The following is a 50,014-nucleotide window of genomic DNA, read 5'->3' as shown; positions in this document are numbered from 1 at the left end:
TGAGTCCTCTTCGGTGAGTTCCTTGGCGGGTACTCACAGAGCCTCACGCGGTGGCCCCTCGACGTCGGTGACCGACACGATCACCGAGGCCAGGGGCCCGATCTACACCACTCCAGGGGACTCACCCCTGCGGGGTGACGTCCCCGCTGGTGGTGTAAGTCCAGGTCCCCGCTCACGTGAGTGATCACGTAGAGGGGCCATCGTGTGAAGGTCAGCGAGACCACGCCAATGGTTCTCGCGGAAGGACACAACACACGATGGCCCTGGACCAGTCTGCCCTGCTCGAGGTGCTGGAGGCACTGAAGGCCGCCGATGTCGATGACCGAGTCCGGTCGGCGGCGACCACGATTCACCAGGCCCTGATCGAAGCCGAGTTGACGGCGGTGATCGGCGCCGGCCCGCACGAGCGCACCGATGCCCGCACCGCCCAGCGCAACGGCTCCCGCCCGCGCACGTTGACCACCACGGCCGGGGACCTGGAGCTGCGTATCCCGAAGCTGCGGGCGGGGTCGTTCTTCCCCTCGCTGCTGGAACGCCGGCGGCGGATCGACCAGGCGCTGTTCGCGGTGGTGATGGAGGCCTACCTGCACGGCGTCTCCACCCGCAAGGTCGATGATCTGGTGCGGGCCCTGGGTGCCGACACCGGCATCTCCAAGTCCGAGGTGTCCCGGATCTGCGCCGATCTGGACGCCGAAGTGAGCTCGTTCCGCGACCGGTCGCTGGCCGAGCAGGCGTTCCCGTACGTGTTCCTCGACGCGACCTACTGCAAGGCGCGGGTCAACCGCCGCGTCGTCTCCCAGGCCGTGGTGATCGCCACCGGCGTGGCCGCCGACGGGCACCGGGAGGTGCTCGGCTTCGCCGTCGGCGATTCGGAGGACGGCGCGTTCTGGACCGCGTTCCTGCGCACGCTCAAGGCCCGCGGGCTGGCCGGCACCCAGCTGGTCATCTCCGACGCCCACGCCGGGCTGAAGGCCGCCATCGGCGCGGTGCTGCTCGGTGCGGCCTGGCAGCGCTGCCGAGTGCACTTCATGCGCAACGTGCTGGCCCAGGTGCCCCGCGGCAACAGCGAGATGGTCGCCGCCGCGATCCGCACGATCTTCGCCCAGCCCGACGCCGAACACGTGCACTCCCAGCTCGACGTCATCGCCGGCATGCTCGGCCGCCAATTCCCCAAGGTCGAAGCGATGCTCCGCGACGCCGCCGACGACCTGCTCGCCTTCACCGGCTTCCCCGTCGCGCACTGGAAGAAGATCTGGTCGACCAATCCGCTCGAGCGGCTGAACAAGGAGATCAAGCGCCGCACCGACGTCGTCGGCGTCTTCCCCAACCCCGAAGCACTACTCCGCCTCGCCGGCGCGGTCCTGGTCGAGGCGCACGACGAATGGCAGGTCTCCGACCGCCGCTACCTCTCCGAAGGCTCCATGGCCCTGCTCAACCGGACCGAGAACCCGACCAAGGAGGTGGCGCAGCCGGCACTGATCGCGTCATAGTCACCACACCGCTGACCAACACGGTGAGGACTACATCCACCACTCAGCGGGACGTCACCGGCCCGGTCCGGCAAAGAGCTCTGCTCAGGGGCCGGAAGCGCCGGCGGGGGACGACCGGACCAAGACTGCTTCCGCAGCGCAGCGCCCGAAGGGCGGAAGGATCTTGGTCCGGTCGGGAGGAGACGGCGCGGGAGGCCCCTACGCTGAGCTGCCGGACGGGTCGGGGGACCAGCAAGCACAGCCCGCCGCAGGCGGACCTTGACGACGGCGCAGCCGGCGCCACGCGCAGCGTGGCCCGAAGGGCGCTCCTGACCCGCCCCAGCAACCGCGGCGCGACGGCGTCGACAGCGCGCCCACCGGTCACGAGGGCTTGATCACCCGACACGTCGCCTACGCCCCGGACAGGCCGGTGACCGGCCTCGCAGCTCTGCGGTGCTCGCGGTGCGGTGTCAGACGCCATGGGTCGAGCGTGGCGAGGCAGGTCTCGCCCGCAGCTGTCCGTCCGGAAACTGTGGATGGGGAATCGTGCCCGCTGGGACCACTTGCACCCGGAGGAGCCCCGCGCGCGAGAAGCGGCGTCTGACCGGTAGTCAGGTCGACGACGTCCCAGACAGCGATGGGACGTGAGGCGGAGTGCTGAAGCGGCAGCTCAGCGGCGCATCGACGGTTCCTCGAGGTCCGTTCCATCTCTCCCCGTGCTCGCACGTTCGCGGCCCACCAGCCGGCCGACCAGAGAGCTCACGCTCACTGCTGGAGGTGCGTGATGGGCGCGAGGACCGACTGCGGAACCAACCTGGGCCGGATCCGCCCGGGTCCACGTCGGCGGACGGGCGGGGACGGCACGGACACCGGTGGCTCGATGGCCGCCTCCGCCGGCCGTCACGCGTCCAGCGGACTCAGAGGAACCTCAACAGCTGATCGGTGACGGTCCCGGCGGCTTCCAGCGCCGTCCAGTGCCCTGTCCCCGGCACGACCTCGACCGTGGCGGTGCCGTGGGCACGCGCGAGCTCGTGGCTCGCCTCGGGCGGGCCCACCTTGTCGTCGGCCCCGGTGACCAGCAGGAGGGGCAGGTTCGGGTCGATCGGTCCCGGGTCGGCGGCGGCGGCCAGCGCCTCGCAGTTGCGGGCATAGCCCTCCGCGTCCTGCCGCATGACCAGTTCGCGCACGAACGCGGCGACCTCGGGGTGGTCGCGCCGCGTCGTCTCCGAGAGGGCGTTGGCCACCACGGCCGGTGCGACGGCGGCGGTGCCCCGGTCCCGCAGGAGCGCGGCCCGGTCGCGCTGAGCCTTCCGGCCGGCCTCGGCGGGCTCCCGGACGGCGCCGAGTAGCGCCAGCTTGGTCACCTTCTGCGGGTGTCGAGCGGCCAGCGCCCGGACGATGAGCGTGCCCAGTGAGTGCCCGACGACGGCGGCCGACTCGATACCGAGCCCGTCGAGGACGGCGGCCAGGTCGTCGGCGTGCGACTCGACGCCGATCCCCTCGGCCACCGGCGAGCGCCCGGCGCCGGCCGAGTCCACCCGAATCACCCGGAACCGGTCGGCCAGGACGTCGGCCTGCACCTGGTAGAAGTTCGAGGTTCCGCCGAGGCCGTGCACCATTAGCACGGCGGGACCCTCGCCGTCGACCTCGACCGCCAGGTCCTTCCCGTTCACGTTCATGTCTTCTGCCTCTCGTCGTCGGTCGGTTCAGGCAATCCGGTTGCGCTGGGTGCCCAGCCCGCTCACCGAGACCTCGACCACGTCGCCGCTGGCCAGGAACCTGGGCGGGTCGAAGCCGATGCCGACCCCGGCGGGCGTGCCCGTGGCGATGACGTCGCCGGGCAGCAGCGTGATGCCGGCGGAGATGGTGGCGATCAGCTCCGGGATGTCGAAGATCAGGTCCTTCAACGGGGCGGACTGGCGCGGCTCGCCGTTCACCCGGCTCTCCACGACCAGGGCGGTCACGTCGGGGATCTCGTCGGCGGAGACGGCGTACGGCCCCATCGGGCAGTGGGTGTCCAGCGACTTGCCCAGCAGCCACTGCTTGTGGGTGCGCTGCAGGTCCCGCGCGGTGACGTCGTCGATGATCGTGTAACCCCAGACGTGGTCGAACGCCTGCTCGCGGGGAATCCCCCGGCCACCGCGACCGATGATCACGCCCAACTCGGCCTCGTAGTCCAGCTCCTCGGTCACCCCGCGGTGCGGCTCGATGTCGTCGAAGGGCCCAGTGACCGACGTCGTCGCTTTCGAGAAGACGACCGGCGCCTCGGGGAGCGCCTCGGAGCGGTCGGGGCTGTCGTAGCCGCTCCGGCCGAACTCCACGACGTGCTCGCGGTAGTTCTTGCCGACGCAGAAGACGTCGCGGCGCGGCGCCGGGATGGGCGCCAGCAGGCGCACCTCCTCGAGCGGGTGCTCCGGTTGCCCCGCGGCGCGCTGCTCGAGCTGCGGGCCGAACTCGGCCCACCGCTCGATCAGGTCCAGGACACCGAACCCCTCGGGGAGGACCCCGGCGAGGTCGCGGACGACGCCGCGCTCGGCGTCCACCACACCCACCCGCTGCGCGGAGCCGGTGGAGAAGGTCACGAGTTTCATGTGTCGCCCGATCTGGAGGTGGGCGGGGAGCCGGGCGGGCCCGGCTCCCCGCGGAAACGTCGGCGCGCCGTCACGGGGCGGCCGGGCTCCGGTCGTCCGCGGCCCGGACCCGCCGGAGCCGCGGCTTCTGCCGGCACCAGCACCCCGGGGGTTCGTTGCGCCCGAAAGCGCACGTGCCGCGCTCCTCGCAGCGCCGGTTGCAGGGGCTCACCGACGTCTGCTTGTCCGCCGCCAGCGCCTTGACCGCGGCGAGGTCGAAACCCATGACGGCCCGGTCACTCGGCCGAGGACAGCAGCCTGTCCTCTTCCGCCGGGGTCATGCCGGGCTTGGCGGACAGGTCGAACCGCGGCCCGGCGGGCATCGAGTTGTGGAAGAAACGGCCGCCCTGGATCACCGAGACGATCTTGTCCTGGTCCTGCAGGACGGTGATGTCGGTCAAGGGATCGCCGTCGACCACGACGATGTCGGCGAACTTGCCGGCCTCGAGCGTGCCGACCTTGCCGCCGAAGTCCACCATCGCGCCCGCGTCGCGGGTGGCGGCGACGAGCGCCTCCATCGGGGTGTAGTCGAACAGCTCGACGAAGTTCTGCAGGTCTCGCGCGTAGGTGCCGTGCGGGGTCCAGGCGAGGCCGAAGTCGCCGCCGGGCAGGATGCGGATCCCCTTGGCCTTCATCTTGGCGACGCTGTTGATCGTCTCGGCGATCTCGGCCTTGTAACCGAGGCCGTCGAGGACGCCGCTGGTGAACCCGAACTCGGCGCCGTTCTCGTAGAGGCCGACCTGCCAGTGGATCGCCGGCGTGACGAAGATGCGGTGCCGGTCGCGGTACAGCCGGTCGAGGGCCTCGTCGTCGAGGTAGTTGGCGTGGCCGATGACGTCCATGCCGGCCTTGAGGGCCATCGTCACGGCGTCGGCGGACCGGGCGTGGCAGATCATCTTGAGGTTGCGGCGGTGCCCCTCGTCCGCGGCGGCATCCGCCTCTTCCTGCGTGTAGGAGAGCTCGCCGGGGAGGTCGGACTCGATCATCCCCTCGCCGTCCAGGTAGACCTTGACCGAGTCGGCGCCGTTCTTGCGGATCGTGCGGATCGCCTTCCGGACCTCCCAGGGGTTGTCGGCGAGCAGCGCGAGCCCGTCCATGCCGAGCTGGAGGTGGTCGGGGTTCCAGTCCACCATGCCGCCGGTCCCCAGGACGTCCCGGCCGCATGCGACGTACCGCGGCCCCGGGATGTCACCGGAGTTGATGTGCCTGCGCAGCTCCACGTCGACCGCGTGCAGCGACCCGAAGCTGAACGCCGAGGTGTAGCCGGCCCGGAGCATCGTCCGGGCGTTCAGCACCGCCTTGATCGTGGTCGCCTCGGCGGTGCAGTTCATGTCGAGGTCCTGCAGGCTGGAGGCGTTGAAGTAGGACAGGTGCGAGTGCGACTCGACCAGCCCCGGCATGACGAAGCGCCCGCCGACGTCGACCCGCGGAACGCTGTCGGGGACGTCGTCGAACTGGTCGGCGGAGCCGACCCGGCGGATCTCGTCGCCCTCGATCCAGACGCCGCCGTCCGGGATGGGCTCGTTGCCCGTCCCGTCGAAGACGCGGCCGTGGATGAGGAGCATCGATTCGGCGTTGAACACTGGGACTCCTTCGTGGGGGTGTTGCGGGGTCGGTGCGGGAACGGGGCATCTCAGCCGGCGGAGTGCAGGGCGCGGCCGGCGGCCGCCCGGGCGGCCTCCTGCACCTGCTCCCCGACGGTGGGGTGGACGTGGACGGTGTCGGCGAGGTCGCCGACGGTGGCGCCCATCTCGAGGGCGACGGTTCCCTCGGCGATGAGTTCGGAGGCGTGCGGGCCGGTGACGTGCAGGCCCAGCACCAGGTCGGTGTCGGCCTCCCAGACCAGCTGCACGACGCCGCGGGGGGCCCGCAGGGTCATCGCCCGGCCGTTGCCGGCCATGGGGACGGTGGTGACGCGGGCGTCGATGCCGGCCTCCCGGGCGGCCGACGCGGTCAGGCCGACCGTGGCGATCTCGGGGTCGGCGAACACGACCGCCGGGATGGCGGCGGGAGAGAAGGCGACGCGGTCGCCGCACAACCCGTCGACTGCCACGGGCGCCTCGGCGTACCCCTTGTGCGCGAGCGCCGGACCGGGCGTGATGTCCCCGATGGCGGCGACGTGCCGGCGCAGCGACCGGTCCGGGCCGACCTCCAGGAGCCCGCCGGGTCCGGGCACCACCCCGAGCCGGTCCAGGCCCAGCTCGTCGGTGTTCGGGCGGCGACCGACGGCGACCACCACCACGTCGGCCTTGACCGCCACCTGCTGGTCGGCCCGCCGCACCTGCAGGACGCCGTCCTCGTGCCCCTCGGCGCGGGCGCCGGTCAGGACCGCGACCCCCAGTTGCTCCAGCCGGCGCGCCACCGGCCGGACGAGCGCGGCGTCGAGCTCCGGGAGGATCCGGTCGGCCAGCTCGACCAGCGTCACCGTGGCTCCGAGCTTGGCCAGCGCGGTGCCCAGTTCGACGCCGATGTAGCCGGCGCCGATCACCGCCACGGTGGCCGGCACCTCCTCCAGGGCGAGCACCCCGGTGCTGTCGAGCACGGTCTCGCCGTCGGGAGCCAGAGCGGGGAGGACGACGGGGCGGGAGCCGGTCGCGAGGACGACGTCGCGGAACTCCAGGTGGGCGGCACGGCCGTCGAGGGTGGACACGACGGCCTGGTCGGGCCGGGTGAACCGCAGGTCGCCGCCGATCGTGCGCACGCCGGCGCCGCGCAGCAGCGAGCGCACGCCGCCGGTGAGGTCGCCGACGATCTGCTCCTTGGCCCGCTGGAACGCGGCCAGGTCCACCCGGCGCTCCCCGCCCGGCAGGCCCGCGGCCGCCATCGCGGTGGTCCGCTCCAGCAGGTCGGCGAGCTCGATCAGCGCCTTGGACGGGATGCACCCGGCCCGCAGGCACACACCGCCGACGCCGTCGTCGCCGTCCCGGTCGACCAGCACCACGTCGCGGCGGCGCTGCGCACCGCGCAGCGCCGCGGAGTAGCCGGCCGGGCCGCCGCCGACGACCAGCAGGTCCACCGCCTCGGCGATCTCCCCGACGACCATCAGTCCTCCTCGCCGAGCAGGAGCAGGGGCGTGCGGACCAGCCGCTCGAGGGTGTTCACGAACGACCCGAGGTGGTCGCCGTCCAGGACCCGGTGGTCGGCGGAGACCGCGACCGGGAGCACGCGGCGCACGGCCGGGACCCCGTCGACGGGGACGACGGCGTCCCGCACCCGGCCGAACCCGGCGATGGCCACCTGCGGGGCGTTGATCAGCGGGGTCCCCAGCCACGTGCCGTAGCTGCCGAAGTTGCTGACCGTGAACGTGGCCCCCGTGGTCTCGGGCACGGTCAGGGAGCGGTCGCGGGCGGCGTCGCCGAGCCGGGCGATCTCCCGGGCGAGCGCCGGGACGCTCCGCCGGCCCGCGTCGTGCAGCACCGGGACGACGAGGCCGTCGGGCGTCGCGGCCGCGATGCCGATGTGCTGCCGCCGGTGCAGCGTGACCTCCTCGCGCTCCATGTCGACGGTGGCGTTGACCTCCGGGTGGCGCCGCAGTGCGGCCACCACGACGCGCACGAGCAGGGGCAGCAGGGTCAGGCGTGTGCCCTGCTCGCCGGCGTCGGCCCGGAGCGACCGGTGCGCGCGCTCCAGCTCGGTGGCGTCGATCTCGCGGAACTCGGTGATGTGCGGGATCTGCCAGGCCGCGGTCATGGCCCGCGCCACCTGACGGCGGAGGCCACGCAGCGGCCGGACGTCGGTGTCGGCCGGCGCCTCGGACGGCCGGACCGTCCCGACGGGCTCCGCCGCCGGAGCCGGGGCGGCGGCCGCCGGTGAGGCATCCGCCGCCCGGGCGAGGGCGGCCTCGGCGTCGGCCAGCAGGACGCGCCCGGAGGGCCCCGTGCCCCGGACGTCCCGGAGGTCCAGGCCGTGGGTGACGGCGAACCGTCGCGTGCTCGGGGCGGCGAGGACCCGCCCGGGACGCCCGGGCCGCAGCCCGCCGGGAGCCGGCTCGGCGTCGGCGTCCGCGGTGTCGAGGACGAACAGGGGCGCCCCCACGGCGACGGTGTCCCCGGGGTCGTGCAGGAACGACCGCAGGACGCCGTCGGCGGGCGCCGGCAGCTCCACCTGCGCCTTGGCCGTCTCCACGGTCACGACGGGTTGATCGGCCCGGACGGCGGCCCCGAGGGGCACCAGCCAGTCGATCACCTCGGCCTCGGCCAGCCCCTCGCCCACGTCGGGCAGGGTGAACACCAGCTCGCTCATCCCGCCTTCACCGTGGCCCTCACGGCAGCGACGACGCGGGCGACGGTGGGGACGAACAGGTCCTCGATGCGCCCGGGCGGATAGGGGGTGTCCGGCGCGGCGACCCGTGCCACCGGTGCCTCGAGGGACCAGAAGGCGCCGTCGTTGACCGTCGCCACCACCTCGGCGCCGAACCCGGCACTCAACGGGGCCTCGTGCACCACGACGCACCGTCCGGTCGCCGCCACGGCCTCGATCAGCCCCGTCTCGTCGAGCGGAACCAGCGTGCGCAGGTCCAGCACCATGACCGAGATGCCCTCCTCGGCGAGCACGTCGGCGGCCTTCTCGGCCACCTGCACGGCGGCGCTCCAGGCCACGATCGTGACGTCGTCGCCCTCCCGCGCGACCCGGGAGCGCCCGAAGGGGATCGGGCAGTCCTCGTCGGGCACCTCGCCGGTGACGAGGCGGTAGCCGCGCAGCGGCTCGCAGAACAGCACCGGGTCCGAGGACCGGACGGCGGTCTGTAGCAAGCCCTTCGCGTCGGCCGGCGTCGCGGGGGTGACGACGGCGAGCCCGGGGCTCTGCACGAACTGGGCCTCGAGCGCCTCCGAGTGCAGCTCGGGGGTCCGCACGCCGCCGCCGAAGGGGGCCCGGAGCACCACCGGCATCGGGAAACGGCCCTGGGACCGGTAGCGCATCCGCGCCAGCTGGGCGCCGATCTGGTGGAAGGCCTGGTGGCTGAACCCGAGGAACTGCAGCTCGGCGACGGGAACCAGCCCCGAGGCGGCCAGGCCGATCGAGGCCCCGACGATGGCGGCCTCCGCCAGCGGCATGTCCACGACCCGGTCGGCGCCGAACTCGTCGAGCAGCCCGTCCGTGGCACGGAAGACGCCGCCCAGCCGTCCGACGTCCTGCCCCAGCACCATCACCCGCTCGTCGCGGGCCAGCTCTGCGCGCAGGGTGGCGTTGATCGCCTGCAGCATGTTCAGCGTGCTCATCGGGTCTCCACCGAGGCGATCAGGTCGGCGCGCTGGCGCGCCAGCCGGGGCGACAGCTCCTCGCCCACGTGGGCGAACAGGTGGTCCACGCCGGGCGGCTCCACCCCCTCCACCGTGCGCACCGCCTCGTCGATGCGGCGGCCGATCCGGGCACGGACCGCGGCGTCGTGCTCGTCGTCCCACAGGTCGCGGGAGCGCAGGTGGGCGAGCACCCGCGCGATCGGGTCGCGCGGCGCCCAGCTCTCCAGTTCGTCGGCCGGCTGGTAGCGGCGGGCGTCGTCGGCGGTGTTGTGGTCGCCCAGGCGGTAGGTGAGCGTCTCGACCAGGGAGGGGCCATCGCCGGCGCGGGCCCGGCCGACGGCGTCGCTGACCACCTCGTGCACGGCGAGCAGGTCGTTGCCGTCCACCAGGGACCCGGGGATGCCGTAGCCGGGCGCGCGGGCGGCCAGGGTCACCGCCGCCGACTGCCGCGACCGCGGGGTGGAGATGGCCCAGCCGTTGTTCTGCAGCAGGAAGACCACGGGGGCGCCGAGCGTGCCCGCCAGGTTGCAGGCCTCGTGGAAGTCACCCTCGGACGACGCGCCGTCACCGCAGAAGACGAGGACGACCGCGTCGCGGCCCTGGCGGGCCAGTCCCCACGCCAGGCCCACGGCCTGGGGCAGCTGTGCGGCCAGCCCGATCTGGATGGGGAGGACGTTGACCCCCTCCGGGGCGAGGCCTCCCCGGGGATCGCCGAGGAAGGTGAGCATGAACTGCTCCAGCGGCAGCCCCTGGCGCAGCAGGGCCGGCAGCTCGCGGTACTGAGGAACCACCCAGTCACGCTGCGGATCGAGGGCGACGGCGGCTCCGACCACGGACGCCTCCTGGCCCCGCACCGGGGAGAAGGTGCCGAAGCGCCCCTGCCGTTGGAGGCTGAACCCCTTCTCGTCGAAGGCGCGGGAGAAGAGCATCAGCTCGCAGGCCTCGCGCAGCTGGGCGTCGTCCAGGGTCGGCCGGGCGCCCTCCTCGAGCTGCCCATCGGGTCGCAGCACCGTCCACGGGGCGGCGTCGCCGTCCTCCCGCATGAACTGCGGGGTGAAGGCGGGTCTCGTCGTGCTCACGGGGTCCTCTCGGCAGGTGGGGGGGCGGGTGACAGCGGCGCGCGGGTCACCAGCCGCCGTAGGCGAGCCACCCGCCGTCGACCGCGACCTGCGAGCCGGTGACGTAGGAGGCCGCGGGCGAGGCGACCCAGGCGACGACGTCGGAGATCTCGTCCGGATCGGCGAGCCGCCCCAGCGGGGTGCGCCGGTTGATGTCTTCCGCCGAGAAACCGCCGCGCTGCATCGTCTGGGTGACCAGAGGGGTGGCGACGTAGCCGGGGCTGACCGAGACCACCCGGATCCCGCGGGGCGCCCACTCGACGGCGAGGGACCGGGTCAGGCCCTCGAGTCCGTGCTTGGCGGTGACGTAGGCGGTCCGGCCGGGGATCGCCGTCGAGCCCAGGATGGAGGAGACGTTCACGATCACGCCGCTGGAGCGGGGCAGCATCACGCGTGCCGCGGCCTGGGCGCAGAGGAACGGACCGGTCAGGTTGGTCGCGAGGACCGAGGACCAGTCCTCGAGGGACAGCTCCTCGGCCGGCCGGACGGAGGGCACGCCGGCGTTGTTGACCAGGACGTCGACCCGGCCGTAGGCGTCGACGGCCGCCTCGACCAGGCCGGTCGCGCCCTCGGGGCGGGACACGTCGGCCGCCACCGGATGGGCGTCGTGGCCCTCGGCGGTCAGCTCGTCGGCGGCCTCCTGGGCCCGCCCGGCGTCGCGCGAGTTGACGACCACCCGGGCGCCGCCCATCGCGAGCCGGGCGGCGATCGCCTTCCCGATGCCGGAGCTCGAGCCGGTCACGATCGCGACGAGACCGGCGACCGAGGTGCGGTCGTGCTTGTCGTCCGCGGTCGTCACATCGGCTCCTTCCGGATGCTCGCGGTCCCGGGCCGAGGTCCGGCCGGGGGGATTCTCCGCGCGGACGGACACTCGAGGAGCGGCCGACGCGGGCGGGCGCCGGAGTAGTCCACGTCACTTTCCGGTGCGGACCGAGCCTGCTCGGTGGGCCGGTACGGGGTCAACAGCGACTACCCGGGCCTGAAGATCCGGGAATCGGATCAGGGGGCCTCGGTCCGGAGGTCGGTGACGTTCGACGGCGCGGGGGTCCGGCGGACGGTCTCGAGGAGAGCTTTGGCCGCGGGCGAGCGGGACAGCCCGGGGGCCCAGAAGGCTCCCACCTCGCGGTACAACGGGGGATCGAGCCCGACCACGACCACGCCCTCGGTACGAACGCTGTCGACGGCCAGCCGATTGGTCAGGCCGATGGCGAGGCCGCTGCGGACGAGGCCGACGAGGATCTGCGGCTGGTCGGACAGGAACCGGATCTTCACGTCGATCCCGCTGCCCTCGAGGAGCCGGAACACCTCGGTGTCGTAGCGCAGGTTGTGGCCCGAGACGACCATCTCCGTCCCCTGCAGGTCGGGCAGCCGGGCCGTTCCCGATGCGCACAGGGGATGGCCCTCGGGGACCACCAGGCACATCGGCTCCCGCCACAGGGGCGTGTGCTCGAACCCCTGCCGGTTCATCGGCGGTGGCAGGGCCGGGCGGATGGCCAGCTGGGCCACGCCCTGGTCGAGCGCGCTGTCGATGCCCCGGACGGCCGCCTCGACCAGCTCCACGCGGATCCCCGGGTGCTCCCGCGAGAAACGACGGAGCACCTCGGGGACGAACGACGCCCCGGCGCTGGGATAGGTGGCCAGTGCCACGTCTCCCGTGAGGAGCCCCTGCACTCCCGCCACGGCGGCCTTGCCGGTCTGCACCTCCTCGACCATCGCGCGGGCGTGCGGGACGAAGACCTCCCCCGCGGCCGTGAGCCGCGCCGGCCGGTGCTCCCGGTCGAACAACTGGGCACCGAGCTCTCGCTCCAGGGCCGCCACGTAGCTGCTGATCCGGCCCTGGGAGCGGTACAGCTCCACCGCGGCAGCGTGGAACCCGCCGTGGTCCACCACGGCGAGAAACGCCCTCACCCAGTCCAGCTGCACCGCGGTCGTCTCCGTCCTGGTTCTCGAAGGAAGATCGTCGCCGTCAGAGCCTGGCACGGACCGGGACGGCGCTCCCCGGGCAGCTGGGCGAGGGTCCGCCGGGCCGGGTTCACGACCGACGGACCGACCTGGCTCAGGCTCGCCAGACGTTGGGGCCGGGTCGCGTCAGCACGATGTTGGGCACGGCGGCGTTGCGGGAGAGCCGGGCAACGGCGATGACCATCTCGGCGACGTCGGACGGGCGGATCATGCCCGCCGTGGGGATCCGGTCGTGGACCCAGGCGGCCATGTCGGTGTCGACGAACCCCGGTGAGATCGCGGTCGCAGACACCCCGTTCCCGGCCTCGGCGACGGTGATGGACTCGCACAGGCTGATCAGGGCCGCCTTGGAGGCGCCGTACGCCGCCAGCCCGGGCTCGCTGGCGACGCCGGTGATGGAGGCCAGAGCGATGACCTTTCCGCCGTGCTCGGTCGTGCCCGCCTCGCGCAGCGCCGGCAGCAGCGCCTGCACCAGGGCGAAGGGTGCGCGCAGGTTGACGTCGAGCATGGCGTCGAGGCGACGGAGCGGAAAGGTCGCCAGGTCGTCGCCGCCGACGCCCATGCCTGCGGCGACGACGACGAGATCCACGCCGCGATGCACGTCCAGGTGCGCCCGCGCGAGCTCGTGCACCTGGTCGACGTCGCGCACGTCGGCGACCTGGGCCAGCACGGTGCTGCCGCTCGGCACCAGGTCGTCCCTGACGCGCTCCAGTGCCTCGGCGTCGCGTGCGGTGATGGTGAGGTCGAAGCCTTCGCCGGCGAGCCGCTCGGCGATCGCTCGGCCGATGCCCCGGGACGCGCCGGTCACGAGGGCGGAACGGGAGGTGGACATCGGTCTCCTGATCTTTCGGTCGGCCGCGCGGTCGGCGTCAGCCGACGTACGGCGGCGTACGGCGGAGTTCGTCGCGGGCGATGGACCGCCGATGGACGGCATCGGGGCCGTCGACGATGCGGAGCACGCGAGCCCAGGCGTAGAAGTAGGCCAGCGGGGTGTCGTCGCTGACGCCCATGGCACCGAAGACCTCGATGGCCCGGTCGATGACCCGCGTGGCCACCGCCGGTGCAGCGACCTTGATCGCCGCGATCTCCGTGCGCGCGTCCCTGGCGCCGTGCCGGTCGATCAGCCAGGCGGTCTTCTGCACGAGCAGCCGGACCTGGTCGATCTCGATGCGCGACTGGGCGATCAGCTCCTGCACCACGCCCTGGTCGGAGAGCCGCGTGCCGAAGGCGACCCGGGACGTGGCTCGATGGATCATCAGCGCCATCGCCCGCTCGGCCATGCCGATCGCGCGCATCGCGTGGTGGATCCGGCCCGGACCGAGCCGGGCCTGGGCGATCCGGAAGCCGTCGCCCTCGTCGGCGATCAGGTTCGTCGCGGGCACGCGCACGTCGCGGAAGACGAGCTCGGAGTGACCGTGCTGGTCCTGGTAGCCGAAGATCGGCAGGTGCCGCTCGATGGTCAGCCCGGCGGTGCCGCGCGGCACCAGGATCATGGACTGCTGGCGGTGGGTCTCGGCGCCGCGGTCGGTCTTGCCCATCACGATGAGGATCTGGCAGCGCTCGTCGGCCACGCCGGTGATCCACCACTTGCGGCCGTTGATGACGTAGTCGTCGCCGTCGCGGGCGATCGTGGTCTCGATGTTGGTGGCGTCCGAGGAGGCGACGTCGGGTTCGGTCATCGCGAACGCCGACCGGATCCGGCCCTCCAGCAGCGGCTCCAGCCACTGCTGCTTCTGCTCCTGGGTGCCGAACATGTGCAGCACCTCCATGTTGCCGGTGTCCGGCGCCTGGCAGTTGATCGCCTCCGGGGCGATCACCGGTGACCATCCGGAGATCTCGGCGACCTGGGCGTACTCCAGGTTGCTCAGCTGGGACTGCGAGGGCAGGAAGAGGTTCCACAGCCCCCGGGAGCGCGCGGACTCCTTCAGCCGTTCCATCACCGGTGGATGGGCGTGCTCGCCGTGCTCGCGCAGGTACGCGGCCCACTCCGTCTCGGCCGGAAAGACCTCCTCACGCATGAAGTCCCACATCCGTGCACAGGTCTCGTTCGCCCGGGTGCTCGGCTCGAAGTCCACATCCGCTCCTTTCTCGGCTCGCTCAGTGGTGCTGGACCAGGTGATCGAGGCCCGCGGCGGCGATGCGTTCGACCTCGCCGGCGAGGTCCCCGAACTGCTGGCCGGCCATGGCCTCGGCCTCGACCCGGGCGGCGATCCCCTGGGCGATCACGGCGAACTTGAAGTGCGCGAACGCGACGTACGCCGGCAACGCGGTGAGATCGGCCCCGGTCAGATCGGCGTACCGCTCGATGACGGAGGACCGCCCGGGGAAGCCCGGCGAGGCGGTCAGCGCCGGGGTCAGCAACGGCGGAGGATCGCCGGCCTCGGTCCAGTAGAGGAGCAGCATGCCGAGGTCGGCCAGCGGATCGCCCAGCGTGGACAGCTCCCAGTCGAGCACGGCGTTCACCCGGCCCGGGTCGTCGACGTCGAGCAGGCAGTTGTCCAGCCGGAAATCGCCGTGCACGAGGGCGCCGGATGCCGGCGGGAACCGGATCCCGCGGAGGCGCGCGGCGAGGGTGTCGACGGCGGCGACCGGCCGGCTCCTCGACCGCTCCCACTGGTCGGACCAGCGCTCGACCTGCCGTGCCATGAAGCCCTCGGGCCGGCCGAGGTCGCCGAGTCCCACCGCGGCCGGGTCGAGCCGGTGGATGTCGGCGAGGGTGCCGACGAGGGTGTCCGTGATCGCCGTCCGATCCGCCTGCGACCGGGCGTATCCCTCGGGCAGCTCGTCGCGGAGCACGTGCCCCTCGACCATCCCCATGACGTAGAAGGGGACACCGATGAGCTCGGCGGACTGCACCAGGAGCACCGGAGCCACCGGCACCTCGCTGCCGGCCAGGGCCAGCTGGATCCGGGCCTCCCGGGCCATGTCGTGTGCCCGGGGCAGCAGCCGGCCCGACGGAGGACGGCGCAGGACCGCCTCGCCGGCCGGACTGGTCAACCGGTAGGTCAGGTTCGACTTGCCGCCGGCGATGAGCGTCGCCGTCACGTCGAGCCAGCGCTCGTCGGAGAGCGCCTGCGCCAGCACCGGTGCGATCCGGTCGAGCGGGACCAGGGGGTCCGCCATCAGGCGACTGCCTCGGCCGACGGCTGCCCCTCCAGGGCTGCGAGGAGCTCGGCCAGCCGGGCACGGTAGCGCTCGACATTGTCGAGCTTGATGTCCTCGTAGCCACGGACCATGTCGGGCAAGGTGACCAGTTCCAGGACGATCGAGCGGGTCGCCGGGGTCAGCGACGCCAGTGCGGTGCGCACCGCGGCGACGTACTCCCCGATCAGGGCGCGCTCGACCCGGCGCACCTTCGCCATCCCGAACGGGTCCAGGGCCGTGCCGCGCACCCGGCGCATGCCGCGCAGGGCGCGGAAGGCGGGCGTGAACCACGGACCGAGCGTGATCTTGCGATCCATGCCCAGCGCTCGGAACACCGGCGGGTGCAGCTTGTAGGACCAGGTCGCGTCGGGCCCGAACTCGGCCTTGACCGCCCGCTCCAGCTCCGCGTCCAGGGACAGCCGGGCGACCTCGTACTCGTCCTTGTAGGCCATCAGCTTGTACAGGTGGGCGGCGACGCCCTCGGTGATCGCGCCGGCCGCGCCGAGCGTCCGCTCCTCGACCGAGCGCACCTGCCGCACCACGTCGGCGTACTGCCGGGCGTAGGCGCGGTTCTGGTAGTCCACGAGCTCGTCCACCCGGCGCAGCACCAGCGCCTCGAGGTCGCTGCCGGCGGTTGCGCCGACGCCGTCGACCACGTCCCGGGCGAAGGCGCTGGGGCCGCGCTCGGCCTCGATCGGGGCGTCCGGCTCGACGGCGCGGGTCAGCGCCTCCGGGTCCGCGACCAGCTGCCGGCCGCGGCGGAACGCCTGGAGGTTGCGGTCGACGGCGGCGCCGTTGAGCGTGATCGCCTCCTCGATGCTCTCCGGGCTGATGGGCAGCCCGCCGGCCTGGACGGCGACCCCGACGAGGAACACGTTGGCGTACTGGTCGTCGCCGAAGAGCGCGCGGCAGATGCCGCGGGCGTCGGCGCGCACGAGGTCCTTAGCGCGCCCGGCGATGACGTCGACGGTGCGGTCGGCCGTGGGGAAGGTGACCGCGGCGTGCGAGATCATCTCGCCGGTGGGGACCTCACTGGTCGAGATCACCGCCAGCGTCCGGTCCGGCGCCGTCGTCGAGAGGTTGGCGTCGGTCGCCGCGACCAGCACGTCGCAGCCCAGGTAGAGGTCGCACTCGCCCCGACCGACCTTGTTCGGTCGCCGCTCGGGGTTCTCCCCGAACAGCAGGTCCGACACGACCGCGCCGCCCTTCTGCGCCATGCCCAGCTGGTCGAGCCCCCGCACGTGCAGCCCGTCGATCACCGCGGCCGTGGCCAGGATCTGGGCGGTGGTGACCACGCCGGTCCCGCCGATGCCGGTCATCCGCAGTCCGAAGTCGTCCGTGCGGACACGCAGCCGGGGCAGGGGCAGGGTGTCGGCGTCGAGTGGCGCGGGATCGCGGCGGACGACCCGCTCGCCCGGCTCGACGACGAGGAAGGACGGGCAGTCGCCCGCCAGGCAGGAGTAGTCCTTGTTGCACGAGGCCTGGTGGATCTGGGTCTTCCGGCCGAACTCGGTCTCCACCGGCTGCACCGACAGGCAGTTGGACTTCTCGCCGCAGTCGCCACAGCCCTCGCACACCCGCTCGTTGATGAACACCCGGGTGGTGGGCTCGACGACCTTCTTCCGCTTGCGCTTGCGGCGCAGCTCGGTGGCGCACTCCTGGTCGTGCAGCAGCACGGTCACGCCGGGGACCTTCGCCAGCTCCTCCTGGGTCTCGATCAGCCGGTCACGGTGCCGGACCTCGACACCCCGGGCGAGTCGGACCCCGCGGTAGTCCTCGAGGTCCTCGGTGGTGACGACGATGCGGGCGACTCCCTCGGCGAGCAGCTCCTGCACCAGCTCGGGAACCGACATCCTGCCGACGGCCTGCTGACCGCCGGTCATCGCGACGGCGTCGTTGTAGAGCAGCTTGTAGGTGATGTTCACCCCGGCGGCGACCGCCGCACGGACGGCCAGGCTGCCGGAGTGGTGGTAGGTGCCGTCGCCGATGTTCTGGAAGACGTGGTCCTCCTTGACGAACGGCGAGATCCCCGCCCAGGCCGCGCCCTCGCCACCCATCTGGGAGAGGCCCATGATCTGGCCGACCCGGTCCTCGTCCATGTAGGAGGCGAGCGCCGAGCAGCCGATCCCCGCACCGACGAGCGAGCCCGCCGGTGTGTGGGTGGAGCGGTTGTGGGGACAGCCGGAGCAGAAGTACGGCTGCCGGGCCAGGAGCGGCAGCGCTCGCCGCGGTCGCGGTGCGTCGGCCGCCCCCGGGCGTGCCTCGAAGCCGGGCAGCAGCAACGACAGCCGGGGTGCGACCGCCTCGGCGATCACCTCCGGGGGCAGGTCGGCGTCGCTGCGCAGCAGGACCGAGCCGTCGGCTCCGCGCTTGCCGAACACCCGGGGAGCCGAGGTGGTGCCGTACAGCGCGTCCTTGACGGCGAGCTCCACGAACGGGCGCTTCTCCTCGACGACAACGATCTCCTTGAGGCCGGCAGCGAACTCCCGCACGCCCTGGGGGTCGAGTGGGGAGACCATGCCGAGCTTGAGCAGCCGGACGCCCGAGCCGGGCTGCTCGGGATCGATCCCGAGGCGGTGCAGCGCCCGGAGCGTGTCGAGGTACGTCGCCCCGTGGGCGATCAGCCCGAGCCGCGCCTCGGGGTCGCCCACGACGCGGTTGAGGCCGTTGGCCCGCGCGTAGCGACGGGCGAGCTCGGGGCGGATGTTCATGGCCGAGTGCTCCAGGCCGGCGAGCGTGGGCTGCAGGAACGTCGCCGAGACCGTGTGGACGTACGGCGCCCCGTCGACCACGTTGTCCGGGACCAGCGGTTCCACGGACAGGGAGTCCAGGTCGACCGTCATCCCCCCGTCGACGACGTTGGTGGCGAGCTTCAGCCCGGTCCACAACCCGCAGAAGCGGGACAGCGCGATCCCGTGCAGGCCCAGTTCGAGCACGTCCTGGGGATCGCTCGGGCTCAGCACGGTCATCCCGAGCTCGGCCATCGCGACCTCCGAGCTGCTCGGCACCGTCGAGGACTTGGCGACGGAGTCGTCACCGACGAGCACCAGGACTCCGCCGCGGGGCGCGGCACCACCGAGGTTGGCGTGGCGCAGGGCGTCGCTGGCCCGGTCCAGCCCCGGCGCCTTGCCGTACCAGATGCCCACCACGCCGTCGCAGGTCGCCTCGCCGACCACCGAGACGAGCTGCGACCCCTGCACGACGTTCGCGCCCAGCTCCTCGTTGACGCTGGGGCGGAGGACCACGCCGTGCTCGTCGAGCAGCTGCTGCTGCCGGCTCAGCTCCAGGTCGTACCCGGCGAGAGGCGAACCCTCATAGCCGGAGATGAGGGTGCGCGTGGCCAGGCCGCGCGCTCGGTCCAGGCGGTGCTGCTCCAAAGGCAGTCGGACCAGCGCCTGGAGACCGGAGAGGTACACCAGCCCGTCGTGCCGGTGATAGCGGTCCTCGAGGCTGAGCGGGCGGCGCGGGCGCCGCGCCGCGTCCCGGGGGTCGACAACATCGGAGACCGTGGAGGTGGAGGCCATGCGCACCACTATTCCGGTGGTTCTACCGGAAGTCTCTCGACGAAACCCAAGACTTCCGCTGTCATGGCATGCTCAGTTCGTGGATCCCACAAATGATTACCTGGCCGGGCTTGGCCCGCTGTGTCGCCGGCTCGACCTCGGTGACCTCTCCTTGCTGGCCGTCACCCGAATCCGGGAGGAGCTCGAGGACTACCGGGCGATCGGGTTCGACGAACACCTCGCCGCGGTCGGCCGGCAGCAGCGCAACCAGGTGGGGGCGCTCGCCCGGGGGGTGGTCGTGTCCGGTGAGGCGCTGGAGGAGGCTGCGGAGCTCGCCCGCAGCCGGGCCCATCAGGGCATCGACGTCGAGGTCCTCATCGGGGCCTACCACCTCGGCGACCAGGTGCTGTGGCAGGCCCTAGTGGCCGCGGCGGACGCGGAGACCAGCGAGGTGCTGCCGACGGCGGCCAGTCTGATGTTCGCGTCGCTGCACGCGATCAGCACCGCGCTCGCGGCCGCACACGCCGGCGTGACCCAGGCGATTCAGAGCCGTCGGATCACCGCCTCCCAGCGACTCGTCGAGCTGCTGCTCACCGCTTCGCCGCCTCCCGAGGCGTCGGTGCACGCGCGTGCGCTCGAGCTGGATCCGGCAGGCGAGTTCGTCGCGCTGCTGTGGCGGCGGGAGGACGGGGCAGAGGCCGCCGTACCGGCCGGCTTCATCGACGGGCTCGAGAACGCCGGCGCCCAGTTCGCCGTCGGGTACGTCGACCTCGGCGCCGTGGTGGTCTGCCAGCGCGTGAGCGCCGCCCAGGTCGCCGAGGCGGCACACGACCGCCTCGGTGGACACGCCGGCGTCGGCCTGCTCCGGCGAGGCCTGTCGGGCGCCGCCACCTCCGTCGGCGACGCGCGGCTCGCGGCGTACGTCGCACGGACGTCGGAGGGCGGCACCGCGATGCTGGAGGACGTGTGGCCGGAGGCCGGTGTGCAGGCCGAGGCCGGCCGGCTGACGCCGGTGTTCGAGGTGGTCGCCGAGGTGGCGGCGGCGCATCCACACCTGGTCGACGCCGTGCGGGCGTTCGCTGCGGGCGACATGCAACTGACCCGGACGGCACAGCTGCTGCACCTGCACGCGAACTCGGTGAGCTACCGGCTCGAGCGGTGGGCCGGGCTGACCGGGTGGAACCCGCGGACCTTCGACGGCCTCCGTCGGTCGCTGCTCGCGATCGGGTCGGTGAACGACGGTCAGGTCGTCGATGGGGACCGCGACCGCAGGGAACTCCTCGACCAGCCGTAGGTCGGACACGCGATCGCGGGCGGCCTGCTTGGACCGCGCGAGAGCTTCGAGTGGCATTCACGGTACGGGAGTCGACGCCTGCCTCAGTGCTGTCCGGCCCTTCGTCAGATCCTCGCAGTGGGCGACGCCCCACAACCGCGCCGACGCACGCCGCGCTTGTCGAGCATGTTGCGGACGGCGGAGAACGAGCGGTCCATCAGCTCGGCGATCTCCCGCAGGGAACGCCCGGCGGCGTACTGCTCGATGGCGTCGGCCGAGACGCGCCCGCACCCCGGGGTCAGGTTGAGGAACGGCTGCGCCGACGAACTCCCGCAGCGGCTGCAGCTGCGGTCGAGGCGGCTATGGCACACCCGGAAGGTAGTGAACTCCCTGGGCGCCCCCAACTACTCGGGATCGCCCTCGTCCGGGCCGTCTTCACCACGAACCCGCCGCAGCAGGCCCTCCATCGCCTCGGTGATGTCGCGTGCCTTGACGGGCACCGACAGATCGCCCGTGTAGACCGCGTGATGCCCCCGCGCGGTGACCTTCCACGTCCCCGCGACCTCGGGATGTCGGCGGCGTCCACCCGCAGCACCATCCCATCGCCCGTCGTCTCGAAGTCCCCGAGAGGGCGAAGGTCTCCCACATCGACATGGAGCGTCACCGACCCACCGTTCGTGAAGGTCAGTGGCCCGGGGAGCGAGGGCAGGGAGGGCGTGTAGGAGAAATCCCTCAGAGGGAGCGCAGAGAAGGGCTCCGTCCAGGGCCCCCACTCACGCGGAGGAGCGGGCAGCAGTTCCGAGGCGTCGAAGTCCTCACGATCAACGGACTCGACCCCTCGGACGGCCCTGCGAGGTGAACCTGGAGCTCGACGTCTTCGAGGAAGGGTTCCCCGCGGTTCGTCAACGAGACCGAGATCGGCAGCGTCGCCATTGCAGCGATCCTGTCCAGGGCCGATGTCCATCCCGCCCGACAGGCGTCCGCCCAGTCGGCGATCTGCTTTTAGTACTCCTCAGAGGTGCGGTTCTCACGCCGCTGGCCGATCGCGCCCAAAAGGCCCATGTTCCGTGTGTACGGGGTGGCCGGCTCGGGCGTCGTCATCGCCCTCTGCAGGCGCTCCGTCTCACGGCGTAGGTGGACCTCGAGAACCTGCTCGTTGCAGATGTAGGCGCCCGCCACACCATCCACCACGACGTCGAGGTCGACGTCGGGGTTCACATCGCGACTGCGCCCCAGCAGGTGGACAACTTCTTCGCCGTTCGCCGGTCGGGTCTCCCCGTCGGCGCGGACGATGATCTGACCGCTGTACAGCCCCAGGCCGTCCTTATGGCAGGGGAACGGGGGCTGCCCCCACTCTGGCGGGTCGACGAGAATGAGCAAGACCTCGCGCTCACTGTCGATCGGAACGCGCTGGAGATCCCATCGGGGGCCGTTGACGGACAGGAAGGGACGGACACCCCGCTCGATGTCGAGCGCCTCGACGGGCTCGATCCCCGGCACTGAGCCGGCCGCCACCCCGAGCACCATCACCGCGTGCCCTTCGAAGTAACGGGCGACGTCGTCGGGCATCCGGTTGGCCGCACCGAGAATGAACTTCGCGACCTTCGCGATGCCGTCCTTGCCCTTGATGTCGATCGCGCTCTTGACCTCTAGGAAGTGCCGCTCGACCCGATCGTCCACCGAAGCAACGGCGTCAACGAGCGCACGCGCCGCAAGTTCGCCCCGGGGACGCGCGCGAGGTCGATGTCCAGGGCACCCACCGAACCGCCCCCTCCGTCCTCGCACTGCTCGCTGTCGACCGGCCCCGCTCGACCCCGGCAGCGTAGGCGGCCACTCCGCAGCGGGCGTGAAGAGTGGAGTCGCGAATGGGGTGGACGCGACCGCCGTGCTCCCGCCGCGCGAGCCGCCAGTTGCTGATTGCGTAGCAGCCGACCTCCAGTAGTTCTCCGGTCCATCGGGGGCGCTGCTCGCGCGGCCGCCCCGGGCAACTGGAGAACCGCTGCGGACGCGCGGGCGGCCCGGGTCGTAGTGGCCGCGTCGCGGCGACCACGAGGTCTAGCGGGCAGGAGAAGAACCGGAGAGAGCCAGATAAGGCTGGTTGTGCAGTGTCACCAACGGGCCGGAAATGGCGCCTTCTGTGGTGACGGCACCGCCCATCACCGATGACTCCGGGAGCCAGCCATGCCCGAACCCACCGTCGGCCACGAGCCCGAGCTGCTCACCATCACCGAGGCCGCGGACGTGCTCCGCGCACCGGTGGCCACCCTCCGGTACTGGCGGCACCTCGGCACCGGTCCGCGCAGCTTCCGGCTCGGCCGGCGTGTCCTTTACCGCCGGGTCGACCTGCACGCCTGGGTCGACGCGCAAGCCGACCAATCCCCGCGCCCGTAGCCCTGCCCTTGACGCACAGCTGCGTATTCCTGGCTTACGGCGCGGCCTGGTGACCAGCTCTCCTGTGGACAACGCCGAGCCGTCCACAGGAAGCGGCCGGAGCAGGCCGGGTCGCCGCCAGCCCGTCGACGCTGCCCATGCACTTCGAGAGGAGCCAGCGATGGGATGGATCGGCCCGGTCGTGTACGACCAAGAACACGAGGGCTGGGTGGTGCCGCTGTTCGCCGACGGCGCGCAAGGCGCCGGGACCAGCAGCGCCCGCGGTCAACTGAGCACCCGCCGGCCGGACGACGGGCCCGGCAACGGCGACCGGATGCGGTTGACCTACCGCGACGGCTCCACCGTCGAGGGTATCTGGCAGGACGGCACGCTCCTGCGCGGCGACGGCATCGTGCACGCCCACACCAGCGGTCAAGTCCGCCTCGAGGTGCTCGACCAGGCCGAGCAGTGGCGCCCGGACGCCGCGGTCGTCGGCTGGGCCGCCGGCTGCACCTGCGGCTGGCGCGGCACCCCCTGGACGCGCGTGCCACCGGGGCTGGCCGATCCCGCGGCGCGGCGGCTCGCCGTTCCGGGCCCGTGGGCTGATCTGGAGGCCGCCGACGAGAACCGGCTGATGGCCGAATGGCGCCGGCACATCGCCGGCTGGCAGGCCCTCGAAGACGTCGAGGCGGCCGCCACCCGGCAGGCCGCCACCGCCCGCGCGCTGGACGAGGCGGTGCACCCCGCACTCACCGCCGGGGCCTCGTGGCCCGACATCGGCCGGGCCACCGGTCTCACCGGCCCAGCGGCCCAGCGGCCACCGAGCGGTCGTCCCGTAAGTGAGCAGCCGACCGGACACCCCGGCGCGAGCGAAGAAGCCCTGGCGGGGGTGCGGACCGTGCTCGTCGTCGACCTCGACGGCGAGCCGCTGGCACCGCTGTGCGCCCTGGAAGAGATCCTGCTGAACGTGGGCACGTGGGAAGACCGCCGGCTGGATCCGAGCACCGGCACGGAGCCGCTGCGGCTGCCGGCGCCGCTGGGCGGCCGGGTCGCCCTCGCCGCCGTGGACCGGCTGCTTATCGCCCTGGCGCCCACCCAGTCTGGGCAACCGGGGTGCGGCCGGCTGCTCGCCCCGGACGGCCGCCACGAGCACGCGCCGATGACCACGCTCACCCTGCCCGCCGCCGACATCGACATCTTGCGCGCGACCGCCGCCGTCCTCAGCCAGCCGGGACTGGACTCTGACATCGTCGCGCTGGTCGACGCCTACGCCGAGCAGCTCGGCGACACCTACCGCCGGGTTGGCCGAGCCGATCTGTTCTCGCTCCTCGCGCGGCTCGCCTGGCCTGCTCGACCTTGCCCCCACCGGCGACACCGGACTGCTCACCGCCCGGCTGCGGGCCACCGCGCCCGGCACCGACTGCGTGCTCAGCCACGTCGAGGAAGCCGCCCACGCCCGCATCGCCGACCGCATGAACCACATCTGGGCCGACGGCTCCGGTATCGACCGCTACCTCTACTGAGCCCGCAGCGTCCCCGGCTGCGGCCCGTGGTCTCGCGAGACTGCACCGAGGAAGAATTCCCGTCGCCGCGGTCGACCATCATCACCCACGCCGCCCGGTCCTTCCACACGCCAAGACGCCGGCTGCGGCTCCTGCTCCACCGTCACCGGCACACTCCGGATCGATCGGGGCGGTGGGACGAACGGGCCGCGGTTCCGTCCCGAACGATCCGCGGCGACCCTCGTCGGTTTCCCGCGGTCGGCATTTCGGCCCGCCTGAAGAGCGGTCCCGTCGCCCTCGTGACGACTCGGACGGAGCCGCGAATCCCGAGCCCTCAGTCCGCAGCCAGTCCGCAGAGTCCGCAGAAAGTCCGCAATTCAGCCAATCTCGACCGTCATCCGTAGACAGATCCCAACGGCATATGCGCTCGTCAACGCCTTAGTGCAGCGAGTGTCACAGGCAACCAACAGCCCGTGACCGATTCGACAACCACTGCAGTGGCCAGGACGAGATAAGCGGCTCTTCTTACTTGAGGTGGGGGCTGGTCAGGCCGCCGGCGATCAGCAGCATGCGCAGGCGGTAGTTCTCGCGGTTGCGGAAGCCGCGGGCGATGCGGCGGTGGAGCTCGATGAGGCCGTTGACGGCTTCGGTGCCGCCGTTGCTGGCGCGGTCGGTGTCGAAGTAGGCCAGGAACGCCTCGCGCCACTGCTTCAACGTCCGTCCGAGCCGGGCGATCTCGGGCACCGGGCAGGTCGGGAAGGAGTCGATGACCTTCTCGGCGATCTTGCGTCCCTCGGCGGTGTGTTCGTGGCGGTAGGCCGACCGCAGCTGCTGGGCGCAGGACCAGGGCAGCCAGACCGCGAGGTGTCGTTCGTCGGCGGCGAACGCGGTCTGCAGGCGTTCCCACTGCCGGTCGGTGAGGTTCTCTGCGCCGGCCCGCAGCGTGGTCCGGATGCCGTAGAGCGGGTCGTTCTTGCGGCCGCGGTGGCCGTGGATGTCCTGTTGGATGCGGCGCCGGCAGCGGTCCACGGCGTCGGTGCCCAGCTTGACCACGTGGAAAGCGTCCAGCACCGCGGTGGCGTCGTCGAGGCGGTCGTCGATGGCGTTCTTGTAGCCGTGGAACGGGTCCAGAGTGGCTACCTACACGCGGTCGCGGAACGCGTCGCCGCGGGCGGTGAGCCAGTCGGCGTAGACCTTGCCCGACCGGCCGGGCACCAGATCCAGCAGCCGCGCGCGGACGCGTCCGTGCTGGTCACGGGTCAGATCGACCATGCCGGTCAGCTCCTTGGGGCCCCGGCCGCCCTCGGTCTCGGGCTTGGTCGACACGTGGTGCCAGACGTGCTCGTCCACGCCCAGGGAGGTGACGCCGGCGAAGCGGGCCTCGTCGGCGGCCATCCCCGCCAGCAGCGGGCGGATCGACCGCCACACCGTCCGCCAGGTCGTCCCCAGCGTGCGAGCAAGGCCGGCGACTGAGGCGTGCTCGCGGCGCAGCTGCCCGATCGCCCACCAGCACGCCCGCACCGTCAGCAGCGCCCGCGGTCGGGCGAGCCGGTCGTCTTGCTCGGTGAACCCGGATGCCGGGCAGTCGGAGTCGGGGCAGCGCCAGGTGCGCTTGCGCCACACCAGGATGACCGGACGGCCGAAGCACGGCGCGTCGACCAGCACCACGTCGCGCCGGCCATGGCTGGACGCCAGCACCCCACACCGGCCGCAGCCGACGGGCTCGGCGGGTGACTCCACGACAACCCGCAGCCCGCCGGCGAGGGTCTCGGTGACCGCGAGGACGTGGAAGCCAGGCAGGCCGACAAGCACGTCGCAGCGGGCGCAGTAGCGCGGATCAGGACACGAGCGCGCAGCAGTGCACGCCGTAAGCTCGGACACGTCGAGGCCTTCCGGAGCAGGTTGCTTGGTCGCTCCTGATCGTGGAGGGCCTCGACCCCTTCCCACACCCCATGATCATCCCAGCGGGGCGGCTACACCCACCTCAAGTACGAAGAGCCAGATAAGCGATGCATCGCATGGCGCAGATTGAGAAAGGGGACGGCCTCCATTGATCGTCCGCCCATGGCGCTGCCGAGGCTCCTCCTGCAGGTGATTGACCCCGCACCGGTCTACTTCGACCGGCACCGACTCGCCCATAAGCGGGACTAGCGTCCTGCGCACCGGCGGCAGCCATCTTCGGTCCTGGCACCAAGAATGGAAGCCGGACCGCCACAGACGCCGAACGCGCCGAGCTCGCCCCGGAAGTAGCACGGAATCGAGAGGGCCACGAGGCCGCCCTCACGGACGCGAACCCCCCTTCCGGAGACCGTCTGCAGCTGGCACGCTCGGCGGTCTGTGGAGCGGTGTTGTCGCCGCTCACCCGGTCCGGATGGGACGCAGCAGATCCAGCTTCAGTCCCCATCCAGTCCCCAAGACGTTCAACTGGGCCCATCTACCTCCATTCTGATTCATCACTGGGTTCCCAGGTCAACGCACCTGTCCGTTGAAACCCACAGAAGATCAATCACGCGGGGAGAGTTCGCGATGTACTACGACATCTGATACGGACGGGCCGACCGGCCCGGCACCACCGCGGAGGCGGGGTCCCTCGGGACCCCGCCTCCGGCGTGTCCGGGGCGATGGTCCGGGGCCGTCCGCTCCCAGCCTGCGCCCAGGTAGGGCGCCTAGGGTGGGGTTCCCTGCCCGCCCTCGCACCCGGACGGACGGACCGAGTGGACGACGACGACCTGACGTGGATCACGACGCTGGACCCGACGCTGATCGCGGTCCTGGGCGGCGGACTCCTGCTGCTGCTCCTGATGGCCCTCCTCGCCGGTTGGCTCGTCGTCCGCCAGGTCCGCCGCAGCGAGCTGGCGGCCCGCGGCCGGCAGCTCACCGCGCGCGGCCGCGAGCTGGGTGTGCAGGGCGCCACCGCCGTCGCGGCACGGCGGTTGCCGCCGGGCGACCGCCGGACCGCGGCCGAGCTCCAGCTGCAGGTGCAGCGGACCCGCGCCGAGCTGCGCCGTCAGGTGGCCGGCGCCGTGGCGGCCGGCGCGCACCTGGGCGAGGTCCCGGCACTGCTGCCCGCGCTCGACGCCGAGAGCGCCCGCATCGAGCAGCGCCTGCGGCAGCAGACACTGGCGCCGTCGCCAGGGTGCGCGGACGTCCTGGCCGAGGCCCGCGGTCACCTCGAGCTGCTCGCCGACGTCGCCGACGCGGTGCGCCAGGCCGAGCGCGTCCAGCCCGCGGCCGGCCGGCTGCCGGCCGACGTCGCCGACGCCGTCTCGGCCCTGCGGGCGCACACCGACGCCTTCCGCGAGCTGACCTCCCCGGGCCTGCCGACACTGCCGCCGGCGCCACCGCCCGGCCGCTGACCGGCGGCTTCCCGCCCGCGGCCGAGACCTGGCGGGACCGGAACGGGAAGGTGCGCCTGCCGCGCCGGTAAAGACGGTGACAGCCCGGCGGGGGCCTCGCTAGCGTCCCGCCCGCACTGTTCCCGCGCCGGTGCCGGGGGTCGGCGCTCGTCCGGAAGGCACCTCCCATGGGCCGGTCGTTCGCGTCCCGCGTCAGCCACCCCCGCCTGAAGTGGGTGATCCTGGTCGGCTGGATGGTGCTCGCGGCCGCCGCGGGCCCCCTGGCCGGTGGGCTCACCGACGAGCAGGAGAACGACATCGCGGCGTGGCTGCCCGGTGAGGCGGAGTCCACCAAGGCACTGAACGCCCAGGCCGAGCTCGGCTCGGACCCCGATCTCATCCCGGCCGTCATCGTGTACGAGCGCAGCGGCGGGCTCACCGCCGAGGACGAGGCCGCGGTCGCCGACGACCTCCGGTCGTTCGCCGAGCTCGACGCCCTCGACGGCGAGATCACCGGCCCGATCCCCTCCGAGGACGGCGAGGCGCTCCAGCTGATCGTGCCGCTCAACGTGGGCCCCGACGGCTGGGAGGCCATCGCGCCGCTCGTCGACGACATCCGCGCGGAGGCCTCCGCCGGTCCCGACGGACTCGACGCCTACGTGACCGGCCCGGCGGGCAACGCAGCCGACTCCTCCGAGGCCTTCGAGGGCATCGACGGGGCGCTGCTGTTCGCCGCGCTCGGCGTCGTCATCGTCATCCTGCTGTTCACCTACCGCAGCCCCGTGCTGTGGGTCCTGCCCATCTTCTGCGCCGTCATCTCGCTGTTCTGCGCCCAGGCCGTGGTCTACCTGTTCGCCCGCTATGCGGACCTGACGGTCAACGCGCAGAGCGCGAGCATCCTCACCGTCCTGATCGTCGGTGCCGGGACCGACTACGCGCTGCTGCTCGTCGCGCGCTACCGGGAGGAACTGCGGCTGCACGCCGACCGGCACGAGGCGATGACCGAGGCCGTGCACCGGGCCGGACCCGCGGTGCTCGCCAGCGGCGGCACCGTCGTCCTGGGCATGCTCTGCCTGGTCGCGGCCGAGATGAACTCCACCGCCGGGCTCGGCCCGGTCGCCGCCATCGGGGTCGCGGTCACCCTCCTGGTCCTGATGACCCTGTTGCCGGCCCTGCTGGTCATCTGCGGACGCTGGGTGTTCTGGCCCGTCCGGCCGACGGTGGGCAGCGCCGAGCCCAGCGCCACCGGCCTGTGGTCGCGCGTCGGCCGGTGGATCACGCCGCGGCCGCGCGCCACCTGGGTGGTCACCAGCGTGCTGTTGCTGGCCGCCTGCGCGGGCGTGCTCAACCTGCACCCCGACGGGCTCTCCCAGGCCGAGGGCTTCCGAGGCGAGCCGGAGTCGATCGTCGGTCAGGAGGTCGCGTCGCGTCACTTCCCGGCCGTCGCCGGCAACCCGGTCTACGTCATCACGACCGCGGACGACGCCGCCGCGGTCGTCGAGGCCGTCGCGCAGGAGGACGGCATCGCCGACGTCGCCGAGCCGCAGGTGCAGGGGGACGCCGCGCTGGTCGAGGCGACCCTCGCCGACGAGTTCGACAGCGAGGAGGCCGCCGGCACGATCCAGGACCTCCGGGAGTCCCTGGACGACGTCGGGGACGGCGAGGCGCTGGTCGGTGGCAACACCGCCCTGAACCTCGACGTCCAGGACGCCTCGCAGCGGGACAACCTCGTGGTGATCCCGTTGATCATGCTGGTCGTCCTGGTGGTGCTCGGCGTCCTGCTGCGGGCACTGGTCGCGCCGCTGATCCTCATCGCGACCGTGGTGCTGTCCTTCGGCGCGGCGCTGGGGCTGAGCGCGCTCATCTTCGACTGGACGCTCGGCGTGACCAACACCGACAGCTCGTTCCCGCTGTTCGTCTTCGTGTTCCTGGTCGCGCTCGGGATCGACTACAACATCTTCCTCATGACCCGGGTCCGGGAGGAGGCGGTCGACCACGGCACCCGGCGGGCCGCGCTCATCGGCCTGTCGGCCACCGGCGGCGTGATCACCTCGGCCGGACTGGTGCTGGCGGCGACCTTCGCCGTCCTCGGGACGCTGCCGCTGACGTTCCTCACGCAGCTGGGGATCGCGGTCGCCCTGGGGGTGCTGCTGGACACGATCATCGTGCGCTCGGTCCTGGTGACGGCGCTGAACCTCGACGTCGGCCGGTGGATGTGGTGGCCCAGCCGGCTCTCCCGGCGCACCGACGACCCCGAGGTCGAGCCGGGCGGCCGGACGTCGACGCAGCCGGCCCGCGTCGGGAGCTGACGCTCAGGCGGCGTCGGCCTCCGGGGTGCCCTGGTCCAGCGCGGCGAGGAGGTCGTCCATCTGCAGGCTCACCAGCCAGCCGAAGGTGACCTCCTCGACCGACTGGCCGGACACCCGCGCCATCGCGTCCAGCCCTGCCGCGAGCACGCCGCGGGCCGCCCGGTAGAGCTCGACGGCCGAGACCGCGGCACCGACGTCGGCGAGCCAGAGCCGGCCGTCGGGCAGGACCCGGACCTCGGGGGCCTCCCCGCAGCCGAGCTCGGCGCCGGCGCCGGCCACCAGCTGGGCGCCGGCACGCCGTTCGGCACGGGGACGGGGCTGCGACGGCGACATGGCGGTCTCCTCCAGGCGGCGACCCCGGGACGGGGTGTCGTCTCCGGAGTCGGCAGCCCGGAGCGCCGACGGCACCCCGGACGGTTCCCCCTGGGGCGGGCGGTCCCGGACGGGACGGATGTGGCGTCCGGTCAGCGGGAGGAGAGGACGTCGGCCTCGTGGCCGGCGACCATGCGGGCGGCGACGTCCCGCAGCTTCTCGTTGCTGCGCTGACTCGCTCCCTTGAGCAGGGCGAACGCCTCGTCGGCGGTGCACCGGCGCTGAGCCATCAGCAGCCCGACCGCCTGCCCGATCGTCTGCCGGGTCTCCATGCCCTGCGCGAGGTCGCCGACCGCCTTCTCCCGGTCGGCCATCTGCCAGGCGACGAGCAGGGCCCCGCTGGCCTGCCCCGCCCACGCGCGGCCGGCCTCGCCGTCAGCGGTGGTGAAGGCGTGCGGCCGGCTGGCGTACAGGTTGAGGGCCCCGCGGCCCCGCTCCCCCAGCGACAGCGGGAACGACAGCGAGGAGAGGACGCCGGCCTCGACCGCGCGCTCCGGGTAACGACCCCAGCGCGACTCCTCGACCATGTCGTCGACGGTGACGACCTGACCGGAGCGCAGCGCCTGCAGGCACGGTCCGTCGTCGAGCTCGTACTGCCGCTCGTCGCCGCGGTGGGCCAGCTCTCCGCTGTAGGTGACGGTGAACTCCCGGCCGGCCTCCTCCAGGGTCAGGCCGCAGGCCTCCGCCCCGGGCGTCCGGTCCACCGCCCACCGCACCAGCGCGTCCAGGAATCCGGTGACGTCCTCGAACCGGCCGAGCAGCCGGACGACGTCCGAGCCGCCGTCGACGCCGGACCCCTGGCCCGTCCCTCCCACGCCTGCTCACCCCTCGGTTGTGCACGACCGACCTGCTGAGTATGCCGCAGGTCGTCATCCACGGGGCGGTCAGCAGCAGCGGGCCACGGTCGATCGCTCGCGGGCGTCGGACCGCCTCCGCTCGAACTCCCGCCGACTCAGCGGCGGGTGCCCGTGCGCGGCGCACTCGGCGACGTGGTCGTCCCACCGGGCCTCCCCACTCCACTCGCGCAGGTACCAGCGCACGCCGCGCCACGCGGTCACCAGCGCGCGCGTCACCGGGCGCTCCCGGCGAGCTCGCGCTGCTCGGCCATCGCCCGCTTCTCCTCCGCCGTGGCGAACAGCCCCGCCGGCTCGACGATCTGCGACGGCACGGCCGGTTCCTCCGTGGTCGGGACCGCTCCACGGGATCGGAGGGCTCGTGCGATGACGACGGCGGCGTGCACGGCGACGACGAGCACGAGCACCGCGAACACCGCCTGGAGCACGCCGTTGAGGGTCGAGTTGAACACGACCTGGTCCATCTGCCCGGGGTCCTGCGCCGGTGCGAGGACCTCCCCGGCGTCGCGGGCGTCGGCGTAGCGGTTGCGCTGCGCGAAGTAGCCGACCGCCGGGTCCGAGGAGAAGACCTTCTGGAAGCTCGCGGTCATCGTCACGACGAGGTCCCACACCAGCGGGATGCCGGGTACCCGCGCGTACCGCACGCGGCCGTGCTTGATGAGCAGCACCGTGACCAGGAGCAGCGCGATGGCCGCCAGCAGCTGGTTGGCGATGCCGAACAGCGGGAAGAGCTGGTTGACCCCGCCGAGGGGGTCGGTGACGCCGATGTAGAGGATCGACCCCCACAGCGCCACGACCACCGCGCTGGCGATGACGTTGCCCGGCCGCCACGTCAGGTCGCCGAAGCGCTTCCACACGTTGCCGACCGTGTCCTGCAGCATGAACCGGCCCACCCGGGTGCCGGCGTCGACGGCCGTGAGGATGAACAGCGCCTCGAACATGATCGCGAAGTGGTACCAGAACGCCGCCAGCGAGCCGCCGAACGCGTCGGACAGGATGGTCGAGATGCCCACCGCCAGGGTCGGCGCACCACCGGTGCGGCTGATCAGCGGTTCCTCGACCGCCGCCGCGGCCGCGGCGAGGTCCTCGGCGGTGGTCTGGAAGCCGAGCCCCTGGACGAACGTGGCCGCGGTCTCGGGGTCGCCGCCGGTGGCCCCGAGCGGGGCGTTCATCGCGAAGTACAGCCCCTGGTCGATCACGACCGCGGCGATGAGCGCGCTGATCGCCACGAAGCTCTCCATGAGCATGCCGCCGTAGCCGACCAGCCGGACGTGGCTCTCCTTGGCGATCATCTTGGGCGTCGTCCCCGAGGAGATCAGGGCGTGGAAGCCCGACAGGGCGCCGCAGGCGATGGTGATGAAGACGAACGGGAACAGGGAGCCGGCGAACACCGGGCCGGTGCCCTCCCGCGCGAAGTCCGTGACCGCGTCGGCCTGGAGCACCGGCCGGGCCAGGAGCAGGCCGACGGCCAGCAGCGCGATGACGCCGACCTTCATGAACGTCGACAGGTAGTCGCGCGGGGTCAGCAGCAGCCACACCGGCAGCACCGACGCGACGAACCCGTACACGACGAGCGCGACGACCAGCCACTCCTTGGACAGCGTCAGCGCGTCGCCCAGGCCGGAGCCCTCGACGTAGCCGCCGCCGACGACCGCGGCCAGCAGGAGGACGACGCCGAGGGCCGTGGCCTCCAGCACCCTGCCGGGCCGCAGCACCCTCAGGTAGACGCCCATGAACAACGCGATCGGGATGGTCAGCGCGATCGAGAAGACGCCCCACGGGGACTCCGCCAGGGCGTTGACCACGATGAGCGCCAGCACCGCCAGGATGATGATCATGATCGCGAAGACGGCGATCAGCGCGGCGATCCCGCCGACGACGCCGATCTCCTCGCGGACCATCTGCCCGAGGCTCTTGCCGTTGCGCCGCATCGAGAAGAACAGGACGGTCATGTCCTGGACGGCGCCGGCGAAGATGACGCCGACGATGATCCAGATGGTCCCGGGCAGGTACCCCATCTGCGCGGCGAGGACAGGCCCGACGAGGGGACCGGCCCCGGCGATGGCCGCGAAGTGGTGACCGAACAGCACCCGCCGGTCGGTGACGTCGTAGTCGATGCCGTCGGAGTGGCGCTCGGCCGGCGTGGCCCGGCCGTCGTCGACCCGGAGGACCCGCCGGGCGATGAACCGCGAGTAGAAGCGGTAGGCGATCGCGTAGGAGCAGAGCGCGGCGAAGAGGATCCACAGCGCCGAGACGCTCTCGCCCCGCGCCACGGCCAGCACCGTCCAGCAGACCGCCCCCACGGCGGCGACCGCGCCCCACACCAGGATCGAGCGGAGTCCGGGCCGCCTGCGGCCGGTGGACCCGCCGGACGCCTCCGCCGTCGCCGTCGTCGACATGGCACCTCCCGCTGCCGCGGCCGGCGACCCTGCCGGCGTGCACGGTCAGCATGCGAGCCCTGGGGCGCGTCCACCACTCAGCGCCTGAGGTCCTCCCGCCGGGCGACATCCACCACAGGGCGCGTGGGCGGCGATGGGAGTGGGCATGCTGAGCCGCATGGAGTTTCCCGAGCCCAGGGGCCCCCTCAGCAGTGCGCTGCGCAGCGACCTGCTCGACGGCGAGCTGTCCCCCGCCACCGTCGCACTCGCCGAGCGCACGGCCGCCGGCAGCAGCGACCCGCTGCACGACGAGGACCTCCAGATCACTCTCGCCGCCTGCTACGAGCTGCACTACCGCGGGTTCGACGGCGTGGACGAGGGCTGGGAGTGGGACCCGGGACTGCTCACCCTCCGGGCGCACCTGGAGCGGGCGCACACCGCGGCACTGCGCGAGCTCGTCGGCCCGCTGCAGGTCACCGACGAACCGGTCGACCAGCAGCTCGTCGCGCTGATCGCCGCCGACGACGGCCCGTCCCTGTCGCGGTACCTCGGCCGGTCCGGCTCCCTGGAGCAGTGGCGCGAGTACCTGACCCTGCGGTCGGTCTACCACCTCAAGGAGGGTGATCCGCACACGTTCGCCCTCCCCCGGCTCAGCGGGCGCACCAAGGCGGCCATGGTGGAGATCCAGGCCGACGAGTACGGCGGCGGCACCCCGGCGCGCATGCACAGCGAGCTCTTCGCCGGGCTGCTGCGCGACCTCGGGCTCGACGACACCTACGGGACTCTCTGGGACGCCGCTCCGGCGCCGGCGTTCACCTCGGTGAACACGATGTCGCTGTTCGGGCTGCACCGCCGGTGGCGCGGTGCGGCTCTCGGTCACCTGACGGCGGTCGAGATGACGTCGTCGGAGCCGAGCCGCCGCTACTCCCTCGGGTTGCGCCGGCTGGGCTTCGAACGGGCGACGACGGTGTTCTACGACGAGCACGTCGAGGCCGACGCGGTGCACGAGCAGATCGCCGCCGTCGACATGTGCGGCTCGCTGGTCGCCGGGGAGCCGCACCTGGCCGCCGACGTGCTCTTCGGCGCGGCGTCCTCGTTGGCCCTCGACGGGCTGACGGCGCGCGCCCTCCTCGGCGCGTGGGAGGCCGGCCGGTCGGCCCTCCGGGGGGACCGCGCGCTCGCCGCCTGACTCCGTGGTCGGGGGGAAACGGTACGGGCCGTTTCCCCTGTAGATCACGCCGGGGATGCCGAAAGGAGTGTCGCTCCCAGATCGACCTCCCGGAGGACCCCATGCGGCGACGCCCCGCACCCACCCAGCCCGCCCCGGCGGGAACGGCGCCGATGCCGCGCGACGTCGAGGCGCTCGAGGCGGTCATCGCCACGCTCGATGCGGGGGTCACGGACGAGCGGGACGCGTACGTGAAGGTGTCCGACGCCCTCGTCGGCTCCCTGGGGCTCACCTACGGCGGTGTCTGGACGCCGGTGCAGGGCGGCGTCCAGCTCGTCGCCGAGCAGGGCGAGATGGCTCCGGCCATGGCCGCCCGGTGGCAGCCGGGCAGCATCATGACGCCGCAGGACGGCCTCGGCGGCCGGGCCATCCGCGAGCGGCGCCCCGTGCTCATGGACCCCACCACCGACAGCAGCACCTGCCTGCGCTGGGCGACGGCGCTGAAGGCCGGCGCCCGGCACGGGTGCGTCCTGCCCATCGTCCAGAACGGCGTGGTCGTGGCGCTGCAGGAGTACTACTCCCGCGACGAGCTCCCCTTCTTCGGCGGGCGGTCGGAGAAGTGGCAGGCGATCGGGCGGGTCGTCGCGCACGCCCGCCGGTCCGCGCTGACCGCCAACCAGCTCCGGGAGACCCTCGACGACCGGGAGGCCGTCACCACCGTCGTCGCCCGGATCGGCGAGGCCACCGACGAGCAGTCCGCCCTGCGCGTCGCGCTGGACACCGTGCGGTCGGCGTTCGGCTGGGCGTACGGCTCCTACTGGGCGCTCGACGAGGAGGAGGACGTCCTGCGGTTCAGCGTCGAGTCCGGCTCGGCCGGCGACGAGTTCCGCACGGTCACCCTCGCCGCCAGCTTCGCCGAGGGCGTCGGTCTCTCCGGCCGGGCATGGCGCAAGCGGGACCTGGTCTTCGTCCGCGACCTCGCCGAGGTCACCGACTGCGTCCGCCGGCCCGCGGCCCAGCGCGCCGGGGTCAAGTCCGGTGTCTGCTTCCCGATCGTCTGCGACGGGCGCGTGGTCGGGACGATGGACTTCTTCGTCACCGAGACCATCGAGCTGTCGGAGTCCCGGGCCTCCGCGCTGCGGAACGTTCAGCAGCTGGTCTCCCAGCGGCTGGACATCCTCCGCCGTGCCGAGGCCGACGCGCTCAACTCCCGGGCCCTGCTGGAGACGGTGAACCTGCTGCGCGAGGCCGCCGACGAGGCCGGCCGCGTGGCGGAGGGCGCGGTGACGCAGGCGTCCTCGATGACCGCCGAGGTCGAGGCACTCGGCACCGCCTCGGCCGCCGTCGGCGACGTCATCGCGATCATCTCCGGCATCGCCGACCAGACCAACCTGCTGGCCCTCAACGCGACCATCGAGGCCGCCCGCGCCGGCGAGCTGGGGCGCGGGTTCGCCGTCGTCGCCAGCGAGGTCAAGGACCTGGCCCGGGAGACCGCCGCGGCGACCAAGAAGGTGTCGGAGCAGATCGCCGGCATCCAGGTCAGCAGCGAGCAGGTCTCGGCGGGCATCCACGCCACCGGTGAGGTCATCCGGCAGCTGGACGCCGTGCAGAACCGGATCGGCGAGGTCCTCGAGCAGCAGGTGCAGATGGCGAGGGCCTTCGAGACCCGGTCCTAACCGGCCGCGTCGGACGTCGGATCGGTGGCGGGACGCAGCTCCGCCACCGGGCGCTTCCGGATCGGGGCGCTCGGCGCGGTGAAGCCGGCCCTCTTGTGCGTGCCGTCGCAGAAGGGCTTGATGCCGGACTTCCCACAGCGGCACAGCGCGACCGTGTCCCGGCCGGGGTCGATCTCGTTCCCGTCGGCGTCCACCAGCCGGAAGTGACCGCGGACGATCAGCGGACCGTCCCGGTAGGGCGTGATGGTCGCCCCCTGCTCGCGGGGGGCGACGTCGTCGGATCGAGGCTCGGACACCCCTCCACCCTGCCCGGCGGTCGGGGGACCCACACGCGCGGTCCCCCGACCGCGGTACGGGCTACCGCTCCCGGACGCCGGCGTGTCCGTCGGCGTGCTCGGCCCGCGGCTCCGGAGCCGTCCCGGACGGCAGCTCGGCACCGGTCCGGTCGACCGCCGCACCGGCGGCGCCCCCCGGCTCGTCGGCCCCGAAGCCGGACGAGTCGAGCACCCGGGCCACCGCGACAGCGATCACCGCGCCCACCAGAGGCGCGACGACGAAGAGCCACACGTGGGACAGCGGGTCGCCCCCGGCGAACAGGGCAGGGCCGACGGAGCGGGCCGGGTTCACCGACGTACCGGTGAGCGGGATGCCGACCAGGTGGACGGCGGTGAGCGTCAGGCCGATCGCCAGCCCCGCGAAGCCCGGGGCGGCGGCCCGGCCGGTCACCAGCAGGACGACCAGCACCAGCACGAAGGTCAGCAGGACCTCGAGGACGAAGGCCCCGCCCGCGCTGATGGTGGCGCCCCAGTCGTTGCTGCCCAGTGCACCGGTCTGGTCGGTCACGTCACCAAACCCGCTGGTCAGCAGTTCCAGCAGCGCCGCACCCGCGATCCCGCCGGCGAACTGGGCGACCCAGTACCCGGCGGCCTCACCCACGGTCATCCCGCCGGAGAGCAGGACGCCCAGGGTGACGGCGGGGTTGACGTGGCACCCCGAGACCGGGCCGATGGCATAGGCCAGGGCGAGGAGGACGAAGCCGAACGCGAAGGCCACCCCGACGGGGCCCAGCAGGTCGAAGCCGGCGACCGCGGAGCCGACCGCGAGGAAGACGAGCAGCGCTGTACCGAGGAACTCGGCGGCCAGCGAGCGGACGAGTGTGGGGGGCACGGGGTCTCACCTCCGGGATCGCCCGCAGGCACGCCCCCGAGCCGCCGGCGGCGGCCGCGCTACGGACCGCTCCCACCGTCGGGGCACGCGTCCCCCGTCTGCCAGGGACCTCCGCCTCCCCTTCAGGGGCCGGAGGGTGCCTGCCCGTAGAAGACCTGCTCCACGACCGTGCGCGCGTGCCGGGTGGTGCGGCCGTAGTCGTCGAGGAACTGCCCGGGGTCGACGTCGGGGCCGGCGCCGCTGGCCCGGGCGACCCCGGCCAACTCCACCCCGGGACGGGGCAGCTGGTCACTGGGCCGTCCGCGCACCAGGAAGACCGCGTTGCGGGCGCGGGTGGCCAGCTCCCAGGCCGCCCGCAGGGCCTCCCCCTGCTCCGCGTCCAGGTGCCCGGCGTCGACCAGGGCGGCGAGCGCGTCGACCGTCGAGGCGACCCGCAGCCGCGGGTCCCCGGCGGCGTGCTGCAGCTGCAGCAGCTGGACGGTCCACTCGACGTCGGCCAGCCCCCCGCGACCGAGCTTCGTGTGGGTCGCCGGATCGGCCCCACGGGGCAGCCGCTCGCGCTCCACCCGCGCCTTGATGCGGCGGATCTCGGCCACCTGATCCGCCGACAGCCCCGCGGCGGGGTACCGCAGTGGCTGGACCATGTCGACGAACGCGGCACCCAGGTCCTCGTCCCCGGCGACCGGCACCGCGCGCAGCAGCGCCTGCACCTCCCAGGTCGAGACCCAGCGCTCGTAGTACTCGCGGAAGGCCTGGAGACTGCGAACCAGGGCACCCTGCCGGCCCTCGGGCCGGAGATCGGCGTCGACCTCGAACGCGGGATCGGGCGCGGGCTCGCCCAGCAGCCGGCGCAGGGTGTGCGCCACGGCGTTCGCCGCCGCGCTCGCCTTCCCCTCGTCGGCGCCCTCGCGCGCCCGGTGCACGAACAGCACGTCGGCGTCGGAGCCGTAGCCCATCTCCGCCCCACCCAGCCGGCCCATGCCGATGACCGCCAGCTGCATCGGCACCTGCTCGACGCCGATACCGGACTGCGCGGCGTGTGCCCGGACGGCGAGGTCCAGCCCCACCTCGAGGGTGGCGACCGCGATGTCGGTGAGGGCCCGGCCCACCCGGACGACGTCCAGGCGGCCCAGCAGGTCGGCCGAGGACACCCGCAGCAGTTCCTGCCGGCGCAGGCCGCGGAGCACGCGGATGCCCGCTTCCGGGTCGGCGGCGCGGGCCGCCGCCTGCCGCCACGCCCGGGTGAGGGCGGCGGCCGAGCGCGGCTCGAGCTCCTCGTCGTCGGCCAGCAACCGCAGCGCCTCCGGCGCCCGGGTGAGCAGCTGGGCCACGTACTGGCTGGAGCCCAGCAGCTGCGACAGCCGCTCGGCGACCTGGCCCTCGTCGCGCAGCAGCCGGAGGAACCACTGGTTGCCGCCGAGCGCCTCGCTCACCTGTCGGTAGGCGAGCAGGCCGGCGTCGGGGTTCGGGCAGTCGGCCAGGGTCTGCAGCACCACCGGGAGCAGGTACTTCTGCATCGACGCCGACCGCGACACCCCGCCGGTGAGCGCACCCATGTGCCGCAGCGCCCCCTCGGGGTCGGCGAAGCCGAGCGCCCGCAGCCAGTCCCCCGCGGCCTTCGAGCCCAGCTGCGCGGCCTCGGCGGGGACCTTGGCCACGGCGGACAGCAGCGGGCGGTAGAAGAGCTTCTCGTGCAGCCGGCGGACCTCGCGGGTGTGCAGCGCCAGCTCCGCGTCGAGCACCGCGACGGCGTCGCCGCGCTGGTCGGGCTTGTAGCCCATCGACCGGGCCAGCCAGCGCAGCTGCTGCTCGTCGGTCGGCAGCAGGTGCGTGCGGCGGAGGCGGAGCAGCTGGAGCCGGTGCTCGACGGTGCGCAGGAACCGGTAGGAGGCGATCAGCGTCGCGGCGTCCTCCCGCCCGACGTACCCGCCAGCCGAGAGCGCCATGAGCGCGGGGAGGGTCCCGCCCACGCGGAGCGTCGGGTCGACGCGGCCGTGCACCAGCTGCAGCAGCTGGACGGCGAACTCGACGTCGCGCAGACCCCCGCGGCCGAGCTTGAGCTCCCGGTCGGCGTGGCCGGCCGGGATGTTGGCCTCCACCCGCCGGCGCATCGCCTGGACCTCGGCGACGAAGCCCGGACGGTTCCCCGCCTCCCACACCCGCGGGAAGAGCTCGTCGACGTAGGCCCGGCCCAGGTCCGGGTCGCCGGCCACGGGCCGCATCTTCAGCAGCGCCTGGAACTCCCAGGTGTGCGCCCACTTCTCGTAGTACGCGGCGTGCCCGGCCAGCGTGCGCACCAGCGCACCCGCCTTGCCCTCGGGGCGCAGCGCGGCGTCGACCTCCCACGCCGCCTCGCGGCAGACCCGCATCAGCGCCGCGGCCACCCGGGTGGCGCTGCTGATCGCGGGGGCCTCCGGATCGCTGGGGTCCACCGGCTCGGCGACGAAGACCACGTCGACGTCGCTGACGTAGTTCAGCTCGCGACCGCCGGTCTTGCCGAGCGCGATGACGGCGAGACGGCAGGGCGCGGCCGACGCCGGCTGCTCGGCGACGGCGACCGCCAGTCCGGCGGTGAGGACGGCGGCGGCGATGTCGGCCAGCTCCGCCGCGGCCTCCTCGGCGACCAGTCCGTCACCCAGATCGCGGCCGGCCAGCGAGAGGATCGCCCGGCGGTAGGCCAGCCGGAGCTCGGCCACCCGCTGCGGGCCGGCGTCCGGTGCCCCCTTCCCCAGCCGCACGCCCCACGGCGGGTCGTCGGGGTCGGCGCCGACCGCCGCGAGCATCTGCCGCTGCAGGCCCTGCGGCGAGGGCCGGGTGGCGCCCGCCCCCTCGTCGTCCAGGACCTCCCAGTCGCCGGGGTGGGCCGCCAGGTGGTCGGCCAGCCCGGAGCTGGCGCCGAGGACGGCGAGCAGCCGGGACCGCAGCCGCGCCGACCCCCGCAGGCGGGCCAGCAGCGAGGCCGCCGCGCCGCCGGTGGGGTCGTCCCGGTCGAGGGACTCGACCAGCCGGCGCAGCGAGAACAGCGCGAGGTCGGGATCGCCCGCGCGGGCGAGCGCGGAGACGACCGGGCCGGCCTCGGGATCGGCGGGCTCGTTGCGGTCGAGGTCCCACAGCCCGAGCGCGGGGTCGGAGAGGAGCTCGGCGGCCTTCTCGCCGTCCTGGAACCCGAACCGCACGAGCCGGACGACGGCCCGGCGCGGGATCTCCCGGGAGGCCGTCACCGGTGGGCCGCCGCGCCGCGCACGAGGTCGGCGAAGCGCGCGGCGAACGGTGCCCAGACGGCCTCGAGGTCGTCGGCGGCCGCCACGGCGCGCGCCTCGTGCTGGGCCGGGTCGTACGGCGAGGCCGCGACGCCCACCGGGTCGCTGTCGGCCCAGGCACGCACCATCTGCGGCGTCGTCTCGACGTGGAACTGCAGCCCGTAGCCGTGCCGCCCGACCCGGAAGGCCTGGTGGGGGTAGACCGGGCTGCCGGCCAGCAGCGTCGCGCCGGCGGGGAGCTCGGAGATCTCGTCGTGGTGCCACTGGACGACGTCCGGGGACAGCGGCAGCGGCCGGAACAACGGATCGGCGTCGGCGGCGTCCCGCTTGGCCACCAGGGTCACCCCGACCTCTGGCCCGGCCACTCCCACGCGCACCTGCCCACCGCCGGCCAGCGCCAGCATCTGGGCGCCCAGGCAGACGCCGAGCACCGGGGTGTCGGCGGCCGCCGCCTGGGCCAGCAGGTGGCGCACCCCGACCAGCTCCGGAAAGGTCCCGTCGTCGTCCAGCGACGACTGCGGGCCGCCCATCACCAGCAGCCCGTCGTGGCCGGTCAAGTCGGCGGGGAGCGTGTCGCCCTCGCGGACCGACCGCACGTCGAGCTCCAGACCCGCCGCGCTGAGCCACTCCCCCAGCCGCGCCGGCGGATCGGTCGGGCTCGGGACGGCGACGAGGAGCCGGGCGGGTCGGTCGGGCACGCCGTCGAGGTTAGCGGCGGCTCCCCGCCCGCGAACCGGCGTCGGCCCGGTGGCGGGGGAACGTGCCCCGGCAACCGACACCGCCTAGGCTCGCGCGGCCGTGTCGATCGCACCGGGGAGGCCTGCGGGATGGCGGTGACCACGCCCGAGCGCACCGAGCCGGTCGAGGCGACCCCGCAGACCGCCCGCCGGTCGGCTCTCGCGCGCTGGGTCCGCGCCGCCGCGGTGCTGATGGTGCTCACCCAGGTGGTGGTCCGCTGGCGGCTGGTGACCGGCCGGGAGTACTACGGCGACGACCTCCGGGTCCTGTACCTGGCCGACACCCACTCGCTGTTCGACCCGTCGTACCTGTTCTACGACTACGACGGGCACTTCATGCCCGGCGGGTTCCTCCTGGCCGGGGTCGTCGAGCGCCTGGCGCCGCTGGACTGGTCGGGCGCTGCCGCCTCGCTCGTCGTGATGCAGCTGCTCGCGTCGCTGGCCCTGCTCCGGCTGCTGCGGGTCCTCCTGGGCGACCGCCCGCTGATGCTCGCGCCGCTGGCCTTCGGGCTCTTCTCCCCCCTGACCCTCGGCTCGTTCACCTGGTGGGCCTCGGCGCTGAACAACATGCCGCTGCAGATCGGCGCGACGGTCTTCGTCACCGAGGCGATCCTGCTGGTGCGGACCGGCGCCCGCCGGCACGCGGTCCTCGGGACCGCGGCGCTGGCGCTGACCTACCTCTTCTACATCAAGACGGTGCTGGTCCCGCCGCTCGGCTTCGCGGTGGCCGTGCTGGTGCTCATGCGCGAGGGCCACCGTCGTTCGCTGTTCGTCGCGCTGCGCCGTGGGTGGGTCCTGTGGCTCGGCGCGTTCGTCGTGACGGCGGCGTGGGCGCTGGCCTACCTGGGCACCCGCACGGAGGAGGCGGCAGAGCGGGGGGACGTCGACGACGTCCTGCTGACCATCCGCACCGGCTTCCGCGTCATGGGCGCAGCCGTCCTGGGTGGGCCGTCGGACTGGGTCAACTCCCGGCCGGGGTCGCCGTACGCACCGGTGGAGCTGCGCACGGCGGTGATCGGCGGGCTGCTGGTGCTGGCCGTCTTCCTGTGGACGTGCGTGCGCCACCGGGGAGCGCTGCTCGTGTGGGCGGTGCTGGTCGTGGAGATCGCGGCGGGCCTGTTCCTCGCCGGGGTCGGGAGAGGGTCGCTCGGACTGGGCGCCTTCACCCCGCTCGCCTGCCGGTACTACGCCGTCGAAGCCGTGCTGCTGCCGCTGACCGCGGCGCTGCTGCTGACCCTGCCGAACCGGAGCGGCACCCGGCGCACTGCGTGGCCGTGGTGGGCCGGGCTCCCGGTCGCCGCGGCCACCGTCGCCTTCGTCGCGGTCGCCCTGACGTCGACCGCCGACCTCCTGCGCGCATGGCAGGTCGACCGGACGGGCGCCTGGCTGGAGACCGCGCGCGACTCGCTCGCCGCCGCCGGCCCGGCCCCGCTGCTGGACCAGACGGCGCCGGCCGACGTCGTCCCGCCGCTGGCGTACCCGAACAACCTGGTCTCGCGCCTGTTCTCGCCGTTCCCCGACCGCGCCGAGTTCGAGGACTGGACGTGGGACCTGCGGCTGTTCGACGAGTCCGGCCGGCTGGTGCCCGCCCAGGTGGTGCCCGGGCCCGCCGTGATCGAGGGCCCCGTGCCCGGCTGCGGCTGGCCGGCCGCGCCCGACGCCGGATCCACGGTCCCCCTGCAGGGACCCCTGCCCGCCTCCGACTGGACGGCACGGCTGGACTACACCGCCGACCGCGACGGCGAGATCAGCGTCGCGCTGGGCTCCGGAGACGCGGTCCGGGCCCCGGTGCGCCAGGGCACCGGGACCCTCTACCTGCGGCTGCCCGGCGAGGGGGCGTCGCTGCAGGTCACGACCGCGACCGCGGGCCTGGGCGTGTGCGTCCGGTCGGGACTCGTCGGGGACGTCGCCCCGATCTGAGTCACAGTCCGGGCAGGTACCGCTTCAGCTCGAACGGCGTGACGTTCTGCCGGTAGGAGTTGAACTCCTCCCACTTGTTGCGCAGGAAGAACTGGAAGACGTGCTCGCCGAGGGTCTCGGCCACCAGCTCGCTGCTCTGCATCGCGGTGAGCGCCTCGCCGAGGGACACCGGGAGGTCCTCGTACCCGGCCGCGCGCCGCTCGGTGTCGGTCAGCGACCAGACGTCGTCCTCGGCCTCCGGCGGCAGCTCGTACCCCTTCTCGATCCCGCGCAGGCCGGCGGCGAGCAGGACGGCGAAGGTGAGGTAGGGGTTGGACGCCGAGTCCGGTGACCGGACCTCGACCCGTGCCGACTGGCCCTTGTTCGGCTTGTAGCTGGGCAGCCGCACCAGCGCCGAGCGGTTGGCCCGGCCCCAGGTCGCCGCGGTGGGCGCCTCGGTGCCGGCGAGCAGCCGCCGGTAGGAGTTCACCGTCTGGTTGGTGACCGCGGTGACCTCGCGGGCGTGGGTCAGCAGGCCGGCGATGAACTGCTTGCCCGTCGTCGACAGGCGCATGGGGTCGGCCGGGTCGTGGAAGGCGTTGCGGTCGCCCTCGAACAGCGACAGGTGGGTGTGCATCGCCGAGCCGGCCAGCTCGGTGAACGGCTTGGGCATGAAGGTGGCGTGCACGCCCTGGGCGAGCGCGACCTCACGGACGACGTGCCGCAGGGTCATGATGTTGTCCGCCATCGACAGCGCGTCGGCGTAGCGCAGGTCGATCTCCTGCTGGCCGGGCGCGACCTCGTGGTGGCTGAACTCCACCGAGATGCCCATGGCCTCGAGCGCGAAGACGGCCTCGCGGCGGAAGTCGTGCGCCACGTTGTGCGTCGACAGGTCGAAGTAGCCGCCGGTGTCGGCCGGCTGGGGCGGGCTGCCGTCGGTCGGCAGGTCCTTGAGCAGGAAGAACTCGATCTCGGGATGGGTGTAGAAGGTGAACCCCATGTCGGCGGCCTTGCCCAGCGCGCGGCGCAGCACGTGCCGCGGGTCGGCCCACGACGGGGAGCCGTCGGGCAGCGTGATGTCGCAGAACATCCGCGCGGTGTCACTGGGCTTGCCGTTGCGGGCCGGCATCACCTGGAACGTGCCCGGGTCGGGCTTGGCGAGCATGTCGGACTCGTAGACACGCGCGAAGCCCTCGATCGCCGAGCCGTCGAACCCGATGCCCTCGGCGAAGGCGGCCTCGATCTCCGCAGGGGCGACGGCCACCGCCTTGAGGTAGCCCGAGACGTCGGTGAACCACAGCCGCACGAAGCGGATGTCGCGTTCCTCGAGGGTGCGCAGGACGAACTCCTGCTGTCGGTCCATGCTCGCCATGATCCAGTCCGCTCGTTGCCGTGATGTGAACCGCCGTGGTGTGTCGGCTCCCCCCAGCCTGCCTCGTCCGGGCGCAGCGCACACGGGGGTGGCTTTGCACCCGCCCGCGTGTCGGGGGTCCGGAGGACGTGAGCACCGGAACAGCCGACCCGCCTGGCCCCGTCCACGGGCGCGGAGTTGGATGGGCCCGTGAGCGAACAGGTGCAGCTCAGAGTGGCTCTCGCCCAGGTGGACACGCGGGTCGGCGACATCGCCGGCAACACCGAGCTCGTCGTCGACTGGGCGGCGCGGGCGGCGCGGGCCGACGCGCACGTCGTCGTGTTCCCCGAGATGACGCTGACCGGTTACCCGGCCGAGGACCTCGTGCTGCGCGAGTCCTTCGCCCGGGCCAGCGAGCACGCGCTGGTCGATCTCGCCACGACGCTGGACGAGAAGGGCCTGGGCGGGACGGCGGTGGTGGTCGGCTACCTGGCGCACACCGAGGGCCGTGGCCCCGCCGCGGTCGACGAGCCGCCGACAGCCGACGAGGACCGCCCCGCCGACGCCAACCCCCGCCACGGCGCCCCCCGCAACGCGGCCGCGCTGCTGTACGGCGGCGAGGTCGTCGTCCGCTACTACAAGCGGCACCTGCCCAACTACGGCGTCTTCGACGAGGCGCGCTACTTCGTCCCCGGCACGGAGCTGCCGGTGGTGCGGCTGCACGGCGTGGACGTCGCACTGACCGTCTGCGAGGACCTGTGGGTCGAGGGCGGGCCGTGCGGCGTCGCCGGTGAGGCCGGGGTGGACGTCGTCCTCTCCCCCAACGCCTCGCCCTACGAGCGGGCCAAGGACGACGCCCGGCTGCCGATGGTCCAGCGGCGTGCCGCCGAGGCACGGGCCTCGGTCGTGTACTGCAACCAGGTCGGCGGGCAGGACGAGCTGGTCTTCGACGGCGACTCCATGGCCGTCGCCCCCGACGGGACGCTGCTGGCCCGCGCGCCCCAGTTCGTCGAGCACCTGCTGACCGTCGACCTCGCGATCGACCCGTCCTCGGTGCCGGAGCGCCGCGAGGGGCGGATCGGCCCGATGACCGTGACGCGGCACGTGCTGTCCACCGAGCCGGTGCCGGCGTACGAGCCGCTGCCCGCCGCGGTGGCCGAGCCGCTGAGCGACTGCGAGGAGGTCTGGCGGGCCCTGGTCCTGGGGCTGCGCGACTTCATCGGGAAGAACGGCATGCCCTCGGTGGTGCTGGGTCTCTCCGGTGGCATCGACTCCGCGCTGGTCGCCGCGCTGGCCGTCGACGCGCTCGGCCCTGACCGGGTGTACGGCGTCGGGTTGCCCTCGAAGTGGTCGAGCGAGCACTCCCTCGCCGACGCCGAGGACCTCGCGCAGCGGACCGGCCTGCACTACACGGTGGTGCCGATCGCCCCGATGGTCGACGCCTACGAGTCCTCGGTGGAGCTCTCCGGTGTGGCCGCGGAGAACCTGCAGGCCCGCGTGCGCGGGACGCTGCTCATGGCGCTGTCCAACCAGCACGGGCACCTGCTGCTCACCACGGGCAACAAGAGCGAGGTCGCCGTCGGCTACTCGACGCTGTACGGCGACTCCGCCGGTGGGTTCGCGCCCATCAAGGACGTGCCGAAGACCCTGGTGTGGGAGCTGGCCCGCTGGCGGAACGCGTACGCGGCCGAGCGCGGGGAGACCGAGCCGATCCCGGCGAACTCGATCGAGAAGCCGCCGTCGGCCGAGCTCGCCCCCGGCCAGCAGGACTCGGACTCGCTGCCCTCCTACGAGGAGCTCGACGCGGTGGTCGCCGACTACGTCGACCGCGACCTCGGCATGGCCGAGCTGCTCGAGCGCGGACACGACCCGGAGATCGTGGCGCGGGTGCTCCGGCTGGTGGACACGGCGGAGTTCAAGCGCCGCCAGTCCGCCCCCGGCACCAAGATCAGCCTCAAGGCCTTCGGCCGGGACCGCCGGCTGCCGATCACCAACCGCTGGCGGGAGACCCTGCCGACCGTCGTCGAAGGAGCCAAGTGAACGAGCTCGCGAGTTCACCGGAGGACCTGTCGTGAGCGAGTCACCGCTGTACGGAGGGACCTCGACCGCACGGGTGCGGATCCACCACCTGCAGCAGGCCAAGGAGCGCGGCGAGAAGTGGTCGATGCTCACCGCCTACGACACCTACAGCGCGGCGATCTTCGAGGAGGCCGGCATCCCGGTGATGCTGGTCGGTGACTCCGCCGGCAACGTGGTGATGGGGCTGACCAGCACGGTGCCGGTCACGGTCGAGGACATCCTCTTCATGACCCGGGCGGTCACCCGCTCGACGAAGCGCGCGCTGATCGTGGCCGACATGCCCTTCGGCAGCTACGAGTCCGGCCCGCAGCAGGCCTTCGACACCGCCGTCCGCCTCATGAAGGAGGGCGGCGCGCAGGCGGTCAAGCTCGAGGGCGGGGTGCGGGTCGCCCCCCAGATCAGGCTGCTGCACGAGTCCGGCATCCCGGTCATGGCGCACATCGGCTTCACGCCGCAGAGCGAGCACGCCCTCGGCGGATTCCGGGTCCAGGGCCGCGGCGCCGGCGCCGAGCAGCTGCTGGCCGACGCCCGGGCGGTGCAGGAGGCGGGCGCGTTCGCCGTCGTCATGGAGATGGTGCCGGCCGAGATCGCCGGGCAGGTGACGACGGAGCTCACGATCCCGACGGTCGGCATCGGCGCCGGACCGGACTGCGACGCCCAGGTGCTGGTCTGGCCGGACATGGCCGGGCTCAACGGCGGCCGCGTGCCGAAGTTCGTGAAGAAGTACGCCGACGTGCGGGCGGAGCTGCTGCGCGCGGCGCAGGAGTTCGCCGACGAGGTCCGCGGCGGCGTCTTCCCGGACCCCGAGCACTCCTTCGAGTAGTCCGGCGCCAGGGGCACCTCGACCGACCGCGCCGGCTGGTTGGCTCCCGCTGTGCCCACCGACACCGGCTGGCGCAGCTCGCTCCCGCTGTCGGCGCCCCGGTGACCGAGGTCGACGAGGTGCTCACGCCGACGGAGCTGGCGTGGCGGAACCTGTACGAGCTGCCCTGGCGGCACCGGCACCCGGTGCTCTCCGCGCTGGTCGTTTTCCCGACGTTGCCGGAGCGATCGGACCGGCAACGTCGGGAGACCGCCCGCAGAGTCGGCTCACGCCCGACGGCGGCGACCGCGTTCCAGGGCCCGGTGCACCCGGGGCCCCAGGACCTGCGGGGTCAACTCGCGCCAGACCCACCGGACGACGCCCAGCTCCTGGTCGCGGAGCGCGTCCTCGCGGAGCTTCTCGTCGAAGACGGCGTCACCGGGCTCCTCCCCGGGCCGCAACAGCCGGCCGTACTTCACCCGCCCGTCGAACTCGCCGATCACCCGCTCGTCCTCCCACGCGAAGTCGACCCGCCCCAGCGAGGAGCCCGCCGCGTCGGTCACCCTCAGCTGCAGCGACGACGGCGAGAGCCCGAGTCCGTGCAGGAGCACGCGGCTGCGGCTCTCGCCGACGCTCTCGCTGCGACCGTCGGCGAAACGAGCAGCGCGTCCAGCCGCCCGGGCGCCGGGCACGCGGCCGAGCTCCGCCACTGCCTCGGTCAGGTCGAGCGGGTCGAGCCGACGCCGGAACAGGGCAGCGTCGAGCGTCACGACCGACGGCTCGAAGGGCAGGGTGCGGGCCAGGTCGAGGACGGTGCGGACGACGCTCGTGACGCGGACCCCGTCGACGAGCACCACCTCGTCGTCCCGCAGGCGGCTGACGTGGCAGTGCAGCGCGCGCCCCACCTCGGCCGTCGCAGGCGGGTTCCGGGTCACGTGGACGCGACCGAGGGGAACGCCCCAGAGCAGGAGCCCGTGGAGGACGGCGGCGGACTGGTGGCTGACCACGGCGGGCCGGCGGAGCGCTGCCAGCGTCGCCGTGACCAGCCGGCGGTGCCTCCGGCCGGCGTCGCGCGCGATCTCAGGAGGCACGTAGGCGCCGGGGCGTAGCCGGGTCAGCTCACCCCGGCGCAGCCGCCGATCGGGCTCGTCGTCCGACCACCCCTCGGCCAGGGCGGTCCGGCGAAGGACGAGGTCCGGCGGCTCCCAGGTCTCCATGGACCGACCGTGCCCCGGCCGGACCCTCCGCGGTCCCGAGCGCACCGGCCGGTGGACGGCCCACGTGGGTGTGGACGGCGGCCTTGCGGGTGGTTCCCCGACGTTGCCGGCGGGATCCGACCGGCGGGGTCCGGAAACCGCCCGCAGAGTCGCAGGGAGGAGGTCGCCCGGTGACGGTCAGACGTCGGTGACGCGGACGCCGGCGTGGACCTTGTACCGGCGGTTGACCGACACGAGGTTGATGGTCAGGGCCTCGACCTGGCGGGCGTTGCGCAGCCGGCCGGCGTAGATCCCGCGCATGCCCGGCAGCCGCCCGGCCAGCGCCTGGACCAGGTCGGTGGAGGGACGGTCGTCACCGACCACCATCACGTCGCCGTCCAGGGTGGGCTTCGACAGGTCCTCCAGGAGGACGGCGGAGAGGTGGTGGAACGCGCCGACCACGTGCGAGTCGGGCAGCAGCGCCGCCGCCTGCTGGGTGACGCTGCCCTCGGGGACGTCCAGCACGTACGCGCCGAGCTCGTCGAAGCCCATCGGCACCACGCAGTCGACGACGACCTTGCCGGCCAGCGGCTCGGCGAGCTCGGCCAGCGTGTCCGCGTGCCCGGCGAACGGCACCGCGACGATCACGAGGTCCGCGGCGCCGGCCACGTCGGCGTTCCCGCCACCGGTCACCGAGGCCTGCACCCCGCCGGCGGCCGACGCGCGCTCGGCGACCTGGGTGGCGACCTCCGCGGCGCGGTCGGCGTCACGGGAGCCCAGCAGGACCCGTTGTCCCGCGGCGGCCAGCCGGACCGCCAGCCCGCGACCCTGCGGCCCGGTGCCACCGAGCACCCCGACGACCAGTTCCTCCACGGCGCGTCCGTCCGACACGGTGCCTCCTCGCGACCCCGGACCGTCCTGGGGTTCGGCAGCGATCATGCCGGGCGGGTCAGTCGCCCTCCCACGCGCGGTCCTCCTGCGTGAGCTTCTGCTCCCGCTCGGCCACCGACTGCAGCGCGTGCTCGGCCTCGGCTCGGGTGGCGTACGGCCCGAGCCGGTGCCGCTCCGCGCAGCCGTCACGGGTCTCGACGGTGTGGTGCTTGAGGCAGTAGAACCACGGGCCCTCGGCCACGGACACCTCCCAGGTCACGGCCCCCGACGGGGACATCCACTGCAACGGACCGTAGGACCTCAACCCTTCCCGCGCCGGTCGTCGACGG

The 50,014-nt window shown here is 73.1% G+C and carries 42 protein-coding genes (1 of these 42 cut by a window edge); 11 read left to right on the top strand and 31 right to left on the bottom strand.

The features are described from left to right. Window positions 1–257 precede the first annotated feature (257 nt). Window positions 258–1,490 carry an IS256 family transposase gene (locus DQ240_RS11595; RefSeq protein ID WP_113839747.1) on the top strand — a complete coding sequence of 411 codons (1,233 nt, stop codon included), beginning with the start codon at window positions 258–260 and terminating at the stop codon, window positions 1,488–1,490. An 896-nt stretch (window positions 1,491–2,386) separates the two neighbouring features. Here the strand turns inward: DQ240_RS11595 and DQ240_RS11590 are convergent. The 14 genes from DQ240_RS11590 to DQ240_RS11525 all read right to left on the bottom strand — a co-directional run bounded on the left by DQ240_RS11590 (window position 2,387) and on the right by DQ240_RS11525 (window position 19,087). Then, window positions 2,387–3,148: an alpha/beta fold hydrolase gene (locus DQ240_RS11590; protein ID WP_113839746.1), complete on the bottom strand. Its 762-nt coding sequence runs from the start codon at window positions 3,146–3,148 to the stop codon at window positions 2,387–2,389. Window positions 3,149–3,175: 27 nt separating this feature from the next. After that, window positions 3,176–4,060: a fumarylacetoacetate hydrolase family protein gene (locus DQ240_RS11585; RefSeq protein ID WP_113839745.1), complete on the bottom strand. Its 885-nt coding sequence runs from the start codon at window positions 4,058–4,060 to the stop codon at window positions 3,176–3,178. Between the two features lie 70 nt (window positions 4,061–4,130). Next, entirely contained in the window at window positions 4,131–4,325 is a 195-nt protein-coding gene (locus DQ240_RS11580) for a hypothetical protein (protein WP_113839744.1), read from the bottom strand. A 10-nt stretch (window positions 4,326–4,335) separates the two neighbouring features. Further along, window positions 4,336–5,682: an amidohydrolase family protein gene (locus DQ240_RS11575; protein ID WP_113839743.1), complete on the bottom strand. Its 1,347-nt coding sequence runs from the start codon at window positions 5,680–5,682 to the stop codon at window positions 4,336–4,338. A gap of 50 nt (window positions 5,683–5,732) precedes the next feature. Beyond that, window positions 5,733–7,142: a dihydrolipoyl dehydrogenase gene (lpdA, locus tag DQ240_RS11570; protein ID WP_113839742.1), complete on the bottom strand. Its 1,410-nt coding sequence runs from the start codon at window positions 7,140–7,142 to the stop codon at window positions 5,733–5,735. Continuing rightward, a complete protein-coding gene (locus DQ240_RS11565) occupies window positions 7,142–8,341 on the bottom strand; it encodes a dihydrolipoamide acetyltransferase family protein (protein WP_113839741.1) in 1,200 nt (399 codons plus the stop codon). The genes lpdA and DQ240_RS11565 overlap by 1 nt, the downstream gene beginning before the upstream one ends. Beyond that, window positions 8,338–9,318, bottom strand: coding sequence for an alpha-ketoacid dehydrogenase subunit beta (locus tag DQ240_RS11560; protein WP_113839740.1), 981 nt, complete (start codon window positions 9,316–9,318; stop codon window positions 8,338–8,340). The genes DQ240_RS11565 and DQ240_RS11560 overlap by 4 nt, the downstream gene beginning before the upstream one ends. Next, window positions 9,315–10,418 (bottom strand): thiamine pyrophosphate-dependent dehydrogenase E1 component subunit alpha, encoded by a 1,104-nt coding sequence (locus tag DQ240_RS11555; protein WP_199589250.1) that lies wholly within the window; start codon window positions 10,416–10,418, stop codon window positions 9,315–9,317. The genes DQ240_RS11560 and DQ240_RS11555 overlap by 4 nt, the downstream gene beginning before the upstream one ends. A gap of 46 nt (window positions 10,419–10,464) precedes the next feature. Continuing rightward, window positions 10,465–11,256 carry an SDR family NAD(P)-dependent oxidoreductase gene (locus DQ240_RS11550; RefSeq protein ID WP_158548648.1) on the bottom strand — a complete coding sequence of 264 codons (792 nt, stop codon included), beginning with the start codon at window positions 11,254–11,256 and terminating at the stop codon, window positions 10,465–10,467. 200 nt (window positions 11,257–11,456) lie between these two features. Then, window positions 11,457–12,380, bottom strand: a complete 924-nt coding sequence (locus DQ240_RS11545) for a LysR family transcriptional regulator (protein WP_158548646.1) — start codon at window positions 12,378–12,380, stop codon at window positions 11,457–11,459. Between the two features lie 133 nt (window positions 12,381–12,513). Continuing rightward, window positions 12,514–13,251 carry an SDR family oxidoreductase gene (locus DQ240_RS11540; RefSeq protein ID WP_113839737.1) on the bottom strand — a complete coding sequence of 246 codons (738 nt, stop codon included), beginning with the start codon at window positions 13,249–13,251 and terminating at the stop codon, window positions 12,514–12,516. Window positions 13,252–13,288: 37 nt separating this feature from the next. Beyond that, on the bottom strand, window positions 13,289–14,494 hold the full coding sequence (locus DQ240_RS11535) for an acyl-CoA dehydrogenase family protein (RefSeq protein WP_199589249.1): 1,206 nt from the start codon (window positions 14,492–14,494) through the stop codon (window positions 13,289–13,291). Window positions 14,495–14,516: 22 nt separating this feature from the next. Next, window positions 14,517–15,542, bottom strand: a complete 1,026-nt coding sequence (locus tag DQ240_RS11530) for a phosphotransferase family protein (protein WP_113839736.1) — start codon at window positions 15,540–15,542, stop codon at window positions 14,517–14,519. Beyond that, on the bottom strand, window positions 15,542–19,087 hold the full coding sequence (locus DQ240_RS11525; protein ID WP_113839772.1) for an indolepyruvate ferredoxin oxidoreductase family protein: 3,546 nt from the start codon (window positions 19,085–19,087) through the stop codon (window positions 15,542–15,544). Before DQ240_RS11525 ends, DQ240_RS11530 begins: the two co-directional genes overlap by 1 nt. A gap of 79 nt (window positions 19,088–19,166) precedes the next feature. Between DQ240_RS11525 and DQ240_RS11520 the strand changes: the two genes are divergently transcribed. After that, window positions 19,167–20,360, top strand: coding sequence for a CdaR family transcriptional regulator (locus DQ240_RS11520; protein ID WP_147261980.1), 1,194 nt, complete (start codon window positions 19,167–19,169; stop codon window positions 20,358–20,360). 104 nt (window positions 20,361–20,464) lie between these two features. On the opposite strand, the gene DQ240_RS11515 is transcribed toward DQ240_RS11520, so the two are convergent. Further along, on the bottom strand, window positions 20,465–20,710 hold the full coding sequence (locus DQ240_RS11515; protein WP_233498647.1) for a helix-turn-helix domain-containing protein: 246 nt from the start codon (window positions 20,708–20,710) through the stop codon (window positions 20,465–20,467). Between the two features lie 631 nt (window positions 20,711–21,341). Further along, window positions 21,342–22,019: a hypothetical protein gene (locus DQ240_RS11510; RefSeq protein ID WP_113839734.1), complete on the bottom strand. Its 678-nt coding sequence runs from the start codon at window positions 22,017–22,019 to the stop codon at window positions 21,342–21,344. A 501-nt stretch (window positions 22,020–22,520) separates the two neighbouring features. Between DQ240_RS11510 and DQ240_RS11505 the strand changes: the two genes are divergently transcribed. Together DQ240_RS11505 and DQ240_RS24000 are read left to right on the top strand one after the other, a co-directional pair. Next, complete coding sequence (locus DQ240_RS11505; RefSeq protein WP_113839733.1) at window positions 22,521–22,730, top strand: AlpA family transcriptional regulator; 210 nt, start codon at window positions 22,521–22,523, stop codon at window positions 22,728–22,730. Between the two features lie 160 nt (window positions 22,731–22,890). Then, window positions 22,891–24,615 (top strand): hypothetical protein, encoded by a 1,725-nt coding sequence (locus tag DQ240_RS24000; protein ID WP_233498646.1) that lies wholly within the window; start codon window positions 22,891–22,893, stop codon window positions 24,613–24,615. Between the two features lie 121 nt (window positions 24,616–24,736). On the opposite strand, the gene DQ240_RS23605 is transcribed toward DQ240_RS24000, so the two are convergent. Then, window positions 24,737–25,342: a transposase gene (locus tag DQ240_RS23605; protein ID WP_199589256.1), complete on the bottom strand. Its 606-nt coding sequence runs from the start codon at window positions 25,340–25,342 to the stop codon at window positions 24,737–24,739. 9 nt (window positions 25,343–25,351) lie between these two features. Next, complete coding sequence (locus DQ240_RS23600; protein ID WP_199589248.1) at window positions 25,352–26,023, bottom strand: transposase family protein; 672 nt, start codon at window positions 26,021–26,023, stop codon at window positions 25,352–25,354. A gap of 902 nt (window positions 26,024–26,925) precedes the next feature. Here DQ240_RS23600 and DQ240_RS11485 point away from each other — a divergent pair. Both DQ240_RS11485 and DQ240_RS11480 read left to right on the top strand, forming a co-directional pair. Continuing rightward, window positions 26,926–27,567, top strand: coding sequence for a hypothetical protein (locus DQ240_RS11485; protein ID WP_113839732.1), 642 nt, complete (start codon window positions 26,926–26,928; stop codon window positions 27,565–27,567). A gap of 167 nt (window positions 27,568–27,734) precedes the next feature. Continuing rightward, entirely contained in the window at window positions 27,735–29,855 is a 2,121-nt protein-coding gene (locus DQ240_RS11480; protein ID WP_113839731.1) for an MMPL family transporter, read from the top strand. A gap of 3 nt (window positions 29,856–29,858) precedes the next feature. On the opposite strand, the gene DQ240_RS11475 is transcribed toward DQ240_RS11480, so the two are convergent. The 4 genes from DQ240_RS11475 to DQ240_RS11460 all read right to left on the bottom strand — a co-directional run bounded on the left by DQ240_RS11475 (window position 29,859) and on the right by DQ240_RS11460 (window position 33,480). Then, window positions 29,859–30,188 carry a hypothetical protein gene (locus DQ240_RS11475; protein WP_113839771.1) on the bottom strand — a complete coding sequence of 110 codons (330 nt, stop codon included), beginning with the start codon at window positions 30,186–30,188 and terminating at the stop codon, window positions 29,859–29,861. 131 nt (window positions 30,189–30,319) lie between these two features. Further along, the gene (locus DQ240_RS11470; protein ID WP_113839730.1) at window positions 30,320–31,042 is read right to left on the bottom strand and encodes a GAF and ANTAR domain-containing protein; all 723 of its coding nucleotides are present in this window, start codon (window positions 31,040–31,042) and stop codon (window positions 30,320–30,322) included. Window positions 31,043–31,111: 69 nt separating this feature from the next. Continuing rightward, window positions 31,112–31,300 carry a CstA-like transporter-associated (seleno)protein gene (locus DQ240_RS11465; protein ID WP_113839729.1) on the bottom strand — a complete coding sequence of 63 codons (189 nt, stop codon included), beginning with the start codon at window positions 31,298–31,300 and terminating at the stop codon, window positions 31,112–31,114. Continuing rightward, on the bottom strand, window positions 31,297–33,480 hold the full coding sequence (locus DQ240_RS11460) for a carbon starvation CstA family protein (RefSeq protein ID WP_113839728.1): 2,184 nt from the start codon (window positions 33,478–33,480) through the stop codon (window positions 31,297–31,299). The genes DQ240_RS11465 and DQ240_RS11460 overlap by 4 nt, the downstream gene beginning before the upstream one ends. Window positions 33,481–33,637: 157 nt before the next feature. Here DQ240_RS11460 and DQ240_RS11455 point away from each other — a divergent pair, with 157 nt between their 5' ends. Together DQ240_RS11455 and DQ240_RS24415 are read left to right on the top strand one after the other, a co-directional pair. Then, on the top strand, window positions 33,638–34,648 hold the full coding sequence (locus DQ240_RS11455) for an iron-containing redox enzyme family protein (protein WP_113839770.1): 1,011 nt from the start codon (window positions 33,638–33,640) through the stop codon (window positions 34,646–34,648). A gap of 101 nt (window positions 34,649–34,749) precedes the next feature. Continuing rightward, complete coding sequence (locus DQ240_RS24415; RefSeq protein ID WP_113839727.1) at window positions 34,750–36,303, top strand: methyl-accepting chemotaxis protein; 1,554 nt, start codon at window positions 34,750–34,752, stop codon at window positions 36,301–36,303. On the opposite strand, the gene DQ240_RS11445 is transcribed toward DQ240_RS24415, so the two are convergent. From DQ240_RS11445 to DQ240_RS11430, 4 genes are all read right to left on the bottom strand, one after another. Beyond that, a complete protein-coding gene (locus DQ240_RS11445) occupies window positions 36,300–36,599 on the bottom strand; it encodes a CDGSH iron-sulfur domain-containing protein (protein ID WP_113839726.1) in 300 nt (99 codons plus the stop codon). The two genes, DQ240_RS24415 and DQ240_RS11445, sit on opposite strands and share 4 nt — an antisense overlap. A gap of 61 nt (window positions 36,600–36,660) precedes the next feature. Next, window positions 36,661–37,470, bottom strand: coding sequence for an aquaporin (locus tag DQ240_RS11440; protein ID WP_113839725.1), 810 nt, complete (start codon window positions 37,468–37,470; stop codon window positions 36,661–36,663). A gap of 122 nt (window positions 37,471–37,592) precedes the next feature. Next, window positions 37,593–40,691, bottom strand: a complete 3,099-nt coding sequence (locus DQ240_RS11435) for a bifunctional [glutamine synthetase] adenylyltransferase/[glutamine synthetase]-adenylyl-L-tyrosine phosphorylase (protein ID WP_113839724.1) — start codon at window positions 40,689–40,691, stop codon at window positions 37,593–37,595. Next, window positions 40,688–41,428 carry a type 1 glutamine amidotransferase gene (locus DQ240_RS11430; RefSeq protein WP_113839723.1) on the bottom strand — a complete coding sequence of 247 codons (741 nt, stop codon included), beginning with the start codon at window positions 41,426–41,428 and terminating at the stop codon, window positions 40,688–40,690. Before DQ240_RS11430 ends, DQ240_RS11435 begins: the two co-directional genes overlap by 4 nt. A gap of 129 nt (window positions 41,429–41,557) precedes the next feature. Between DQ240_RS11430 and DQ240_RS11425 the strand changes: the two genes are divergently transcribed. Then, on the top strand, window positions 41,558–43,387 hold the full coding sequence (locus DQ240_RS11425) for a hypothetical protein (RefSeq protein ID WP_113839722.1): 1,830 nt from the start codon (window positions 41,558–41,560) through the stop codon (window positions 43,385–43,387). Window position 43,388: 1 nt separating this feature from the next. On the opposite strand, the gene DQ240_RS11420 is transcribed toward DQ240_RS11425, so the two are convergent. Next, window positions 43,389–44,729, bottom strand: a complete 1,341-nt coding sequence (locus tag DQ240_RS11420) for a glutamine synthetase family protein (RefSeq protein WP_113839769.1) — start codon at window positions 44,727–44,729, stop codon at window positions 43,389–43,391. A gap of 198 nt (window positions 44,730–44,927) precedes the next feature. On the opposite strand from DQ240_RS11420, the gene DQ240_RS11415 reads away from it, so the two are divergent. Continuing rightward, window positions 44,928–46,757 carry an NAD+ synthase gene (locus DQ240_RS11415; protein WP_113839721.1) on the top strand — a complete coding sequence of 610 codons (1,830 nt, stop codon included), beginning with the start codon at window positions 44,928–44,930 and terminating at the stop codon, window positions 46,755–46,757. Between the two features lie 31 nt (window positions 46,758–46,788). Then, on the top strand, window positions 46,789–47,619 hold the full coding sequence (gene panB, locus DQ240_RS11410; protein ID WP_113839720.1) for a 3-methyl-2-oxobutanoate hydroxymethyltransferase: 831 nt from the start codon (window positions 46,789–46,791) through the stop codon (window positions 47,617–47,619). A 266-nt stretch (window positions 47,620–47,885) separates the two neighbouring features. Here panB and DQ240_RS11405 read toward each other — a convergent pair whose 3' ends face one another. The 4 genes from DQ240_RS11405 to DQ240_RS11390 all read right to left on the bottom strand — a co-directional run. After that, window positions 47,886–48,815: a hypothetical protein gene (locus DQ240_RS11405; protein ID WP_113839719.1), complete on the bottom strand. Its 930-nt coding sequence runs from the start codon at window positions 48,813–48,815 to the stop codon at window positions 47,886–47,888. A gap of 177 nt (window positions 48,816–48,992) precedes the next feature. Further along, window positions 48,993–49,685, bottom strand: coding sequence for an NADPH-dependent F420 reductase (npdG, locus tag DQ240_RS11400; RefSeq protein WP_113839718.1), 693 nt, complete (start codon window positions 49,683–49,685; stop codon window positions 48,993–48,995). Between the two features lie 58 nt (window positions 49,686–49,743). Further along, entirely contained in the window at window positions 49,744–49,962 is a 219-nt protein-coding gene (locus tag DQ240_RS11395; RefSeq protein WP_233498645.1) for a hypothetical protein, read from the bottom strand. 23 nt (window positions 49,963–49,985) lie between these two features. Then, window positions 49,986–50,014, bottom strand: the end of a protein-coding gene (locus tag DQ240_RS11390) for a hypothetical protein (protein ID WP_147261979.1). It continues 265 nt past the right edge of the window; 29 of the gene's 294 nt are visible here — the last part of the coding sequence; the start codon falls outside the window, past its right edge — the gene reads right to left on this strand; it ends in the stop codon at window positions 49,986–49,988.

Origin of the sequence: Blastococcus sp. TF02A-26, from assembly GCF_003319125.1 — a bacterium.
Taxonomy (GTDB): domain Bacteria; phylum Actinomycetota; class Actinomycetes; order Mycobacteriales; family Geodermatophilaceae; genus Trujillonella.
Note: the sequence above shows the minus strand (reverse complement) of the source record. Positions and strands in the feature narration are given on the sequence as shown.

Bases quoted from the DNA above. Each gene is read 5' to 3' on its own strand.
- DQ240_RS11420 (WP_113839769.1), bottom strand. From the start codon at position 44,729: ATGGACCGACAGCAGGAGTTCGTCCTGCGCACCCTCGAGGAACGCGAC.
- DQ240_RS11560 (WP_113839740.1), bottom strand. From the start codon at position 9,318: ATGAGCACGCTGAACATGCTGCAGGCGATCAACGCCACCCTGCGCGCA.
- DQ240_RS11530 (WP_113839736.1), bottom strand. From the start codon at position 15,542: ATGGCGGACCCCCTGGTCCCGCTCGACCGGATCGCACCGGTGCTGGCG.
- DQ240_RS11540 (WP_113839737.1), bottom strand. From the start codon at position 13,251: ATGTCCACCTCCCGTTCCGCCCTCGTGACCGGCGCGTCCCGGGGCATC.
- DQ240_RS24415 (WP_113839727.1), top strand. From the start codon at position 34,750: ATGCGGCGACGCCCCGCACCCACCCAGCCCGCCCCGGCGGGAACGGCG.
- DQ240_RS11455 (WP_113839770.1), top strand. From the start codon at position 33,638: ATGGAGTTTCCCGAGCCCAGGGGCCCCCTCAGCAGTGCGCTGCGCAGC.
- DQ240_RS11580 (WP_113839744.1), bottom strand. From the start codon at position 4,325: ATGGGTTTCGACCTCGCCGCGGTCAAGGCGCTGGCGGCGGACAAGCAG.
- DQ240_RS11425 (WP_113839722.1), top strand. From the start codon at position 41,558: ATGGCGGTGACCACGCCCGAGCGCACCGAGCCGGTCGAGGCGACCCCG.
- DQ240_RS11405 (WP_113839719.1), bottom strand. From the start codon at position 48,815: ATGGAGACCTGGGAGCCGCCGGACCTCGTCCTTCGCCGGACCGCCCTG.
- DQ240_RS11565 (WP_113839741.1), bottom strand. From the start codon at position 8,341: ATGAGCGAGCTGGTGTTCACCCTGCCCGACGTGGGCGAGGGGCTGGCC.
- DQ240_RS11480 (WP_113839731.1), top strand. From the start codon at position 27,735: ATGGGCCGGTCGTTCGCGTCCCGCGTCAGCCACCCCCGCCTGAAGTGG.
- DQ240_RS11590 (WP_113839746.1), bottom strand. From the start codon at position 3,148: ATGAACGTGAACGGGAAGGACCTGGCGGTCGAGGTCGACGGCGAGGGT.
- DQ240_RS11475 (WP_113839771.1), bottom strand. From the start codon at position 30,188: ATGTCGCCGTCGCAGCCCCGTCCCCGTGCCGAACGGCGTGCCGGCGCC.
- DQ240_RS11505 (WP_113839733.1), top strand. From the start codon at position 22,521: ATGCCCGAACCCACCGTCGGCCACGAGCCCGAGCTGCTCACCATCACC.
- DQ240_RS11585 (WP_113839745.1), bottom strand. From the start codon at position 4,060: ATGAAACTCGTGACCTTCTCCACCGGCTCCGCGCAGCGGGTGGGTGTG.
- DQ240_RS24000 (WP_233498646.1), top strand. From the start codon at position 22,891: ATGGGATGGATCGGCCCGGTCGTGTACGACCAAGAACACGAGGGCTGG.
- DQ240_RS11595 (WP_113839747.1), top strand. From the start codon at position 258: ATGGCCCTGGACCAGTCTGCCCTGCTCGAGGTGCTGGAGGCACTGAAG.
- DQ240_RS11460 (WP_113839728.1), bottom strand. From the start codon at position 33,480: ATGTCGACGACGGCGACGGCGGAGGCGTCCGGCGGGTCCACCGGCCGC.
- lpdA (WP_113839742.1), bottom strand. From the start codon at position 7,142: ATGGTCGTCGGGGAGATCGCCGAGGCGGTGGACCTGCTGGTCGTCGGC.
- DQ240_RS11525 (WP_113839772.1), bottom strand. From the start codon at position 19,087: ATGGCCTCCACCTCCACGGTCTCCGATGTTGTCGACCCCCGGGACGCG.
- DQ240_RS11395 (WP_233498645.1), bottom strand. From the start codon at position 49,962: ATGTCCCCGTCGGGGGCCGTGACCTGGGAGGTGTCCGTGGCCGAGGGC.